Source organism: Aeromicrobium sp. Leaf291, assembly GCF_001423365.1.
Taxonomy (GTDB): Bacteria; Actinomycetota; Actinomycetes; order Propionibacteriales; family Nocardioidaceae; genus Aeromicrobium.
Window position 1 is genome coordinate 672,555 of the sequence record NZ_LMNM01000001.1, and the last position, 56,985, is coordinate 729,539.

The 56,985-nt window shown below is 72.2% G+C and carries 54 protein-coding genes and 1 pseudogene (2 of these 55 running past the window's edge); 36 read left to right on the forward strand and 19 right to left on the reverse strand.

What is annotated here, in order from left to right:
- On the forward strand, positions 1–630 hold the 3' portion of the coding sequence (locus ASF35_RS03405) for an SDR family oxidoreductase (RefSeq protein WP_055962777.1). It extends 195 nt beyond the left edge of the window; 630 of the gene's 825 nt are visible here — the last part of the coding sequence; its start codon lies beyond the left edge, outside the window; it ends in the stop codon at positions 628–630.
- Positions 631–796: 166 nt separating this feature from the next.
- A complete protein-coding gene (locus tag ASF35_RS03410; RefSeq protein WP_055962780.1) occupies positions 797–1,180 on the forward strand; it encodes a hypothetical protein in 384 nt (127 codons plus the stop codon).
- Between the two features lie 73 nt (positions 1,181–1,253).
- On the opposite strand, the gene ASF35_RS03415 is transcribed toward ASF35_RS03410, so the two are convergent.
- Positions 1,254–3,383 (reverse strand): PhoX family phosphatase, encoded by a 2,130-nt coding sequence (locus ASF35_RS03415; RefSeq protein ID WP_082495346.1) that lies wholly within the window; start codon positions 3,381–3,383, stop codon positions 1,254–1,256.
- Positions 3,384–3,535: 152 nt separating this feature from the next.
- On the opposite strand from ASF35_RS03415, the gene map reads away from it, so the two are divergent.
- Both map and ASF35_RS03425 read left to right on the forward strand, forming a co-directional pair.
- On the forward strand, positions 3,536–4,306 hold the full coding sequence (gene map / locus ASF35_RS03420; RefSeq protein WP_055962783.1) for a type I methionyl aminopeptidase: 771 nt from the start codon (positions 3,536–3,538) through the stop codon (positions 4,304–4,306).
- A gap of 147 nt (positions 4,307–4,453) precedes the next feature.
- Positions 4,454–6,373 (forward strand): zinc-dependent metalloprotease family protein, encoded by a 1,920-nt coding sequence (locus ASF35_RS03425; protein WP_162239298.1) that lies wholly within the window; start codon positions 4,454–4,456, stop codon positions 6,371–6,373.
- Positions 6,374–6,431: 58 nt separating this feature from the next.
- On the opposite strand, the gene ASF35_RS03430 is transcribed toward ASF35_RS03425, so the two are convergent.
- Entirely contained in the window at positions 6,432–7,859 is a 1,428-nt protein-coding gene (locus ASF35_RS03430; protein WP_156367941.1) for an amidase, read from the reverse strand.
- Between the two features lie 46 nt (positions 7,860–7,905).
- Between ASF35_RS03430 and ASF35_RS03435 the strand changes: the two genes are divergently transcribed.
- Positions 7,906–8,796, forward strand: a complete 891-nt coding sequence (locus ASF35_RS03435) for a rhodanese-related sulfurtransferase (RefSeq protein WP_055962789.1) — start codon at positions 7,906–7,908, stop codon at positions 8,794–8,796.
- Between the two features lie 3 nt (positions 8,797–8,799).
- On the opposite strand, the gene ASF35_RS03440 is transcribed toward ASF35_RS03435, so the two are convergent.
- On the reverse strand, positions 8,800–9,423 hold the full coding sequence (locus ASF35_RS03440) for a hypothetical protein (RefSeq protein WP_055962793.1): 624 nt from the start codon (positions 9,421–9,423) through the stop codon (positions 8,800–8,802).
- A 55-nt stretch (positions 9,424–9,478) separates the two neighbouring features.
- Entirely contained in the window at positions 9,479–10,021 is a 543-nt protein-coding gene (locus ASF35_RS03445) for a hypothetical protein (protein WP_055962796.1), read from the reverse strand.
- A gap of 99 nt (positions 10,022–10,120) precedes the next feature.
- On the opposite strand from ASF35_RS03445, the gene ASF35_RS03450 reads away from it, so the two are divergent.
- The 8 genes from ASF35_RS03450 to ASF35_RS03485 all read left to right on the forward strand — a co-directional run bounded on the left by ASF35_RS03450 (position 10,121) and on the right by ASF35_RS03485 (position 17,236).
- On the forward strand, positions 10,121–10,492 hold the full coding sequence (locus ASF35_RS03450; protein ID WP_055962800.1) for a helix-turn-helix transcriptional regulator: 372 nt from the start codon (positions 10,121–10,123) through the stop codon (positions 10,490–10,492).
- On the forward strand, positions 10,489–10,974 hold the full coding sequence (locus tag ASF35_RS03455) for an SRPBCC family protein (RefSeq protein ID WP_055962803.1): 486 nt from the start codon (positions 10,489–10,491) through the stop codon (positions 10,972–10,974). Before ASF35_RS03450 ends, ASF35_RS03455 begins: the two co-directional genes overlap by 4 nt.
- Positions 10,971–11,657: a maleylpyruvate isomerase N-terminal domain-containing protein gene (locus ASF35_RS03460; RefSeq protein WP_055962807.1), complete on the forward strand. Its 687-nt coding sequence runs from the start codon at positions 10,971–10,973 to the stop codon at positions 11,655–11,657. Before ASF35_RS03455 ends, ASF35_RS03460 begins: the two co-directional genes overlap by 4 nt.
- A 66-nt stretch (positions 11,658–11,723) precedes the next feature.
- Positions 11,724–12,116: a DUF6157 family protein gene (locus ASF35_RS03465; protein ID WP_055962811.1), complete on the forward strand. Its 393-nt coding sequence runs from the start codon at positions 11,724–11,726 to the stop codon at positions 12,114–12,116.
- A 52-nt stretch (positions 12,117–12,168) separates the two neighbouring features.
- Positions 12,169–13,185: an aldo/keto reductase gene (locus ASF35_RS03470; protein WP_055962815.1), complete on the forward strand. Its 1,017-nt coding sequence runs from the start codon at positions 12,169–12,171 to the stop codon at positions 13,183–13,185.
- Between the two features lie 7 nt (positions 13,186–13,192).
- Positions 13,193–14,605: an AAA family ATPase gene (locus ASF35_RS03475; RefSeq protein ID WP_055962818.1), complete on the forward strand. Its 1,413-nt coding sequence runs from the start codon at positions 13,193–13,195 to the stop codon at positions 14,603–14,605.
- 4 nt (positions 14,606–14,609) lie between these two features.
- On the forward strand, positions 14,610–16,676 hold the full coding sequence (locus tag ASF35_RS03480; RefSeq protein ID WP_082495347.1) for a VWA domain-containing protein: 2,067 nt from the start codon (positions 14,610–14,612) through the stop codon (positions 16,674–16,676).
- 29 nt (positions 16,677–16,705) lie between these two features.
- Positions 16,706–17,236 carry a 2'-5' RNA ligase family protein gene (locus tag ASF35_RS03485; protein WP_055962821.1) on the forward strand — a complete coding sequence of 177 codons (531 nt, stop codon included), beginning with the start codon at positions 16,706–16,708 and terminating at the stop codon, positions 17,234–17,236.
- 99 nt (positions 17,237–17,335) lie between these two features.
- Here the strand turns inward: ASF35_RS03485 and ASF35_RS03490 are convergent, their stop codons facing one another.
- Positions 17,336–18,091 (reverse strand): SDR family NAD(P)-dependent oxidoreductase, encoded by a 756-nt coding sequence (locus tag ASF35_RS03490; protein ID WP_055962825.1) that lies wholly within the window; start codon positions 18,089–18,091, stop codon positions 17,336–17,338.
- Positions 18,092–18,217: 126 nt separating this feature from the next.
- On the opposite strand from ASF35_RS03490, the gene ASF35_RS03495 reads away from it, so the two are divergent.
- Positions 18,218–18,805 carry a TetR/AcrR family transcriptional regulator gene (locus ASF35_RS03495; protein ID WP_156364888.1) on the forward strand — a complete coding sequence of 196 codons (588 nt, stop codon included), beginning with the start codon at positions 18,218–18,220 and terminating at the stop codon, positions 18,803–18,805.
- A 150-nt stretch (positions 18,806–18,955) separates the two neighbouring features.
- Here ASF35_RS03495 and ASF35_RS03500 read toward each other — a convergent pair.
- The 5 genes from ASF35_RS03500 to ASF35_RS03520 form a co-directional block, all read right to left on the reverse strand.
- Positions 18,956–19,984: HNH endonuclease signature motif containing protein (locus ASF35_RS03500; protein WP_235499101.1), on the reverse strand; the 1,029-nt coding region annotated here is incomplete at its 5' end.
- Positions 19,985–20,504: 520 nt separating this feature from the next.
- The gene (locus tag ASF35_RS03505) at positions 20,505–22,937 is read right to left on the reverse strand and encodes an ABC transporter permease (RefSeq protein ID WP_156367943.1); all 2,433 of its coding nucleotides are present in this window, start codon (positions 22,935–22,937) and stop codon (positions 20,505–20,507) included.
- The gene (locus ASF35_RS03510) at positions 22,934–23,725 is read right to left on the reverse strand and encodes an ABC transporter ATP-binding protein (RefSeq protein ID WP_055962834.1); all 792 of its coding nucleotides are present in this window, start codon (positions 23,723–23,725) and stop codon (positions 22,934–22,936) included. The genes ASF35_RS03505 and ASF35_RS03510 overlap by 4 nt, the downstream gene beginning before the upstream one ends.
- A 327-nt stretch (positions 23,726–24,052) precedes the next feature.
- A complete protein-coding gene (locus ASF35_RS03515; RefSeq protein WP_055966134.1) occupies positions 24,053–24,682 on the reverse strand; it encodes a response regulator transcription factor in 630 nt (209 codons plus the stop codon).
- Between the two features lie 47 nt (positions 24,683–24,729).
- Positions 24,730–25,935, reverse strand: coding sequence for a sensor histidine kinase (locus ASF35_RS03520; RefSeq protein WP_055962837.1), 1,206 nt, complete (start codon positions 25,933–25,935; stop codon positions 24,730–24,732).
- Between the two features lie 100 nt (positions 25,936–26,035).
- On the opposite strand from ASF35_RS03520, the gene ASF35_RS03525 reads away from it, so the two are divergent.
- From ASF35_RS03525 to ASF35_RS03545, 5 genes are all read left to right on the forward strand, one after another.
- Entirely contained in the window at positions 26,036–26,593 is a 558-nt protein-coding gene (locus tag ASF35_RS03525) for a cysteine hydrolase family protein (RefSeq protein ID WP_055962840.1), read from the forward strand.
- A gap of 183 nt (positions 26,594–26,776) precedes the next feature.
- Complete coding sequence (gene dnaK, locus ASF35_RS03530) at positions 26,777–28,627, forward strand: molecular chaperone DnaK (protein ID WP_055962845.1); 1,851 nt, start codon at positions 26,777–26,779, stop codon at positions 28,625–28,627.
- Positions 28,624–29,238, forward strand: coding sequence for a nucleotide exchange factor GrpE (gene grpE / locus ASF35_RS03535; RefSeq protein WP_055962848.1), 615 nt, complete (start codon positions 28,624–28,626; stop codon positions 29,236–29,238). Before dnaK ends, grpE begins: the two co-directional genes overlap by 4 nt.
- 72 nt (positions 29,239–29,310) lie before the next feature.
- The gene (dnaJ, locus tag ASF35_RS03540) at positions 29,311–30,471 is read left to right on the forward strand and encodes a molecular chaperone DnaJ (RefSeq protein ID WP_055962852.1); all 1,161 of its coding nucleotides are present in this window, start codon (positions 29,311–29,313) and stop codon (positions 30,469–30,471) included.
- Complete coding sequence (locus tag ASF35_RS03545; protein WP_055962855.1) at positions 30,468–30,863, forward strand: heat shock protein transcriptional repressor HspR; 396 nt, start codon at positions 30,468–30,470, stop codon at positions 30,861–30,863. Before dnaJ ends, ASF35_RS03545 begins: the two co-directional genes overlap by 4 nt.
- 9 nt (positions 30,864–30,872) lie before the next feature.
- Here ASF35_RS03545 and ASF35_RS03550 read toward each other — a convergent pair whose 3' ends face one another.
- The 4 genes from ASF35_RS03550 to ASF35_RS03565 all read right to left on the reverse strand — a co-directional run bounded on the left by ASF35_RS03550 (position 30,873) and on the right by ASF35_RS03565 (position 36,302).
- Entirely contained in the window at positions 30,873–31,907 is a 1,035-nt protein-coding gene (locus ASF35_RS03550; protein ID WP_156367944.1) for a helix-turn-helix domain-containing protein, read from the reverse strand.
- Between the two features lie 200 nt (positions 31,908–32,107).
- The gene (locus tag ASF35_RS03555) at positions 32,108–33,535 is read right to left on the reverse strand and encodes an HAD family hydrolase (RefSeq protein WP_055962861.1); all 1,428 of its coding nucleotides are present in this window, start codon (positions 33,533–33,535) and stop codon (positions 32,108–32,110) included.
- The gene (locus ASF35_RS03560) at positions 33,532–34,719 is read right to left on the reverse strand and encodes a helix-turn-helix domain-containing protein (protein ID WP_055962864.1); all 1,188 of its coding nucleotides are present in this window, start codon (positions 34,717–34,719) and stop codon (positions 33,532–33,534) included. The genes ASF35_RS03555 and ASF35_RS03560 overlap by 4 nt, the downstream gene beginning before the upstream one ends.
- 380 nt (positions 34,720–35,099) lie before the next feature.
- Complete coding sequence (locus ASF35_RS03565; RefSeq protein ID WP_162239299.1) at positions 35,100–36,302, reverse strand: hypothetical protein; 1,203 nt, start codon at positions 36,300–36,302, stop codon at positions 35,100–35,102.
- A gap of 201 nt (positions 36,303–36,503) precedes the next feature.
- On the opposite strand from ASF35_RS03565, the gene ASF35_RS03570 reads away from it, so the two are divergent.
- The 3 genes from ASF35_RS03570 to ASF35_RS03580 all read left to right on the forward strand — a co-directional run bounded on the left by ASF35_RS03570 (position 36,504) and on the right by ASF35_RS03580 (position 38,619).
- Entirely contained in the window at positions 36,504–37,139 is a 636-nt protein-coding gene (locus tag ASF35_RS03570) for a hypothetical protein (RefSeq protein ID WP_055962884.1), read from the forward strand.
- 127 nt (positions 37,140–37,266) lie between these two features.
- A complete protein-coding gene (locus ASF35_RS03575) occupies positions 37,267–37,902 on the forward strand; it encodes a hypothetical protein (protein ID WP_055962894.1) in 636 nt (211 codons plus the stop codon).
- A 75-nt stretch (positions 37,903–37,977) separates the two neighbouring features.
- Positions 37,978–38,619 (forward strand): hypothetical protein, encoded by a 642-nt coding sequence (locus ASF35_RS03580; protein ID WP_056579670.1) that lies wholly within the window; start codon positions 37,978–37,980, stop codon positions 38,617–38,619.
- Between the two features lie 154 nt (positions 38,620–38,773).
- On the opposite strand, the gene ASF35_RS03585 is transcribed toward ASF35_RS03580, so the two are convergent.
- The 3 genes from ASF35_RS03585 to ASF35_RS17940 form a co-directional block, all read right to left on the reverse strand.
- Positions 38,774–40,021 (reverse strand): helix-turn-helix domain-containing protein, encoded by a 1,248-nt coding sequence (locus ASF35_RS03585; RefSeq protein ID WP_082495348.1) that lies wholly within the window; start codon positions 40,019–40,021, stop codon positions 38,774–38,776.
- Between the two features lie 168 nt (positions 40,022–40,189).
- Positions 40,190–40,402: a helix-turn-helix domain-containing protein gene (locus ASF35_RS03590; protein ID WP_055962904.1), complete on the reverse strand. Its 213-nt coding sequence runs from the start codon at positions 40,400–40,402 to the stop codon at positions 40,190–40,192.
- A 69-nt stretch (positions 40,403–40,471) separates the two neighbouring features.
- Positions 40,472–40,801 (reverse strand): hypothetical protein, encoded by a 330-nt coding sequence (locus tag ASF35_RS17940; protein ID WP_055962905.1) that lies wholly within the window; start codon positions 40,799–40,801, stop codon positions 40,472–40,474.
- A 304-nt stretch (positions 40,802–41,105) separates the two neighbouring features.
- Here ASF35_RS17940 and ASF35_RS17615 point away from each other — a divergent pair.
- The 13 genes and pseudogenes from ASF35_RS17615 to ASF35_RS03655 form a co-directional block, all read left to right on the forward strand.
- A pseudogene (locus ASF35_RS17615) lies at positions 41,106–41,702 on the forward strand (ABC transporter ATP-binding protein); the annotation flags it as partial.
- Positions 41,703–42,116: 414 nt separating this feature from the next.
- Entirely contained in the window at positions 42,117–42,866 is a 750-nt protein-coding gene (locus tag ASF35_RS17620; protein WP_082480430.1) for an ABC transporter permease, read from the forward strand.
- Position 42,867: 1 nt separating this feature from the next.
- Positions 42,868–43,776, forward strand: coding sequence for an ABC transporter permease (locus ASF35_RS03605; RefSeq protein WP_082480360.1), 909 nt, complete (start codon positions 42,868–42,870; stop codon positions 43,774–43,776).
- Positions 43,773–45,074, forward strand: a complete 1,302-nt coding sequence (locus tag ASF35_RS03610; protein WP_156367945.1) for an MCE family protein — start codon at positions 43,773–43,775, stop codon at positions 45,072–45,074. Before ASF35_RS03605 ends, ASF35_RS03610 begins: the two co-directional genes overlap by 4 nt.
- The gene (locus ASF35_RS03615) at positions 45,071–46,084 is read left to right on the forward strand and encodes an MCE family protein (protein ID WP_055962914.1); all 1,014 of its coding nucleotides are present in this window, start codon (positions 45,071–45,073) and stop codon (positions 46,082–46,084) included. Before ASF35_RS03610 ends, ASF35_RS03615 begins: the two co-directional genes overlap by 4 nt.
- Positions 46,081–47,118 carry an MCE family protein gene (locus ASF35_RS03620; RefSeq protein WP_055962918.1) on the forward strand — a complete coding sequence of 346 codons (1,038 nt, stop codon included), beginning with the start codon at positions 46,081–46,083 and terminating at the stop codon, positions 47,116–47,118. The genes ASF35_RS03615 and ASF35_RS03620 overlap by 4 nt, the downstream gene beginning before the upstream one ends.
- Positions 47,115–48,116 (forward strand): MCE family protein, encoded by a 1,002-nt coding sequence (locus ASF35_RS03625; protein ID WP_055962922.1) that lies wholly within the window; start codon positions 47,115–47,117, stop codon positions 48,114–48,116. The genes ASF35_RS03620 and ASF35_RS03625 overlap by 4 nt, the downstream gene beginning before the upstream one ends.
- A gap of 11 nt (positions 48,117–48,127) precedes the next feature.
- Entirely contained in the window at positions 48,128–49,426 is a 1,299-nt protein-coding gene (locus tag ASF35_RS03630) for an MCE family protein (protein ID WP_082495350.1), read from the forward strand.
- Complete coding sequence (locus tag ASF35_RS03635; protein ID WP_055962926.1) at positions 49,426–50,616, forward strand: MlaD family protein; 1,191 nt, start codon at positions 49,426–49,428, stop codon at positions 50,614–50,616. Before ASF35_RS03630 ends, ASF35_RS03635 begins: the two co-directional genes overlap by 1 nt.
- Positions 50,613–51,227, forward strand: a complete 615-nt coding sequence (locus tag ASF35_RS03640) for a hypothetical protein (protein WP_055962929.1) — start codon at positions 50,613–50,615, stop codon at positions 51,225–51,227. Before ASF35_RS03635 ends, ASF35_RS03640 begins: the two co-directional genes overlap by 4 nt.
- Positions 51,224–51,730, forward strand: coding sequence for a hypothetical protein (locus ASF35_RS17945; RefSeq protein WP_055962931.1), 507 nt, complete (start codon positions 51,224–51,226; stop codon positions 51,728–51,730). The genes ASF35_RS03640 and ASF35_RS17945 overlap by 4 nt, the downstream gene beginning before the upstream one ends.
- Before the next feature lie 72 nt (positions 51,731–51,802).
- Positions 51,803–52,834 carry an SPFH domain-containing protein gene (locus tag ASF35_RS03650; RefSeq protein WP_055962935.1) on the forward strand — a complete coding sequence of 344 codons (1,032 nt, stop codon included), beginning with the start codon at positions 51,803–51,805 and terminating at the stop codon, positions 52,832–52,834.
- Positions 52,831–53,721, forward strand: coding sequence for an NAD(+)/NADH kinase (locus ASF35_RS03655; RefSeq protein ID WP_055962938.1), 891 nt, complete (start codon positions 52,831–52,833; stop codon positions 53,719–53,721). The genes ASF35_RS03650 and ASF35_RS03655 overlap by 4 nt, the downstream gene beginning before the upstream one ends.
- 50 nt (positions 53,722–53,771) lie before the next feature.
- Here the strand turns inward: ASF35_RS03655 and ASF35_RS03660 are convergent, their stop codons facing one another.
- Together ASF35_RS03660 and ASF35_RS03665 are read right to left on the reverse strand one after the other, a co-directional pair.
- On the reverse strand, positions 53,772–54,434 hold the full coding sequence (locus ASF35_RS03660) for a GNAT family N-acetyltransferase (protein WP_156367946.1): 663 nt from the start codon (positions 54,432–54,434) through the stop codon (positions 53,772–53,774).
- The gene (locus tag ASF35_RS03665; protein WP_055962944.1) at positions 54,424–56,490 is read right to left on the reverse strand and encodes an Ig-like domain-containing protein; all 2,067 of its coding nucleotides are present in this window, start codon (positions 56,488–56,490) and stop codon (positions 54,424–54,426) included. The genes ASF35_RS03660 and ASF35_RS03665 overlap by 11 nt, the downstream gene beginning before the upstream one ends.
- 242 nt (positions 56,491–56,732) lie before the next feature.
- On the opposite strand from ASF35_RS03665, the gene ASF35_RS03670 reads away from it, so the two are divergent.
- Positions 56,733–56,985, forward strand: the start of a protein-coding gene (locus ASF35_RS03670) for a TetR/AcrR family transcriptional regulator (RefSeq protein ID WP_055962947.1). 416 nt of this gene lie beyond the right edge of the window; only the first 253 of its 669 coding nucleotides appear in the window; its start codon is at positions 56,733–56,735; its stop codon lies beyond the right edge, outside the window.

Sequence of the window (56,985 nt, forward strand, 5' to 3'; positions counted from 1 at the left end):
ACGAGCGAGATCGGCGTCGACGCGGTGCTGCAGAGCGCCCCGGCGCCGGTCGACCTCTACGTCGCCAACGCGGGCGTGTTCCGCGGCTTCGGCCTCGAGGCCTCCCCGGAGGACTGGGCCGCGTCGTGGGACGTCAACGTCATGGGCCACGTCGCCGCCGCCCGGGCACTGGTGCCCGGGTGGGTCGAGGGCGCGACCGCCGAGAGCGGACCGGCGGGGTGCTTCGTGAGCGTCGCGTCGGCCGCGGGCCTGCTCACCCAGCTGGGCTCGCCGACCTACTCGGTGACCAAGCACGCGGCCGTCGGCTTCGCCGAGTGGCTCGCCGCCACCTACGGCGACCGCGGGGTGCAGGTCACCTGCGCGTGCCCCATGGGTGTGCGCACGGCCATGCTCGAGTCGGGCGAGACGAGCGACGACCCCGACGCGACCCTCGGGATGCGCGCGGTCACGTCGGCCGGCAACGCGCTCGAGCCGGCCGAGGTCGCGGCGACGATCCTCGACGCCGTCGAGGCAGGTCGCTTCCAGGCCCTGCCCCACCCCGACGTCGCCACCATGTGGGCCCAGAAGGCCGCCGACCCCGACCGGTGGATCTCCGGCATGCAGCGCTACCGCCGCCACCTCGAAGCCTGACCCGTCCCAGCGATTCCCATCAGGTGATGGGAATCGCGAGCACACCATGGTTCTCTGCCACTCACCTCGGCGTGCCCGCCGGGGTGAGCAGGTGAGAACCATGGTGGGTGCGTGGCCGGTACCCGCCACCCGTCGAGCCCGAGAGTCGCTCGGTAGGGTCGCGGCCATGAAGATCGGACCCGGCCTCGTGGTGCCCGCCCTCGCCGAGCTCGTGCTGCTCGCCCTCTACGTGACCGACGTGCTGGGCGACGCCGCATGGCCCGACGGCTTCGTCGTGCCCGGTCGCGTGGTCGTGGTCGTCGCCGCCGTCGTCATCGCCGGGATCTGCTACCAGGCGTGGGCGAGCGTGACCTCGCAGCAGCGGACCCCCCTCGTGCACGCCTCGGCCGGCGCGTCGCTGATCGGCGGCGCGGCCCTCGCCTCCGCGGTCACCGCTGCCGAGGCCGGTCGGATCTTCGGCGCCCCCGCGCTGGCCACGCTCGGGACGGCCGCGCTCGTGGCCGCCGTGGTGTGCCACCAGCTGTCGTCGGCACGCCGCTCCCTGTCCTGACCCACGCACGCACGACGACGGGCCCCGACCGCCATGGTCGGGGCCCGTCGTGGTGCGCGTGTCGTGCCGTGCGTCAGACGCCGATCTCGCGGCCGTCCTTGCGCCACACCACGGCCACCGAGGGACGCGGGACCGACGAGCCGCCGTCGGGCCAGTGCGACGCCGGAGCGTCCGCCGACGCGCCGTCCTTCTCGCCCGGGTGCTGCACGCAGACGAGCACGCGGTGCCTCTGCACCACCGGCCCGCAGGTCTCGGCGCCGAGCGGGACGGTGAGGAACTGGCGGGTCAGGCCACGGTCGCGACCCTCCACCGCCACGCCGAACAGCCCGTCGTTCGAGCCGAGCGCGTTGCCGTCCGTGGAGACCCAGAGGTTGCCGTGGCGGTCGAACGTCACGTTGTCCGGGCAGGAGATCGGCGAGACCTGGCTCTTGTCGTAGCCGCCGAAGTACGTGGCCGGGTCGTTCGGGTCGCCGCAGACCAGCAGCAGGGTCCACGCGAACCGGGTGGCACCGCTGTCGTTGCGGTGCTCCGTCAGCTCGAGCACGTGACCGTTCTTGTTGGCGTTGCGCGGGTTGGCCTCGTCGGCACCGGCCTTGCCCGCGGCACCCCGGTTCGAGTTGTTGGTCAGGGCCACGTAGACCTTGCCGCTCACGGGGCTCGGCTCCACGTCCTCGGGGCGGTCCATCTTGGTGGCGCCCGCGACGTCGGCGGCCTGCCGGGTGAACAGCAGCACCTCCTCGGCCGTGAAGCCCTTCACGAACGACTTCGTGCCGCTCACGAGCGGGATCCAGGCGCCGGAGCCGTCGAACTCGCCGTCCTTCGGGAGCGTGCCCGTGCCGTCGATCTGCGACGTGGGGGAGTCGCCGGTCAGCTTCGCGACGTAGAGGGTGCCGTGGTCGAGCAGCGTGTCGTTGTGCCGCTTGGCCGACGCGGACCGCCCCTTCTTCATGCGGTCGCGCGAGACGAACTTGTACAGGTAGTCGAAGCGCTCGTCGTCGCCCATGTAGACGGCGACCCGTCCGTCCTTCGTGATGCGGGGCTGGGCGGCCTCGTGCTTGAACCGGCCCAGGGCGGTGCGCTTGCGCGGGACGGCGCGGGGGTCGTACGGGTCGACCTCGACGATCCAGCCGAAGCGGTTGACCTCGTTGGGCTCCTTCGCGAGGTCGAAGCGGTCGTCGAACTTCTCCCACTGGCGCTCGCTCGCGGTGCCGGCGACGCCGTAGCGGGCGAGCCGCGCCGCGGTCGTCGGGTCGGTCACCGTGGCGGCGTTGGCGAAGTACTGGTTGAAGTTCTCCTCGGCCGTCAGCCACGTGCCCCAAGGCGTGGTGCCGCCGGCGCAGTTGTTGAGGGTGCCGAGCACGGTGCGACCACGCGGGTCGGCCTTCGTGCGGACGAGCGGGTGGCCGGCCACGGGACCGGTGAGCCGGAACTCGGTCTGGGTGTGGAAGCGGCGGTTGAGCTGGTGCCCGACGACCGGCTCCAGCGACCCGTTGCGGGTCTCCCGGACCGCCACCACGGACAGCCCGTGGGCGGCCCACGACGTCTCGACCTGCTCGCGCGTCGGGTTGGCCGGGTCGTAGCCGGGGTACATGAGCTCCTCGCTCGTGTACTCGTGGTTGGCGACCAGCAGCTGCGTGCCGCGCGACAGCGGCAGGAGCGCGAGGAAGTCGTTGTTGAAGCCGAACTGGCGACGCTGGGCCGCAGCGCTCTGCCGGTCGACCGACCAGCGCGGGGAGTCCTTGAACAGCGGGTCGCCCCAGCGGATCACGACGTCCTGGCGGTAGCCGGAGGGGATGGTGATCGCGTCGGCGGTGTTGGGGGCGACGGGGTCGAAGCGCAGGCCGTACGGACCCTTGCCCTTGGGGGCGGGGCCGGGCTTGCCCTTGGGGCCCTTGGTGGCGGGGGCCGTGGGCACGGCGGCGGCCGGCCCTGCGAACGCCGCCGTGGCGGCCGTGGCGGCGCCGATCACGGCACCGGCGCGCAGCACGCCGCGGCGGCTGGCCGCACGAGCCATCACGTCGGCGAACGTCTCGTTGTCCGACGTGTTGGGCGCGTCGTGGGCGCAGGCGTCGCCGCAGCGGTAGCGGCAGGTGAGGGCGGCGCGTCCGGACGCGCAGGGCGCCTCGGGCGGGCAGGTTCCGGCGGCACCCTCGGTGGGGAGGGTCACGACGGGGAGCAAGGGGCGTTCGGGCGTGATCGTCACGGAAGTCCTCCAGAGCGGGGGAGCGTCGGGCCGCCCCCCTTCGACGCCATGACGGTAGGAGCGCCGCCGGACGTCGACGTGGACCCTGGGTGAACAGGAGGTGACGGTACTCAGGGCCCGGGCCCGTGGCCGGGCGGACTACGCTCGATCCCATGGCGATCGAGCTCCGCACCCCCGACCAGGTCGACGAGATGCGTGCGGCCGGGCGCTTCGTCGGCGAGGTCCTCACGGCCCTCGTGGACGCCGCCGACGTGGGGGTCGACCTGCTCGACCTCGACGCGCTCGCGCACCGCATGATCCGCGAGCGTGGAGCCGAGTCCTGCTACATCGACTACGCGCCCTCGTTCGGCCGCGGGCCCTTCGGCAAGGTCGTGTGCACGTCGGTCAACGACGCGGTCCTGCACGGGCTGCCGCACCGCTACCGGCTGCGCGACGGCGACCTGGTCACGTTCGACTTCGCGGTCTCGGTCGACGGCTGGGTCGGTGACTCCGCCGTGAGCGTCGTGGTCGGCGCCCCGCGCGAGGAGGACCTGGCGCTCATCGCCGCCACCGAGGAGGCCCTCGAGGCGGGCATCGGGGCCGCGCGCGCCGGCAACCGGCTGGGTGACATCAGCGCCGCCATCGGCGACGTCGCGCGTTCCCACGGACTCAAGGTCAACACCCAGTTCGGCGGCCACAGCGTCGGCCGCACCATGCACGGCGACCTCCACCTGCCCAACGACGGCCGGGCGGGGCGCGGCGTGAGGCTCGACCCGGGGCTGGTCATCGCGATCGAGCCGTGGTTCCTGCAGACCACCGACGAGATCGTCATGGACCCCGACGGCTGGACCATCCGCAGCGCCGACGGCTCCCGCGGAGCCCACAGCGAGCACACCATCGCGGTCACCGAGGGCGACCCGATCATCCTCACCGCACGCGACTGACGAGGCGCGTCCGGGCTCGCACCGGGGACTGGTGCGTTCGCCCCAGTGCGCCACAAGGCCCTCCGAGCATGTGACTTTGGTCCTACGCTGACGGCGGGAGTGTAGGTCGAGGGAGCTTGGGAGGGCCCCGCGATGCGTCGTGTCGCCATGTCTGTGGGAGCGCTGTTGGTCGCCGCCGTGCTGGTGGCCGTACCGAGGAGCGTGTCGGCGCAGGAGCCGACGATCAGCTCGAGCGGTGACGAGGTCAAGTACACCGACCCCGCGCTGGAGGGGGAGCCCACCGCGACGGTCGAGGGTGTGCTGCGCGAGGTCGTGGTCGAGCGGGCGGAGTCCGACGGCCACGGGGAGGGTGGCCACGCGGGCGCCGAGGTCGGCGAGCCGGTGCTGGTGACCGACGACGGGTCGGTCGTCCCGGTCGACCTCGCGGCCCTCGCGGGCGGTGAGGAGGCGCTGGATGAGCTGGACCTCGCCGGCGCCCCGGTCGTCGCCGAGCTGGTCGAGAGCGCCTCGCTGGAGTCCGCGCTCGACGGCACCGTCACGCAGGCGGTCGACGTGGCCACCGCGGTGTTCGACCGGAGCGAGACCACCGCGACGACCGGCGCCCACCGCGCCTACGTCGCGATCGTGGCCAACAGCGGCAGCGTCGACGCCACGAGCACGATCGAGTCGAGGATCGCCGCGGGACTCACCTGGTGGTCGCAGGAGACCGGGGCGACCTTCTCCCGGGCGGGCACGGTGCGGTACTCCTCCGGCCGCGCCGACCGGTGCGGGTTCGGCGACGTCAGCGGCCTGTGGAGCGAGGCCATGCAGCGGTTCCCGACGGTCGACTTCTCCGCGGCGGGCAACCACCTGGTGGTGGTCGTCGACGACCAGTGCGACGGCACCGGTGTGGGCACGATCGGCGGATCGGTGGCCGACGGCGGACTGGTGACCCTCACGGAGTCCTCGCGCGTCTTCACGCCGACCCTCGTGCACGAGGTCGGTCACAACCTGGGCCTGCGCCACGCCAACCTCGAGTCCGTGGAGTACTGGGACCTCTACAGCCCCATGGGGCTCGCCGTGTCCGGCTCGGGCACGACCGCGCTCGACACCGAGTACCGCGCCCAGCTCGGACTGGCGCGCTCCGGCGAGGTCGAGGTCGTTCCGTCCGGCACGGCGGTCACCCGCACCCTCGCCGCGCGCGGGTCGACCTCCGGCCTGCGAGGTCTGGAGGTCCGCTCCGGCGGCACGAGCCACTGGGTGGAGTGGCGGCCGGCGACGGGCCGCGACGCGTCGAGCTACTACGCCCGCGAGGCGACCGGCTCGGTGTGGGTCAGCGGCACGAGGAAGTACCCCACCGGGGTCACGGTGAGCACCCGGGCCACCGACGGGACCGGCGTGACGTCCTTGCGACCGCGTCTGGACGGGTCGGTGCGCCAGGGCGCGTGGAAGGCCGGACAGTCGTACGTGTCGGGCTCGGTGACGGTCCGCGTCGACGCGATCTCCTCGAGCGCCGCCACCGTCACGGTGGCGAACGGCGTCGCGGCTCCTCCTGCGACCGTCGTGGCCGCGACGCCGCTCGTCTCGGGTGTCGCCAAGGTCGGGTCCCGGCTCACGGGACGGACGGGGACCTGGACGCCGGGCGTCACGTTCGCCTACCAGTGGCGGCTCGATGGTGCGACGGTGACCGGAGCGACGGCGTCGACGTTCGTCCCGGCCGCGTCGCACCGCGGCAAGCGCGTGTCGGTCCGGGTGACCGGGTCGCTCCTCGGGCTGCTCCCGATCTCGCGGACGTCGGCCTCGACGGCTGCGGTGGTCCCGGGGACGCTCACCCACTCGACGCCGAGGATCTCCGGCACCGTGAAGGTGGGCCGCCGACTGTCCGCCCTCCGCGGAACCTGGACGAGCGGAACCACGTTCTCCTACCGCTGGTACGCCAACGGCAAGGCGATCTACCGGGCGACGAGGTCGACCTACGTCCCGACGAGGGGCGTGAAGGGCAAGCGGCTCACCGTCAAGGTGACCGGACGGAAGTCCGGCTACACGACGGTCACGAGGACGTCGGCGCGGACGACCACCGTGAAGTGACGGGGCCGGCGCACCCCGGTGGACGGGCAGGCGAGGACGTCGTCGTCCGGTCTCTCGCTCAGTCGTGGACGGGAGGACGTGGCGGACGACGCCGGTTCCACGGGTCGGCCTCCTCGACCTGTGCACACAGGGAGAAGAGCGGTCCGTCCTCGCCGGGGCGTCCCGCGAGCATGACGCCGACGGGCAGACCGTCGACCTCGACGAGCGGCAGGCTCGCCGCGGGGACCCCGGCCATGTTGTAGACCGCGGTGTAGGGCGTGAAGGCCAGCTCGCGGCGGTGGTCCTCCGCGGGGTCGCCGGACTCGGTGAACCACGCGACCGGCTGGGGCGGCATGGCCAAGGTGGGCGTGAGCCAGGCGTCGAACCCGGACATCGACGTGACGACGTCGCGCGTGGTGGCCTCCAGGAACTGCATCGCGCGGGCCAGGTCGGCGGCGCTGTGCGTGCGACCGCGCTCCAGCCAGTAGCGGGTGGTGCCGCGCAGCAGGTCGAGGCCCTCCTCCGGGATCGGGGCCGCCGCCATGCCGCTCGACCACACCACGTTGAACTGCGGCTCCAGCTCGGGCGGGAACGGGTTCTCGACGTCGACCACCTCGTGGCCGAGCCCTCGCAGCACCTCGGTGGCGTGCTCCCAGGCCGCCAACGACCCCGCCGAGGCCTCGAGCCCGGGCAGGTAGGGGTCGACCCAGCGAGCGATGCGCAGCCGACCCGGCCGTCGACCGGCCCAGGCGGCGAACGGCTCGACGGGGTCGGGGAGCGGCCGCAGGTCGCCGGGCATCGGGTGGGCCATGGCGTCGAGCAGGGCCGCCGCGTCGCGCACCGTGCGGGTGATCGGGCCGTCGCCGGCGAGTCCGCTCCAGTCCGAGCCGACGGGTCCGGCGCTCACGCGTCCGCGGCTCGGCTTGAACCCGAACACCCCGCAGCAGCTCGACGGGATGCGGATGGATCCACCGCCGTCGCTGCCCTGGGCCAGCGGGACGAGCCCGGCGGCGACCGCCGCTGCCGCCCCACCGGAGGATCCGCCGGCCGTCCGGTCGAGGTCCCACGGCGTGCGCGCCGGCCCGACCACGTCGTTGTCGGTGTAGGAGGAGAGCCCCAGCTCGGGGGTGTTCGTCTTGCCCAGGCTGACGAACCCGGCCCGCTCCACGAGCGTGACCACGTGGGCGTCGACGTCGGGGACGTGGTCGGCCATGAGCCGCGAGCCGAGCGTGGTGCGCACGCCGGCCGTCGACGTCAGGTCCTTGAACGCCGTCGGCACGCCGAGGAACGGCGGCAGGGCCTCGGGCGACGCCGCACGTCGGGTGGCGTCGGCGTCGCGTGCCGCCTGGAGGGAGCGCTCGTGTGTCACGGTCACGAAGGCACCGAGCGCGGGCCCGCGGTCGTCGATGCGGCGCAGGTGGTGCTCCACCAGCTCGAGCGACGTGGTCTCGCCGCGTGCGAGGGCGTCGGCCATGGCGTGGGCGTCGAGCTCGTGCAGCGCGGTCACCCGTCCAGCGTGCCACGCGTCGATCGGCTCGGGGACAATCGACGGCGTGGCCGTGCCGAAGGTGATCCTGTTCTACGTCTTCACGCCGCTGCCCGACCCCGAGGCGATCCAGGTGTGGCAGCGCCAGCTCGCGGGCTCGCTCGGTCTGCGCGGCCGGGTGATCGTGTCGCCGCACGGCATCAACGCGACCCTCGGCGGCGACCTCGACGTGCTCAAGAGGTACGTGCGGGGCCTGCGCGACTACGCGCCGTTCCGGCGTGCCGACGTCAAGTGGTCGGCCGGACGTGCGCTCGACGACGGCGTGACCACGGCGCTCTTCCCGCGGCTGTCGGTCAAGGTGCGCGACGAGGTCGTCACCTTCGGAACCCCCGACGAGGTCCAGGTCGACGCGCAGGGTGTGGTCGGCGGCGGCACGCACCTGACCCCCGCCCAGCTGCACGACCTCGTGGCCGAGCGCGACGACGTCGTGCTGTTCGACGGACGCAACAGGATCGAGTCGGAGGTGGGCCGGTTCGCCGGTGCCGTCCGGCCCGACGTCGAGACCACCCGCGAGTTCGTGGAGCTGCTCGACTCCGGCGCCTTCGACGACCTCAAGGACCGCCCGGTCGTCACGTACTGCACGGGCGGCATCCGGTGCGAGGTCCTCACCCCGCTCATGCGCAGCCGCGGGTTCGGCGAGGTGTACCAGCTCGACGGCGGCATCCACCGCTACGGCGAGACCTTCGGCGACGGGGGTCTGTGGGAGGGCTCGATGTACGTGTTCGACGCACGCACCACGGTCGAGTTCAGCCCCGACGCGACCGTGGTCGGACGCTGCGACACGTGCGGCACCGCCAGCCGCGACGTCGTCGACTGCTTCGACCTGGCCTGCGTGCGGCAGATGGTGCGTTGCCCGTCGTGCGCGGCGGCCTCGTCACGGTGCGCCGCGCACGCCTGAGGGTCAGGCCCAGGACCAGGACGCCAGGATGGAGTGGTCGACGTCGTCGCGCTCGGACTCGGACTGGTCCGCGTTGTGCGAGAACGTGATCACGTAGCCCGTCCCGTCGACGGTGAGCGTGTACTGGTCGACCCGGTACTCGTTGCCGTTGAGGTTGAACAGGCCCGTCGTGTGCACGGCCTCCTGGCCGTCGACGACGAACGGCTCGCGCACGGAGATCTCCGTGACGTCGGCCTGCTCCAGCGCGTTGGTGATGGCGTCCGCCAGGTCGTCGCCCTCGAGGCTCGTGATGGTGGGGTCGGTGACCACGTTGACGTTGTCGGCGAAGCCGTCCTTGTCGGTGGAGTCGAGCGCGAGGGTGATCGCCGTGCCCTGCAGGTCGGTGTTCTTCTCCCAGCCCTCCGGCACCGTGTAGCTGAAGCCGTCGGCCTCGATCGTGTCGCCCGAGGCGGGCTCGACGTCGGACGCGGCGGCCGAGGAGCTGCTCGACGCCGAGCTCGAGGCGTCGGGGTCGTCGGAGCCGCCGTCACCACCGCCGCAGGCGGCGAGCACCAGAGCGGCCACCGAGGCGACGAGGGCGGACCGGACGGGACGGTGTCGGACGAGGTGGGGCTGGAGGCGGCGCATGCCCGGAAACCTAGCCGCGCCCGCAGGGCGTCGCACGTCCAGCCCCGGGCGGGCCTCAGCCGAGCTCGCCACCGTCCCAGTCGGGGTTGGCCAGGCGTCGTTGCATCGCGATGTTGAGGTCGCTCACCACGAGCGCCACCTGGCGGGCGACGAAGTCGTTCACCCGGCGCTGCAGCGCCTCGGTGGGCTCGGGGTGGATCTCGTCGATGCGTACCTCGAGCCGGTGCCCCTCGGCCGGGCCCTCCATGGACTCGACGCCCTCGCGGACGACGAGGAGGTCCACGACGTCGGCACCGCCGAGCGCGGGCCACACGGTCACCCGCAGGCCGAGGCGCGCAGCCGTGGAGGTGCGTGACTGCACGACCACGCGCACGGTGACCGCGCCCGCTGCCGGTCGGCGGTAGCCGTCGGGCGGGCTCAGCTGCAGCGCGCCGTCGGTGTCGACGCCGATCTCGAACTCGTGCAGGAGCGGGCGACCGATCTGGCGCTCGGCAGTGGCGACCAGCAGGCCGCGGAGGCGGCGGGCGCAGTCGTCGAGCTCTGCGTAGGAGAGACCACCGCGACCGGCGAGGAGGGGATCGACGTCGTCGGGGCTCATGCAGGCAGTATCGCGCACCCGAGATCAACCGGATGGTTGACAAGGCGAGGGAAGCTTGCCTAGGTTGTGATCAACCACATGGTTGAGAAAGGATCTCCGATGGCCGACCAGCTCTCGCAGGTGTTCGCGGCGCTCGCCGACCCGACCCGACGCGACATCGTCGCCCGGCTCGCCGTCGCCGACGCCACCGTGGGTGAGCTCGCCGAGCCCTACGACGTCAGCCTCCAGGCGGTCTCCAAGCACCTCAAGGTGCTCGAGGGCGCCGGGCTCGTCACCAAGGGCCGCGCGGCCCAGACCCGACCGGTCCGACTGGAGGCGGGGGTGTTCGACCTCATGGAGAAGTGGATCGAGCGCTACCGGCGCCAGGCCGAGCAGCGCTACCAGCGGCTCGACGCCGTGCTCGCCGACCTGAACGGGACCACCGAGGACGGGGCCACCGACGCCACCACCACCGAAGGAGCAGCATCATGACCAGCACGCACCAGCAGCAGGCCGAGGCCGCCATCGAGGCCGACCCCACGGTCCCGGCCATCCACATCACCCGCGACTTCGCCGCGACCGCGGCCCAGCTCGTCAGGGCGCACACCGACCCGGAGCTGTTCGTCCGGTGGATCGGGCCGAACGGTTACGTGACCACGATCGATCACTGGGACGGGCGCACCGGCGGCAGCTACCGCTACGAGCACGCCGGCCAGGGCTTTCACGGCTGCTTCCACCACGTGTCCGACGACCGGCTCGTCCAGACGTTCACCTGGGAGGGCATGCCCGAGGGCGTCTCCCTCGACACCATGACGTTCGAGGACCTGGGCGACGGCCGCACGCGCATGCACGCCACCAGCCTCGTCGGCTCCTTCGAGGCCCGCGACGGCATGCTCAGCAGCGGCATGGACGTCGGCGTGAACGACGGCTACGCCAAGCTCGACGCACTGCTCGCCGACGGGGCCCTGGGGTGAGCGGTTCCCGGGTGGGTGGACCCGCCGACGACCACCGCCGGGTCGCAGCCGACTTCACGACCGTCGTCGAGGGCGTGACCGACTGGGACGCACCCGCACCGGTGGAGGGGTGGGCGGCGCGCGACGTCGTCGACCACCTCGTCACCTGGTTCCCGGCCTTCCTCGCCGGCGGGGGAGTCGCGCTCGACGTCGACCTGCCGAGCGACGACCCCGGTGATGCTTCCAGCCGCCCACGGCCCGGCACCCCCGCCGGAGCCGTCCGCCGCCCACGGCCCGGCACCCCCGCCGGTGCTGTCCGCCGCCCACGGCCCGGCACCCCCGCCAGGGCCTGGCGCGCCCACGCCGATGCCGTGCAGCACCTGCTGGACGGTCCCGACGCCGACCGCCCGTTCACCCACCCGCACGCAGGCACCCATCCGCTCGACCAGGCGGTCGCGCAGTTCTACACCGCCGACGTCTTCATGCACACCTGGGACCTCGCGCGGGCGAGCGGGCAGGACGTCGACCTCGACGCGGACCGCTGCGCCGCCATGCTCGCCGGCATGCAGCCGATCGAGGAGATGCTGCGCGCGTCCGGTCAGTACGGTCCGGCCGTGCCGGTGCCCGACGACGCGTCGGTGCAGGACCGGTTCGTCGCCTTCATCGGACGCGACCCCGCCTGGGCGCCCCCGGCGCGAGCCTGACCGCGACGCTGGATTTCCGTCGGCGCGCCGGTGCACGATGACAGCAGGACGATCCAGGAGCGCCCCATGGCCCAGCACACCACCAACAACACCGACACCTTCACCGCCGTCGCGCCCGACTGCCCGGCATCCGTCGCCGAGGTGCCGCCGGTGCGCAAGGAGCCGAGCGTCGCGCGTCTGCAGTACGACATGCTCGTCGACGCGCCCTACCGCTACACGTCCGACGACGTCGTCCACCGCTCGCAGGGCGAGCGGCGCGGCATCGACCGCGACACGTTCTTCTCCAAGGGCCAGCCGTGCCTGCGCGCGTCCCCGTTGGTCAAGCGGTACGGCTGGGGCGTCCACCACGACGCCGAGGGTCGCGTCGCGCTCGTGCCCGTGGAGTCCGCGGAGTACGCCGCGTTCGCGGCCGACCCCGACCTGACGCAGACCTCCGGCATGAGGTCGTCCCGCGCCTGAGCGCGCGATCGTCCCGAGGTGCAACCTTGTGCGGGCGGAGTTGACTGGGGTCATGACCACGACGCACACCACGCTCGGCACCACCTCGCCCCTGGACGTCTCCCCGCTCGGACTCGGCTGCATGGGGATGAGTGAGTTCTACGGCACGCGCGACGAGGCCGAGGCCACGCGCACGATCCACCGCGCGCTCGACCTCGGGGTCACCTTCCTCGACACGGCCGACATGTACGGCCCGTTCGTCAACGAGGAGCTGGTCGGTGCGGCCATCGCCTCCAGCGCCCAGGGACGCGACGCCGTCCAGCTCGCCACCAAGTTCGGCAACGAGCGGCTGCCCGACGGCACCCGGCTCGGCGTCAACGGCAAGCCCGACTACGTGCGCTCCGCCTGCGACGCCTCGCTCCAGCGGCTCGGCGTCGACACGATCGACCTCTACTACCAGCACCGCGTCGACAAGACCGTGCCGATCGAGGAGACCGTCGGCGCCATGGCCGAGCTCGTGCAGGCCGGCAAGGTGCGCCACCTCGGTCTGTCCGAGGCGTCAGCCGAGACCATCCGTCGGGCCCACGCCGTGCACCCCATCACCGCGCTGCAGACCGAGTACTCCCTGTTCACGCGTCACCTCGAGGACGAGATCTGGGGCGTGCTGAGCGAGCTCGGCATCGGCCTGGTGCCGTACTCGCCGCTCGGGCGTGGCCTGCTCACCGGCGCCATCACCGCCGAGTCCGACCTCGAGGAGGCCGACTCGCGCACCACGTCGTACTTCCCGCGGTTCCAGGGCGAGGCCCTCGAGGCCAACCTGAGGCTCGTCGCGAGGATCCGCGAGATCGCCGAGGGGCTGGGCTGCACGCCGGGCCAGCTGGCGCTCGCCTGGGTGCTGAGCCGCTCGGGTCGCGACGGCGTGGGCGTGGCGCCCATCCCCGGCACCAAGCGCGTGGCCTACCTCGAGGAGAACGCGGGCGCGCTCGAGGTCGAGCTGACCCCCGACGTCGTGGCCGACCTGGAGTCCGCGGTCCCGCGCGACGCCGTCCAGGGCGACCGCTACGGCGACCTGTCCAGCATCGATGCGTGAGGACCCCATGACTGCCACCACCCCTGCCCCCGACATCACCACCGTGGGGGCGCTTCGCGCCTCCGGCCACGTGCACCGGCCGCTGCGCGTGGAGATCCGCGACAACCTGCTCGCGGCCCTCGCCGAGGGTCGTGACCCGTGGCCGGGTCTGCACGGCTTCGAGGACACCGTCGTCCCCCAGCTCGAGCGCGCCCTCATCGCCGGCCACGACGTCGTGCTCCTCGGCGAGCGCGGCCAGGGCAAGACCCGCATCCTGCGCACCCTCGTCGGTCTGCTCGACGAGTGGACGCCGGTCATCGAGGGGTCCGAGCTGGGCGAGCACCCTTACGAGCCGATCACCGTCGCCAGCATCCGACGTGCCGAGGAGCTGGGCGACGACCTGCCCGTCCGGTGGCGCCACCGCGACGACCGCTACGCCGAGAAGCTGGCCACGCCCGACACGAGCGTGGCCGACCTCATCGGCGACGTCGACCCGATGAAGGTGGCCGAGGGGCGCAGCCTCGGTGACCCCGAGACGATCCACTTCGGGCTCATCCCGCGCAGCCACGGCGGCATCGTGGCCATCAACGAGCTGCCCGACCTCTCCGAGCGCATCCAGGTGGCCATGCTCAACGTGATGGAGGAGCGGGACATCCAGATCCGCGGCTACGTGCTGCGGCTACCGCTCGACGTCCTGGTGGTGGCCAGCGCCAACCCCGAGGACTACACCAACCGCGGCCGCATCATCACGCCGCTGAAGGACCGGTTCGGTGCCGAGATCCGCACCCACTACCCCACGCAGCTGGTCGACGAGATCGCCGTGATCAAGCAGGAGGCCGACCTCGTCGCCACCGTCCCCGACCAGCTGGTCGAGGTGCTGGCCCGCTTCACGCGGGCCCTGCGCGAGTCGTCGGCGGTCGACCAGCGCAGCGGTGTGAGCGCCCGGTTCGCCATCGCCGGGGCCGAGACCATCGCGGCCGCGGCGCTGCACCGCGCCACCCGGCAGGGCGAGCCGGACGCCGTGGCCCGTCCGGTGGACCTCGAGACCGCCGTCGACGTGCTCGGCGGCAAGATCGAGTTCGAGTCCGGCGAGGAGGGTCGAGAGGACCTCGTCCTCGACCACCTCCTGCGCACCGCCACCGCGGAGACCGTCCGCGGGCTGTTCACGGGCATCGACTTCGGGCTGCTGGTCGAGGCGCTCGAGGGCGGCTCCCTGGTGGCCACCGGCGAGCAGGTGAGCGCCCGCGACTTCCTCGCCGGCCTGCCGGTGCTGGGCGAGTCCGACCTCTACGACCAGGTCTGCGACCGGGTCGGCGCAGGGCTCGAGGGCGGGGGCAACGACGGTGAGCGCGCCGGCGCGATCGAGCTGGCCCTCGAGGGACTCTTCCTGGCCCGCCGCATCAGCAAGGACACCGCCGGCGGCGAGACGGTCTACGGGTGACGGCGTGAGTCGCCAGAACCGTCGACTGTCCCGTGCCTCCCGGTACGGGGCGTACGTCGACGGCCCCGACCCGCTGGCCCCGCCGGTCGACCTCAGCGAGGCGCTCGAGGCCATCGGCGAGGACGTCATGGCCGGGTACTCGCCCGACCACGCCCTGCAGGAGTTCCTGCGCCGTGGAGGCGCCGACCAGCGCGGCCTCGACGACCTGGCCCGCCGGGTGGCCGAGAAGCGGCGCGAGCTCATGCAGAAGCACAACCTCGACGGCACCCTGGCCGAGGTCAAGGAGCTCCTCGACCGCGCGGTCCTCGAGGAGCGCAAGCAGCTCGCGCGCGACGTCGACCTCGACGACGGCGACCGGGCGCTCGCCGAGCTGACGCTCGACAACCTCCCGCCCTCACCTGCCGCTGCGGTCAGCGAGCTGAACGGCTACGACTGGCAGTCCACGCAGGCTCGCGAGGACTACGAACGCATCAAGGACCTGCTCGGGCGTGAGCTGCTGGACCAGCGCTTCGCGGGCATGAAGAACGCGCTCGAGAACGCCACCGACGCCGACCGCGAGGCCGTCAACGAGATGCTCGACGACCTCAACGGGCTGCTCGAGAAGCGTCAGCAGGGTGTGGACACCCAGCAGGACTTCGACGACTTCATGGCGAAGCACGGCGAGCACTTCCCGGAGAACCCGTCGAACCTCGACGAGCTGCTCGACACGATGGCCCAGCGGTCCGCCGCGGCCCAGCGCATGCTCAACTCCATGACGCCCGAGCAGCGCCAGGAGCTCATGCAGATGTCGGCGCAGGCGTTCGGCTCGCCCCAGCTGATGGAGGCGCTCGACCGGCTCGACGGCAACCTCCAGTCCCTGCGTCCGGGCGAGGACTGGGGTGGCTCCACCCCCATGGACGGGGAGCAGGGGGTGGGCCTCGGCGACGGCACGGGCGTCTTCCAGGACCTCGCTGACCTCGACGCCCTGGCCGAGCAGCTGGCCCAGTCCTACCGGGGCTCGAACCTCGACGACGTCGACCTCGACGCGCTCTCGCGCCAGCTCGGCGACGAGGCGTCGGTCGACCTACGCACCCTGAAGGAGCTGGAGAAGGCGCTGCGCGACTCCGGCGTGGTGCAGCGCGGCACCGACGGTGCCCTGCGGCTGACCCCCAAGGCCATGCGGCAGCTGGGCAAGGCGCTGCTGCGCGACGTCGCGGAGTCGATGTCGGGTCGCCAGGGCCAGCGCGACACCCGCCATGCCGGTGCGGCCGGCGAGCGGTCGGGCGCCACCCGCGAGTGGGCCTTCGGCGACACGGAGCCGTGGGACGTCACCCGCACGGTCACGAACGCGGTGGTGCGCACGGTCGGCGAGGGTGGGACCGCGGCGTCCATAGCCCGCGACGGCGTGCGGCTGCAGATCGGCGACGTCGAGGTGCAGGAGACCGAGGACCGCACGCAGGCCTGCGTGGCCCTGCTCGTGGACACGTCGTTCTCGATGGCCATGGACGGCCGCTGGGTGCCCATGAAGCGCACGGCGCTGGCGCTGCACACCCTCATCAGCACCCGGTTCCGCGGCGACGCGCTCGAGCTGATCGCGTTCGGCCGGCATGCCGAGTCGATGCAGATCGAGGAGCTGACCGCGCTCGACGCGCAGTACGCCAAGGGCACGAACCTGCACCACGCCCTGCTGCTCGCCAACCGGCACTTCCGCAAGCACCCGAACGCCCAGCCGGTGCTGCTGATCGTCACCGACGGCGAGCCGACGTCGCACCTGGAGTCGTCGGGCGAGGTGTTCTTCAGCTATCCGCCCCACCCGGTCACGATCGCGCTGAGCGTCCGCGAGCTGGAGGCGTCGATGCGCCTGGGCGCGAAGACCACCTTCTTCAGGCTGGGGGAGGACCCGGGCCTGGCGCGCTTCATCGACCAGATGGCGCGCAAGGTCGACGGCACCGTCGTGGCTCCGGAGCTCGACGACCTCGGCGTCGCGGTCGTCGAGTCCTACCTCGGCTCCCGCCGCGGTGGCACTGGCGGTGGCGCTGGGTTCGACGGCGGCTTCGGCGGCTGGCCCGGCCGCGGCTTCTGGGCCGGCTGAACTACGGTCGGCCCGGAGAGGACGGGACCGTGCCACAGACCATCGAGCTGACGCTCGACGAGGACCTCGACGCCGCCGTGCGCGAGGAGTGGGGCCTGCTGTCGGCGGCGGGGCTGCCGAGCCAGGCGCTGCACCTGGGGCTCACCAACGCCCCGCACGTCACGCTGGGTGTCGCGTCGGCGCTGGGCGTGGCGACGATCGAGCGCCTGGCCGACGTCGAGCTGCCCGACGAGGTCCGGCTCGGGGGACTGCTGGTGTTCAGGGGACGACGGTCCGCCGTGGTCTCGCGCGCGGTGATCCCGAGCGCGGCTCTGCTGGCCACCCACGCTGCCGTCGACGCGGCGATGGTCGACGCGCCCGATCGGCCCGACCTCACGCTGCCCGGGCGCTGGACGCCGCACGTCACGCTCGCCCGTCGTCTCGGCGACGAGCAGCTCGCGCACGCGCTCGACCTCCTGGCCGGGATCCCGTCCGAGCTCGCGGGCGCTCCTGCCGCCCTGCGCCACTGGGACTCCGACGCGAAGGCGGTCCACGTCCTACGAGCACGCGGCGACGCGTGAGGGCGGGGCCGGCACGAAGCCTCTCCAGGGGATGACGACACGTCGCGCCGGCGATCGTGTGCCCGGTCGACCGTGCGACGCCGGCCCGGGCAGCGCTGCCTACTGGGCCGCGTACCCGCCGTCGACCAGGTGGTAGCTGCCCGTCACGAACGTGGCCGCGTCCGAGGCGAGGAAGGCCACGAGCGACGCGACCTCCTCGGGGGTGCCGAGGCGGCCTGTCGCGTGCTTGGCGGCGAGGGCGGCCTGCGCGTCGTCGTCGAGGTTGGCCTCGAGCAGCGGGGTGCTGATGAAGCCGGGGCCGACGACCGTCACGCGGACTCCGTCGGCGCTGTGCTCGAGTGCTGCGTTCTTCGTCAGGCCGACGAGTGCGTGCTTCGTGGTGACGTAGGCCGAGGAGCCGGCGATGCCGACGGAGCCGAGCACCGATCCCATGTTGACGATCGCGCCGCCGCCGGCGTCCGTGATGGCGGGGACCTGTGCACGCATGCCGTAGAAGACGCCGTTGAGGTTGACGCTGACGACCTTCTCCCAGCTGTCGACGGGGTAGCTGCCGACGGGCTCGGCGGCACCGCCGATGCCGGCGTTGTTGACGGCGATCCGCAGCGGTGCCATCTCCTGGGCTGCCGCGACGGCGGCCTGGGCGACCGCGGGGTCGGCGGCGTCGCCGACGAAGGCGCGCGCGATGCCGCCGGTGGTCTCGATCTCGTTCACGACCTGGTCGGCCGAGTCCTGTCGCAGGTCGTGGACGAGCACCGAGGCTCCGTTCGCGGCGAGCAGCAGGGCCACGGACCGGCCGATGCCGGAGCCGGCGCCAGTCACGATCGCGGAACGGTCCGCGACGTCGTAGGTGGCCATGATGTCCTCACTTTCTGTCCGACACCTGTCGGACAAATCTCATCCTACAACTGTCGGATAGACTTGCCCAGCGGTGTGACGAACGAGACCGGGACGGTCCCGGCGACGTCGGTGAGGAGGGGTCCCGTGGACGCGAGAGCCCGACGTAGCCGTGACCGGTTGTTCGCTGCCGTCCTTGCCCTCGCGGCCGAGACGCCCGTCGAGCAGCTGAGCGTCACCGAGGTGGCCCGCCGTGCCGACGTGCATCGCTCGACGTTCTACGAGCACGCGTCCACGCCGGACGGACTGCTGCGTGCCGCGCTCCTGGCCGAGCTCGACGGCCTGCGCGCCGATCTCCTCCACGACCCCGGCCGAGGCACCGATGCGGCCGTGGTGGAGACGACACGACGGGTCCTGGAGCACGTCCTGAGGCACCTGCCCGTGTACCGACGTGGCCTGGCCGACGACGCGGGAGCCGGAGGTCTGCACGCCATGCTCGGCGAGCACTTCCTCGGATCCTCGCGGCAGCTGCTCGAGGAGGGCCGCCTCTCGCTGCCCACCGACGTCCCCGGTGCCGACCCGGACGTCGTCGCCGACGCGGCCCTGCGCCTCATCGCGCTCGGGACGGTCGGCGTCATCCGGTCGTGGATCGACCTGCCCGACCCGGACGCGGCGGCGTTCACGGCGATCTACGATCGGCTCGTGCCGGACTGGTGGTCGCAGCTCGACCGATGACCGGGCCGTCCGATCCTGCCGGCTGCCGATGGCCGAGTGCCTCCACGAGCGCCGGCGAGGGGAGGGGAATCGAGACCACTCCGGGCGGTTCAGTGGTGGCTGGGCAGCACGCCTGCCCCGACCGATGGGTCGGGGTGTCGTGGTGGCTCTTCAGGGTCGCCAGCGGGTGTTGCGTTGCCAGGTCTCGGAGCCGGGGAGCTTCCACTCGACGTGGCCGTCGTCGGGGTTGATCCGTCCGATCCAGCTTTGTTCGTGGGCTCGGTGGTGGTGGAACGAGCAGAGGAGTGCGCCGTCTCTGATGTCGGTGGTCTTGGAGATGGCGTAGGGGTTGAGGTGGTGGGCCTCGGTCCATCTGGCGTCGCGGTCGCAGCCGGGTGTGGTGCAGCCGCCGTCTCGCTTCTCCATCGCCCGGCGTGAGCTGCGGTTGAAGTACCGGTTCGCGGACCCGAGGTCGAGAGGCAGTGGAGATCCGTTGAGGACCATCGGCACGAGTTGGGCGGAACAGGCGAGCCGGCGGGCTTCGCCGGCGCTGATGCGGGTGCCGTCCGACAGCCCGGCGGCCTTGACGCCGCCCATCAGGGTGTCGAGATCGAGGTTGACGGTCACCACGGCGGACACGCCGCCGTTGGACGGGAGCTGGTCGGCGGGAAGGTGCTCGACGAGGGTGGCGAAGGCGTGGCCGAGGCGCTGGGGGTAGGTCTGCCCGAATCCCACCTCGTCCATCTGCCCGGTGGCGGCGTTGACGGTCCCGACCTTCTGGTGCGGTGCGGCCAGGGCGTCGAGCGCGGTCTTGAGCATCGCGCCCTGTGCTTCGGGGAGGGTGAAGCGTCCGGTGACGGTGCCGTCGTTGTTGTCCCACATCGAGAAGCTGGTCTTGGCTCGCGCGGCTTCTTCCTTCTTGCGGAGGAGCTCGTCCTCGTCGGCGTCGACCTCGTCGACGGTCTTGCGGTAGGTCTCGGTGATCCGGGCGGCCCTGCGGCGCAGGTCCTTGAGGGTGAGCTTCTGCGCGTCCTTGAGCAGGGTCTTCTCACACATCAGGCGTTGCTCGCTGGTGACGTCCTCGGGCAGCTTCGCGAGGGCGCGGGAGAGGATGTCGGCCTGCTTCATCGTGATCTCGCCTGCCGCGAGGGCGGCTTCGGTGAGGGTGGTCTGCTCCTCGATCCGTTCGGCGGTGTTCACNCGGGAGAGGATGTCGGCCTGCTTCATCGTGATCTCGCCTGCCGCGAGGGCGGCTTCGGTGAGGGTGGTCTGCTCCTCGATCCGTTCGGCGGTGTTCACCAACGCGTCGGCGCCACTGCGGTCACCACCGAAGTCGATCGAGATCGTTGCCCCGGTAGAGGTGCCCGTCCCCGGTCGCGGTCCGTCACCGTTCGCAGCGGCCCTGCGAGCCTTCTCCAGCACACGTGCGGCGGCCATCTTGTGGGCCGACAACCGAGCTTCGGCGCGACCGATCTCAGCCAGGAGTCGTCGGACCTCGGCGGGGTCCAGGCCGTCCCACGCCGCGGTGGGGACCGTGTCGAGCAGGGCGTGGAGTCCGTGCACGCACGACGGCACCGGGTGGGTGTCGAGTGCGGCGACGCTCATGGTTCCTCCTGCTGATCTACACCTATTCTACAGGGCACACCGGACAAGAAACAAGCACACGTTCGAATACGTGACGGAGGTCCCGGACCTCCGGGACCTCCGTCACGCCGATGCCTCAGTCGAGCGTCAGGCCCTCGGCCGGAGCCACCCGCGACGCCCGTCGGGCGGGCAGGACGCAGGCCACGAGACCCGCCAGAGCGGCCACGACCACCACGGCCAGCAGCTGGTCCCACGGCGTGACGAGGGAGACGTCGGCGACAGCCGTCCGCACGACCGCGAGCGTCCCGAGCCAGCCGTAGGTCACGCCGACCGCCGTGCCCAGGACCGCGGCGACGAGCGCCAGCAACAAGCCCTCGGCGGCGAGCATGCGGCGCAGCTGGCGCCGGGTCAGGCCAAGGGCCCGCAGCAACGCGTGCTCACGACCGCGCTCCAGGACCGACAGGCCGACGGTGTTGGCGATGCCCACCAGTGCGATGCCGACCGACACCGCCAGCAGACCGAGGACCGACCACACCAGCACGTCGAGCTGCTTCTCGACCCATCCCCGCTGGGCGAGGGTGGACGTGAGCTCCAGGTCGGCGTCGCGGGCGACGGCGCCCAGGCTGCCGCTCAGCTCGTCGACGTCCACGCCGTCGTCGGCTCGCACCCAGACGGCCTGCGGCTCGATGCTGCCGCCGAGGGCCTCCAGCACGCCGGGCCCTGCCACGACGGACCGCCCCCACTCGCTGCCCACGAGCACCCGCTCGACGTCCACGGTGCGGCCGGCGCGCTCGAGCGTCATCGTCTCGGGGAACCCGGTCTCGGTGTCGGCCGAGACGTCCGGCGGGATGAACACCTCCAGGCGGCCGGGTTCGACCAACCCACGACCTCGCGCCACCGACGAGGCGGCGGCGTCGGGCGCGAGCACGGGAACCTCGCCAACGCCCTCGAGCGTCGCGCGGACGCCGGGCACGGCCTCGGCGTCCTGGACGCCGCGAGTCGCTCGCACCGACTCGAGCGTGCCGGCCGAGACGGGTCCGTCACCGGTGAGCGCGACGTCGACCGGGTACTGCACCTTCAGCTCGTCGTCCATGGCTCCGCGGGCGCTGGCCATGCCGGTGAGCACCGCCGTGGTCAGGGTGACGCCGACGAGCAACGACGCCGTGGTGGCGGCGCTGCGGCGCGGGTTGCGCACCGCGTTGGCCGTGGCGAGGCGGGCGGCGAGACCGGTGCGGCCCAGGAGACGTCCGGCCACTCCCAGCATCGCCGGCACGAGCACGGGTCCGAGCAGCAGCACGCCGACGAACGACAGCATGCCGCCGGCCAGGAGGGGTGGCATGGACGTCTGCTGCACGGCGAGGGCGAGAGCCGCCGAGCCGGCGAGCACGGCCGCGACACCCAGGGCGACGCGGCCCTTGCCCGCACGGGTGCGCACGTCCGCGTCCATCGGCCGGAGCGCGGCGAGCGGGCTGACCCGCACCACGCGTCGGGTCGGCAGCCAGGCCGCCGTGACCGTCACGACGATGCCGCCGACGAAGGCCGCGACCATCCAGGTGGGGGACAACGACACGGTCCCCAGCAGACGACCTCCGGTCACCCCGCGCACCGCGGCGACGATGCCGTAGCCCGCCCCGGCGCCGGCGAGCACGCCGACCGTCGACGCGACCAGCGCCACGGCGAGGGACTCGACGCGGACCGAGCGGACGACCTGGCGCCGGGTCGCGCCGACGCAGCGCAGCAGGGCGAGGTCGCGGGTGCGCTGCGCGAAGAGAATGGTGAAGGTATTCGCGATGACCAGGACCGCCACGAAGCCGGCGATGGCGGCGAACAGCAGCAGCACGTAGCTGATGACGTCGACTCCCTGGTTGACGGCGATCACGCGCGCGTCCACGTACGCGGCGCGGTCGCGCACCTCCGCGTCCACCGCTCGGGAGAGCGCGGACGTGGCGGCTGCGGTGTCACCGCCGCGCACGTCGTAGACGACGGCGTCGGGGTAGGCCGACGGGAGCTTCGACAGGGTGCCCCACGGGACGTAGACGTCGGCCGCGAGGTACGACGACGGCTTCGCGATGCCGACGACCGTCACGGTGCTCGCCTCCTCGCCCTTGCCCACGACCAGCTCGTCGCCCACGCCGAGTCGCGCCGCCGTGGCGGTGCGCTCGTCCACGAGCGCCTGGTCGTCGCTGGTCGGGGCCCGACCGCTGACGATGCGCTGGCGCAGCAGTCGTTCGTCGGTGCTCACCGTGCCGATGGACGTGTCCGAGCCGAGGCCGATGCCGTCGTGGGTGACGGGCTCGAACGACGACCCGATGACCGCCGCGGCGTCCCCCTGGCGCGCCGCGGTCTCCAGGACGGGGGCGACGTCGTCGGTGCCGATCCCGTAGTCGTCGCCGACGACCAGGTCGGCGCCGCGGTAGGCCTCGTCGATCCCGGCGGAGAGGCCGGACTTGGCCGCCGAGGCGATCGCGTTGGTGGCCACCACGAACCCCACGGCGATGGTCACGGCGAGCAGCGCGGCGACGTAGCGGCGCGTGTGGGTGCGCAGCGACGCGAGCATCACGGTCCTCATCGGGCGCCTCCCTCGGCCCGCGTCAGGTCGGCGTCGGGGCGGGCGGCCAGCACCGAGGCGAGCTCGGCCCGCGACGGGTCCACGAGGTGCGAGCGGATCCGACCGTCGGCCAGCACCACGACGTCGTCGGCGTAGGCGGCGGCGTCGAGCTCGTGGGTGACCATCACGACGGTGCGGCCCAGCTCGCGCACCGAACGCCGCAGGTAGGCGAGCACCTCGGCCGAGGCGGTGCTGTCGAGGTTGCCGGTGGGCTCGTCGGCGAACACGATCGACGCCTGGCTCACCAGCGCGCGGGCGATCGCGACGCGCTGCTGCTGTCCGCCGGACAGCTCGCTCGGGCGGTGGTCGAGCCGGTCGCCGAGCCCGAGGACCCCGACCACGGTGTCGATGTCGTCCTGCACGTTCGCGTCGATGCGTCGGCCGGCCAGCTCGAACGGCAGCACGATGTTCTGCCGGGCGGTCAGCATCGGCAGCAGGTTGAACGCCTGGAACACGAAGCCGAGGTGGTCGCGGCGGAACCGGGTGAGTCGGTCGTCGTCGAGGCTGGTCAGCTCGACGCCGTCGACCGAGACGGTCCCGTGCGTCGGCCGGTCGAGCCCGGCGAGGCAGTGCATGAGCGTCGACTTGCCCGAGCCCGAGGGCCCCATGATCGCCGTGAAGCGTCCGGGCGCGAGGTCGAGGGAGACGCCGTCGAGGGCGTGCACGGCCGCCGGGCCGGTGCCGTAGGTCTTGGTCAGGTCGCGCGCCGACGCGGCGGTCGCGACGGCTGCCTGTGCTGTGATCGTCATGCCGACGACGCTATGGATCCGGCACCCCCCGAGTCGTCGGAGCGAGGGATGGTCCTGGCGTCAGCCCGTGGGTGGACTCCCGCCCCGTCCGAGCCGTCAGAGGTAGGTGACGCACCGCATCGCGGGGTCGGCGGTAGGTCTCGCACCTCATCGGGTCCGTATGGGGTGCGAGGCCTACCTCCCTACCCGAGGAGGACGCAGGATTCTGCCTTCGCGTGAGGGAAGGCGAAGGATGCTGCGTTCACGACGGGATCCGGACGCGAACGCAGCATCGTTCGGGTCGCCGCACTCGAACGCAGAATCTTGCGCCCCCCGGGCGGCCCCCGCCTACCCCAGCCCCGCCTCGAGGGCGAGCAGGACGAGCTGGACGCGGTCGCGGGAGTCGGTCTTGGCGAGCAGTCGGCCGACGTGGGTCTTCACGGTGGCCTCGGAGACGACGAGGGTCGCGGCGATCTCGGGGTTGGTCAGGCCGCGGGCGATGAGGCCCAGCACCTCGCGCTCGCGGTCGGTCACCTCCGCGAGCCGCCGGGTGGTCGCCTCGCTCACCACGCTGCGCGAGCCCGACGGCTGCACGAAGTGGTCGAGCAGACGTCGGGTGGTCGACGGCGCCACGACCGCGTCACCGGCCTGCACGGCTCGGATCGCGGCCAGCAGGTCCGGTGGCGCGGCATCCTTGAGCAGGAACGCCGACGCGCCTGCCTGCAGGGCCGCGAACGCGTACTCGTCGAGGTCGAAGGTGGTCAGCACGATCACCCGGGGCGCGGTCTCGCGGTCGTCCTGCAGGATCCGACGTGTCGCCTCCACGCCGTCCATCACCGGCATGCGCACGTCCATGAGCACGACGTCGGCGCGGGTCGCGCCGAGGAGGTCGAGCGCCGCCTGGCCGTCGCCCGCCTCGCCCACGACCTCGAGGTCGGGCTGGCTGTCGACCAGCATCCGGAACCCGGCACGCACCATCTGCTGGTCGTCGACGAGCAGTACGCGGGTGGGTGCGGTCGCGTCGCTCACCGGGGGATCCTCGCACGCACCTGCCAGCCGCCACCGGGCGCCGGACCGACGTCGAGGGAGCCACCGTGCACCGCCACGCGCTCACGCATGCCGACCAGGCCCAGGCCACCCGACGTCGGCGATCCGGCTGCGCCGTGGCCGTCGTCGGCGACCGTCACGACGAGGTCGGCCCCGTCCTCGCGGACCCGGACCTCCGCGGTCGCGTCGGGTCCGGCGTGCTTGCGCACGTTGGTGAGCGACTCCTGCACCACGCGGAAGACCGTCAGCGCCACGCCGTCGGGGACGGTGGGAGTCGGGTCCGGCAGCGTGGCCCGCACCCGGCCGGCCTCGACGTCGGCGGCCAGGAGGGCCGGCAGCTCGCCCAGTCCGGGTTGAGGGACCAGCTCGGGGTCCGACGTGCCGCGCAGCAGGCCGAGGAGGCGCCGCATCTCGGTGAGAGCCTCGCGGCCGGTCGAGGCGATGGTCCCGAGCGTGCGCACCGCGACGGCCGGGTCCTGCTCCGCCGCGTAGCGCGCACCGTCGGCCTGCACGATCATGCCGGTGATGCCGTGCGCGACGACGTCGTGCATCTCTCGTGCCACCCGGGTGCGTTCCTCGGCGGCTGCGGCGCGCGTGCGTTCCTCCGCCTCGGCCGCCATCCGCTCGCCGCGCTCCATCAGCGCCGCCTCGTACGCGCGTCGCAGGCGAGCCTGGGTGCCGAGCGCCCACGCGGCGACCACGATCGCCCCGATGCTCAGGGCGTACGGCGCGAAGAGCTGCAGGCTCAGGGGCTCCTGCTCGACCGTGGGCGGCAGGCCGTCGTAGCGCCCGGCCATGACCCAGACGTAGGTGGCGACCCCCGTCGCGACGGCGCTGAGCCCCAGCCCGACCCAGGCGTCGCGGGGGCGCCCGAAGCGAGCGAGCGAGTACATCGCCACGGGGTAGGCGAGCTGGCCGATCGCAGGGTAGTCGTGCACCAGGGCCTGCACGCCACTGAACACCCAGACCAGCGCGAAGGCCATGGCCGGGCGGTGTCGACGCCAGACGAGCGGCAGCACCTGCAGCCCGCTGAGCGCGGTGACGTACAGCGGCTGGTCGATCCCGAGCGTCGCGGCCACGAGCAGGAGGAGCCCGGCCACGAGGGCTGCGTCGAACCACTGGGTGGCGCGCGGACCCAGCCGCCACGGTCGACGACCGCCCGGACGGTCCGCTGGCGTGCTCACCCGCCCGACCCTAGGTGCTCCTGCAGCGCCACGCCTCCACCCACGGTCTGATCTGCATCCGGCGTCCCGAAACGTCGTCCCGCGGGTCTAGCGTCGGGACATGAGCCAGTTCCCCGACAGGTCACGCACCGCCCTCCTCGTCGTCGACGTGCAGAACGACGTCGTCGAGAACGCCCACGAGCGTGATGCCGTGGTCGGCCGGATCGCCGAGCTCGTGCAGCGAGCCAGGTCCGCCGACGTGCCGGTCGTGTGGGTGCAGGACTCCCTCGCCGACGACGACGGTCCTGCGACGGGCACCGAGGGGTGGAAGATCGTCCCCGAGCTCGAGCCACGTGCCGGCGAGCCGGTGGTGCACAAGGACTACGGCGACGCCTTCGAGGCCACCGAGCTCGAGACGGTCCTGGCCGAACGCGGCGCGGGGCGAGTCGTCGTCACCGGCGCCCAGACCGATGCGTGCATCCGCGCCACGTTGCACGGGGCGTTCGTGCGCGGCTACGACGTCACGCTCGTCTGCGACGCCCACACCACCGAGGACCTCACCGCGTACGGAGCGCCCTCTCCCGCCGAGGTCGTGGCGCACACGAACCTCTACTGGCAGTTCCAAGGGGGCCCCGACCGCGTCGCCGACGTCGTGGCGGCGGTCGACGTCGAGCTCTGACCTTCGTCCTCCTCTCGAGCCCCGGACAGGCTCGGGGCCCGGATATCGGCGGTCGGGGGACGGAATACTGCGGGCTCCACCAAGGTTGATACGATCAGACTCAAGTCAGTTGCCAGCACTTCGGCAACGGCTCCCCGAGCTCACGAACCCCGCAGCAGCACCCGATCAGCAGGAGGAACCCCCATGGCACGAGCCGTCGGAATCGACCTCGGAACGACGAACTCCGTCGTCGCCGTCCTGGAGGGCGGAGAGCCCACCGTCATCGCGAACGCCGAGGGCGCTCGCACCACCCCGTCCGTCGTCGCGTTCGCGAAGGACGGCGAGGTCCTGGCCGGCGAGGTCGCCAAGCGCCAGGGCGTCACGAACGTCGACCGCACGATCCGCTCGGTCAAGCGCCACGTCGGCACCGACTGGAAGACCGAGGTCGACGGCAAGTCGTTCAACCCCCAGCAGATCAGCGCCTTCATCCTGCAGAAGCTGAAGCGCGACGCCGAGGCCTACCTGGGCGAGACGGTCACCGACGCGGTCATCACCGTGCCCGCGTACTTCAACGACCACCAGCGCCAGGCCACCAAGGAGGCCGGTGAGATCGCCGGCCTCAACGTCAGCCGCATCATCAACGAGCCCACCGCGGCCGCGCTCGCGTACGGCCTCGACAAGGGCGACGAGCAGACCATCCTCGTCTTCGACCTCGGCGGCGGCACCTTCGACGTCTCCCTGCTGGAGATCGGCGACGGCGTCATCGAGGTCAAGGCCACGAGCGGCGACAACAACCTCGGTGGTGACGACTGGGACAACGCGGTGGTCGACTGGATCGTCAGCACCTTCAAGTCCAAGACGGGCATCGACCTGACCAAGGACAAGATGGCCATGCCGCGCATCCGCGAGGCCGCCGAGCGCGCGAAGATCGAGCTGTCGAGCTCGTCCTCGACGTCGATCAACCTGCCCTACATCACCGTGCAGGACGGCAGCCCCGTCTTCCTCGACGAGACGCTGTCCCGCAGCGAGTTCGAGAAGATCACGGCCGACCTGCTCGAGCGCACCAAGGCGCCGTTCAACAACGTCGTCAAGGACGCGGGCATCTCGGTGAACCAGATCGACCACGTCGTCCTCGTGGGTGGCTCCACCCGCATGCCCGCCGTGAGCGAGCTGGTCAAGACGCTCACCGGCGGCAAGGAGCCCAACAAGGGCGTCAACCCCGACGAGGTCGTCGCCGTGGGCGCCGCGCTCCAGGCCGGCGTGCTCAAGGGCGAGGTCAAGGACGTGCTCCTGCTCGACGTCACCCCGCTGAGCCTCGGCATCGAGACCAAGGGCGGCGTCATGACCAAGCTCATCGAGCGCAACACGACGATCCCGACCAAGCGCAGCGAGGTCTTCACGACGGCCGACGACAACCAGCCGTCCGTGGCGATCCAGGTGTACCAGGGCGAGCGCGAGATGGCGGCGGGCAACCAGCTGCTGGCCACGTTCGAGCTCACCGGCCTGCCCCCGGCGCCGCGTGGAGTCCCGCAGATCGAGGTCACGTTCGACATCGACGCCAACGGCATCGTGAACGTGTCGGCCAAGGACCGCGGCACCGGCAAGGAGCAGTCCATGACCATCACGGGCGGCAGCGCGCTGTCCAAGGACGACATCGACAAGATGGTCAAGGACGCCGAGCAGTACGCCGAGGAGGACCGCAAGCGTCGCGAGTCCGTCGAGACGCGCAACCAGGCCGAGGCGCTCGTGCACACCACCGAGAAGTTCCTCGCCGAGAACGGCGACAAGGTGGGCGACGACGTCAAGGGCGAGGTCCAGGCCGACGTCGACGCGCTCAAGGCGGCGCTCGAGGGTGACGACAACGACGCCGTCCAGGCCGCCGTCACCAAGCTCGGCGAGTCCAGCTCCAAGATGGGCGAGGCGATGTACGCCGCGGCCGCCGCGGAGCAGCAGGCCGCCGGCACCGACGCACCCACGGGTGACGCCGACGCCGGCACCGACTCCGACGACGACGTCGTCGACGCCGAGATCGTCGACGACGAGGAGAAGAAGTGACGGCTGGGCCCGACGGCCCCACCGAGGGCGCTGACCCGGAGGTCTCGCAGGAGACCTCCGGGGAGGCCCCCGTCGACGAGGCTGTCGACGAGGCCGTCGAGGTCCCCGCGGACGAGGAGGAGGTCGTCGAGGCCGAGGCCGTCGAGACGCCCAGGACCGTCGAGGACGAGCTGGCCGAGCGCACCGCCGACCTGCAGCGTCTGCAGGCCGAGTACGTCAACTACCGCAGGCGGGTCGAGCGCGATCGCGCGCAGTCGCGCCAGCAGGGCGAGGCCGCGGTGCTCCGCTCGCTGCTCACGGTGCTCGACGACATCGGTCGGGCCGAGCAGCACGGTGAGCTGACGGGCGGCTTCAAGGCCGTCGCCGACGCGCTCCACCAGGCGCTCAAGGCGCACAAGCTGGAGGGCTTCGGTGCCGAGGGCGACGTGTTCGACCCCCGTCTGCACGAGGCGCTCTTCGCAGCCGGCGAGTCGCCCGACGTGCAGGTCACGTCGGTCGGTCCCGTGGTCCGCACGGGCTACCGGATGGGCGACGAGGTCCTGCGCCACGCGCAGGTCGGAGTCATCGAGCCCGCCTCGGGCGAGGCGCCGGCGGGCGACGAGGACGAGTGAAGGCGGTCGGGCAGGAGCCGTGTGCTGCTGCCCGACCGGACGACCGATCGATCAGAGAGGAAGGGGTGAGCCGTGAGCAACCCGAGTGACTGGGCGAGCAAGGACTTCTACAAGGCGCTGGGCGTGTCGAAGGACGCGTCGACCGCCGACGTGAAGAAGGCCTACCGCAAGCTCGCGCGCGAGAACCACCCCGACTCCAACCCCGGCAACAAGGCCGCCGAGGAGCGCTTCAAGGAGGTCTCCGAGGCCTACGCCGTGCTGTCCAACGCCGAGAAGCGCAAGCAGTACGACGAGCAGCGCACCCTGTTCGGCCAGTTCAAGGGTGGCTTCGGTGGCGGTGGCTTCGGCCAGCCCGGAGGCACCTACGGCGGCGGCGGGACCACCGCCGACTTCGACCTGAGCGACCTGCTGGGCGGCATCTTCGGCGGTGGCGGGTCGCGCGGCGGCCGACGTCGTCAGCCGCAGGGCCGCCGGGGCGACGACCTCGAGACCGAGGCCACCATCACCTTCGCCCAGGCGGTCGAGGGCGCCACGCTCCCGCTGCGCATGACCAGCGACGAGGCGTGCCCCACGTGCCACGGCACGGGCGCCAAGCCCGGCACCGTGCCCAAGGTGTGCACCAAGTGCCAGGGCAGCGGCATGCAGACCGGCGCGTCGGGCGGCGTGTTCGCCATGACCGAGCCGTGCTCGCAGTGCCGCGGCCGTGGTCTCGTCGTGGAGCACGAGTGCTCCACCTGTCGCGGCAGTGGCCGTGCGCCGTCGAGCCGCACCCTGCAGGTGCGCGTCCCGGCCGGCGTGAAGGACGGCCAGAAGATCCGGCTCAAGGGCAAGGGCGGCCGTGGCGAGGGCGGTGCTCCCGACGGCGACCTGTTCCTCGTCGTGCACGTGGAGCCGCACACCATGTTCGGCCGCAAGGGCGACAACCTGACGATCACGGTCCCGATCACGTTCGACGAGGCCGTGCTCGGGGCCCAGATCAGCGTGCCGACGCTCGAGGGTCCGCCGGTGCGCCTGAAGGTTCCCGAGGGCACGCCCACCGGTCGCACGTTCCGCGCCAAGGGCAAGGGCGCGACCACCAAGGCCGGCACCCGCGGCGACCTCCTGGTCACCGTCGAGGTGCAGGTCCCCACCGACCTCGACGACGCCCAGCGCGCGGCGGTCGAGGCCCTGCGTGAGGCGCGCGGCGCCGCCACCCCGCGTGACGGCCTGTTCGAGGAGGTGCCCAGCTCATGACGGGAAGCCCGTTCGTCCCACCCGGACCCGAGGCGAAGGTCTTCGTCATCAGCGTCGCGGCAGAGCTCTCGGGCCTGCATCCGCAGACCTTGCGCACCTACGACCGGCTCGGCATCGTCGAGGCCGGCCGCACCGGGGGCGGCGGCCGCCGCTACTCGCTGCGCGACATCGAGCTGCTGCGCACCGTCGCCCAGCTGAGCGCCGAGGGCCTCGGCCTCGAGGGCGTCAAGCGGGTGATCGCCCTGGAGAACCAGGTGATGGCGCTCCAGCAGAAGGTGGCCGAGCTCCAGACCGAGCTCGCCGCGGCGCACCACGCGCTCGGCACCGTGCAGAACCTGCCGGTGCTGGCGCAGCAGGCTCAGATCTCGATCTGGCGCCGCCCCGCTCGCTGAGCGGTCGGGTCAGCGGGTCTCGAGCTCCCACCGCGGGACGGCCGCGCGGAGCGCGATCAGCAGCTCGAGACGGACGTCGGGGTCGGTGAGCGGGTCGCCGAGCAGACGCTTGGCGGTGCCCAGCCGCGTGTGCACCGTCTGGGCCGGCACGCCCATGAGGCGGGCGACCTCGTTGGCCGGGCGGCCGTGCTCCAGCCAGGTGAGCAGGGTGCTCGCGAGGGAGCTCCGACGCGACGCGGGCAGGTCCGCCAACGCGGCCAGCCGCCGGTCGACGAGCAGGTCGACGAGCACCGGCGACGACGCCACGACGAGCCGGGCGAGCACGTCGACCGACGCAGTGACTGGCCTCCCGGGCTCGGCGACGGCGGCCGTGGCGCGGGCCAGCCGGACCGCCTCGGGCAGCGAGACGAGGTCGACCGACGGTCCCCGGGCGATGTCGGCGCCGGCGAGCGTGCGGACGCGGTCGTCGGACCACGCCGCCGGCGCGGCTGCCTCCTCGGGTCGAGGGGCGGCGAGGACGTCGTCGTGTCCGCGCAGCTCGGCGTCGAGGACCGCGCCCGAGGCCGTCGCGACGACGGGAGTCAGGCGGGCGTTCGGGTCGATCCCGCAGGCGATGGCCAGGCCGCGCAGGCCCGGTCCGTCGGACCCGCCGAAGAGCGCCGAGGTGAGGGCTCGCCGACGGTGGGCCGGGCTGAGGGCGTGAAGGCGCAGCACCGCCTGCATGCCCCGGCGGACGTGGCCGACGATGCGCAGCAGCAGCTCCTGCACGGCACGCGACAACGTCTCGACGTCGGGAAGGTCCTGCTCGCGGACCACGGCCGGGATGACGTGTCGCCGCAGGCCACGTCCGACGGCCTGGACGATGGCGGTCAGCTCGTCGTCGGTCATCCCGGCCTGGGCCTGGGTCTCGCCGAAGTGGAGGCAGCGGGCGGCGACGCTGCGCCCGGCGGTCACCGGGTCGCCGCCGTGCGTGACGAAGGCGTCGGCGCAGGCGAGAGCGAGGTCCACCCACGCGTCGGTCGCGCGCGGGACGGAGCTGCGCACCAGCTTCTCCAGCCGGCCGCGCAACCCCGCCCCGTCAGGGAGGCCACTCGACGGGTGGTGCGGGAGGGAGGGTCGCACCGATCCCGTCGACGCCATGGCTGCACCGTCACAGCGGTAGATGCACCGCGTCAACGCACGACGGCACCGGTGCCGCCAACGCGGCCGATTCTTGTCACGCGCATGACAAGACCCGTCGAGGTTCAGCCGCCTGCCACGACCACGGTGGCGGCGACGCCGACGCCGGCGGCGATGCCGGCCAGACCGGGACCGAGCAGCCCTGCGGCCGCGACCGCGCCGGCCAGCCCGCTCCAGGCCAGGGCGATGGACTGACCCCGACGAGCCGACCCGACCGCGCCGCGGGCGGCCCGCACGGCCCGCGCCACCCGGCGGACGTCGAGGTCGGCCAGACCCAGGTCGGACGTGAGGGTCGAGCCGGTGCTCACGTGCAGCACCCGTCGACCGTCGTCCGTCCACGCGGCGACCGTGGCGCGCTGGCCGTCGGCGTCCAGATCGCCGGCCGCGTCGTCGATGCCCACCTGCGCGGCCACCTCGCGCGTCCGCGCGTCGGTGTCGCAGGAACGGAGGACGACCTCGAGGCCGAGGTCGCGCAGGGCCTGGACGCCCTCGGTGGCGTCGACCCGGACGTCGTCCCCCACGGTCAGCGTGCCGAGGACGCGTGCGTCGACCTCGACGCCCACGGTGGTCCAGACGCCCCCCTGGGCCGGCAGGCCGAGCCAGGGCAGATCACCGACGCGCACCGGATGTCGGTCGACCCGCCCCGACACGCCCACGTCGCCGTGGCGCTGCAGCTCGGTGACCCGACCGCGACCGGAGAGTCGCGAGACGGCGCGTGCCACACGCCCCTCCTGCTCGTGCTCGAGGGCGCCGGCGAACCAGCGCAGGTTGCGCTCGTGGTCGGGCTCCACGGGATCGATCGAGGTCACCCGCAGGGCACCGGTGGTCACGGTGCCGTCCTTGTCGAGGAGGGCGACGTCGGCGGCCGCCACCTGGGGAAGCGCCGCCGGGTGGGGGAAGGTGACGTCGTGCGGGGCCATGTGGCGGCGCGCGACCCGCAAGGCCGCTGGCCCGGCAGCGAGCAGACCGGCCGGTCCGGCGGCGACGAGCACGAGGGCGGCGACCTGGAGACCACGACCGGGCGTCTCGACCACCGCCCAGACCGCGGCGGCCACCGTGGCGGCGGCGACGACGGACAGGACGAACCAGGCGGGTGCATCCACGATGCTCTCGTCGCCTCGCCACAGCGACACGAGGCTGAGCAGCGCGGCGGAGGCGACGACGGCGATCGCCGTGGTGGGCCGCTCCTCGGCCAGCGCCTCGTACAGGGTGACGACGAGCGCGACGACCAGGCCGAGGCTGCCAAGCGTGGCAGCCCCGGGTCGCCGGCTCGCCAGCTCGGCCAGGGACCGCTGGTGCACGGGCGCGGACAGGACGAAGGCGAGGGCGGCCACCCCGACGAGCGTCCACGGCCAGCCCTGGAAGCGCAGGTCAGGGACCATCGAGACGCCGACCGTGCCTGCGGTCAGCACCAGGCCGACGGCGAACGTGAGCACCAGGCAACGACGTGACGCCTGCGCGGAGAACGAGGCGGCTGCCGCGTGCGCGGTCACGACGCGTCCTCCGCCCGGAACCGCTCGAAGTCGCTCTGGTCGCCGGCCTTCCACAGCGGCACGCTGGCCTTGAGGAGCATGGTGAGCTGCACGAGGAACTCGGTGTCGTGCATGGCCTCGCCGAACAGCTCGTTGATGCGCTTCCAGCGGTAGCGGACGGTCTGGGGGTGGACGCCGAGGCGGGCGGCGATCGCGGGCGCGCTGTCGCGGGTCTCGAGCCAGACGAGCAGGGTCTCGGAGAGGATCTCGCGGGAGTTGGGGGTCTCCGCGAAGAGGGGACGGAGCAGCTCCTGGCCCAGCTGCTGGCGCAGGGTCGGCTCGGCGTGCAGCCAGATCTGGGTGCGATGCTCCCGGCAGTCGACCACCTGCGCGTCGGGGACGACGCCGCGGCGCACGAGGTCGAGCGCACGCCGAGCCCACCGGAACGCCGACGGGACCTCCGAGGGATCGACCTCCCAGCCCACGGCCACGCGCGTGACGCCGGCGTCCACCAGGGCGCTGGTCATGCAGGCGCGGTCGGCGGAGTCGACCATCGCCACGACGGTCTCGTCGTGACGCACCAGGAGGGCGCGCTGCGCCAGGACCGTCAGGTCGGGACGCTCGCCACCGAGCTCGGCGACGGCGAGCACGATGGAGGCCGGGATCGGCCAGACCTCGTCGGTCCCGGGCTGGACGGTCCCGGTGAGCAGCTGCTCGGCCAGCGCCGCTCGGGCGCGGTTCGGGTCGGCGGCCCGCTGTCGACGTGCCTCCTCGTGCCCGGCCTCGACCTGCCGCTGCAGGTGGCCGACGAACGCCAGCAGCCCGTCGGAGACGAGGGCCGACGTCGTCCCGTCCTCGGCCAGCTCCTGGAAGCGTGCCCAGCCGATGCGCACGGCGACGGCCAGCCCGACCTGGAACTCGTCGAGCGTCCGCTCCGCCCGGGCCTCCCGCCGCCCGAGGGAGCGGAAGACGTCGTCCGCGCCCCGGTCGCGGTGGGGGGCGCCGTCGAGCTCGTCGAGGAAGCGGTGCAGTGCCGTTGAGACCGCCTCGGCGGCCACGGCGCGGCTGGTCGGGCGCGCGAACTGCGGCACGCGCTCGCACACGGCGTCGATGATCTCGGTGGTGAGGGTCGGGACGACGCGACGCACGCGGCGCGCGTGGGCGGCGACGAGGTCGGACGTGGAACGGTCCGCGAACAGCGTCATCGCGCGGACCCGTGCGGTCCAGGTTCCATCGCCGGCTCCCCGATCCGATGACTCGTGTGGCTGCACCGAGTTCTACCCCGCTGCCGGGTCGGCGTCAACGACGGGACCGCCGGGCACCCCGGATCCGGCGTGGTGCGTGGTGGTGCTCAGGGCCCTGTCCTCCCGTCGTGCCTGCACGGTCCCCGCCGGACCGAGCCCCCGAGGTGACTGTGCCGCAGACGAGCGGGGCCGACGAGGGTGTCGGTGGCGTGCGGCCCTGAACTTGTCACGTTCGTGACAATCACGGGTGACGAAGGCCCACTGTCGAATGTGTTCTCGGTGCTGATCGTGCCCGGGCATTTGCTGCGGCGAGGCACGGCCGCCGACTCTGGGCGTGTCGTTCACTCCACTTGCCGTGGCGCCTCGTCGGGGAAGTCGAGGGGGCGTGGGACTGTGCGGACACGTGGATTCGTGACGGACTCGTCAGGTGTCTCGTAGTAGTTCTGGGCACACCCGATCTCCTCGGGCGTCGTGGCGCCAGGCTGTGGTGGCAGCGCCATCGAGAAGTCGTCGGTGTACTTCACGCAGTTGAAGGATCCGACCTGGAGCGTCACCGGGTTGCCCGGCCCCGAGAGCGCCGCGGTGAGTACCGGCGAGACGTCGTCGCCGCTGCGCGTCGAGCAGCCCTCGAGCGAAGCGATGTCGATGGAACCCTCGAGTGTGCCTCCGTACAGCCCGTAGAACGCTTCGGCAGGGTCGAAGGTGTCGAACGACTTGCCGTAGAAGCTGGGGCCGACGTAGCCGGGTTCCTCGAGGACGTCGAGAGGCTTGGACGTGACCGACAGGCGGGAACGTGTTCCCGTCCCGCAGGAGTCGTCGAGGCCGACGTCGTTCCCGTCGACCTTCAGGGACCGAATCTGGACGTCGACGTCGGCGGCCAGCGCGGCGGGCTCGACCTTGGTGCGGCGGCCCCCGTCCTCGGCCGTGACGTTCTCGACCGACCGCAAGTAGAACGGAACCGGGTAGCCGTCCGCATCCAGTCGCTGCTGCAGCTGGAGGGTCACCTCGACCGGGATGGAGCCGAAGGCGACGGTCCGAACAGGGATGAGAGGCGAGCGACCGTAGTTCCGGTCCGAGCCCTTGGGAGAGACCAGAAAGGTCCGGATGTCGATCGTGTACTCCCTGTCCTCGCCATCCACCCTGTTCCCGATGAGGATGTTGTTGCCCATGGTCATGAGAGGGATGCGTGCCCACTGCTTCGCTTTCGGCGAACCAGTTCTCCCGAGACTGACGCCGTTGATCCAGCCGTATCGGTTGGCGAAGTCGGGCGTCGAGCAGGGGTCGTAGTCGCTCGGCGGCAGTTCGTCGGGGCACTCGATGAACGGAAGTCCTGGGTAGATCCCTGTCCTCTCGTCGGCGGAGGCGACACCGACGATCGAGGCGACGAGAGCGAGAGCGACCGTGAGCAGGGCGGTCAGCTCGCGGCGTCGGCGCAGAGGGGTCTTCATGCGAGCACCGTCACAAGCCGAGCCCCGAAAAGCAACGTCGATCGCGCGGGAGAGCGATGGTGAGGTCAAATTTGTCACTTGCGTGACAACGGCCACGGGCCGTGCCCTGCCGCGACTGGGTGGTGGCACGTGCCTCCCCCGTCGTCACTCGGGTCGGGAAATTGTCACGTGGGTGACAATCGCGGCCAGCATCTCGGCTCGGGCGGGCTTCCCCGCTTGTCTGGAGGGTGACTTCCGTGGGCCTACTTGGACGGTGACCGCGGTCACACATCCATCGGCAGATCGGAAGGAACCATCATGAAGATCAAGCACGCAGCACTCGGCGGAGCAGTCGTCGCCCTCGCGGGTGTCGTCGCCGCCGGCCCGGCCCTCGCCACCGGCAGCTCCTACACGGTCGGTGTCGGCGGCAGCTCCGCGGCCGGCACGCACACCATCACGGCAGCGTCGTCCGGGAGCCTCAGCTTCGCGGTCCCGACGCTGTCCATGGGCTGCACGAGCGCGAACGTGCCGACCTCGCCGGTCTCGACCGTCGCGAGCGGCACCGGCATCGTCGACATCGCCGCGATCAACAAGATCAACTTCGTCGGCTGCACGGGCCCGGGTGGCTCGCTCGCGGTCACGACGGTGGGCTCGTGGAAGCTGCACGGGACGGGCGCGGCCACGTCCGGCACCTCCGACGTCGTCGCCGGCCACGTGGACAACATCACGGCCAACGTCGCCAACGCCGTCTGCCGCTTCACGGTGACCGGCAAGGCCAACGGCACGTTCAGCGAGTCGACGCAGCGTCTGCAGGTCAGCGAGACGGGCTTCACCGGCAACCTCCGCGTGTCGAACGTGGTCGGCTGCCTCGGGCAGGTCCAGAACGGCCAGGCGGCCAACTTCACGGGCACGTTCGACGTGACGTCGCCCGACGGCGCGATCAACGTCAGCTGACGCGTCCCGGCCTGCTGCACCACACGGCGGGCCATCACGGGTGGGGCCGAGCCCACGCTCGGCCCCACCCGTCCCTGACCTCACCCGAACGACCACCCCTCGCACCACCAGCCCTCAAGGAGCACCCATGTCCATCACCCTCGCGCCCCGCTGGCGCAAGCGCGCCGCCGTGGCCGCTGCCGGCGCCGCCGTCGCGCTCGTCCCCGTCGCGGCCCACGCGGCCACCATCGTCACCATCACCTACGACGCCCAGGGCACCTCCCACATCGCCAAGACGAACTCCGACGTCGCCCTCGGCCCCACCACCCTGCGCACGGACCTCGACATCGACACCGGTGACTTCACCGGGTCGCTTCCGCTGCCGGGCACGTCGACGGAGTTCAAGATCGCCGGCTTCCTCCCGGTGAAGGCCAAGGTCGACTTCATCGAGGCGGCCCCGCTCACCGGTCACATCAACCTGACCCAGACGCAGGCCCAGGTGAGCTCCACGGCGACCTACTACGTGAAGCTGTCGGACATCAAGGTCGCGGGGTTCCCGACCTTCGCGGGCAGCAAGTGCAAGACGAAGGCGCCCGTGTCCATCCCGGTCGGCACGCGTCCGGACGAGGGCTTCGACCTCATCAACGGCGGTGAGCTCGTCGGCACCTACACGATCGGCAAGTTCGAGAACTGCGGCATCAACACGCCGCTGATCAACAGCCTCGTGCCCGGTTCCGGCAACACCGTCGACATCACCGTGACGAACGGCGTCGTCGCGGAGTGACGCCCTGACCTCGTCGGCCCCGCGTCCCCCTGGGCGCGGGGCCGACGTGCATCGTCAACGCATCGAAGGAGAACCATGAGGAACACCACTGTGCGCCGGCTCCTCGCCGGCACCGCCGCAGCCCTGTGCCTGGCCGTCGGCGTCGGCCCGGCCGGAGCGACCGGGAACAGCGTGACGGTCGCCGTCGGCGGCACCAGTGCCCAGGCCCTCCACCCGGTCACCGCGACGATGACGCAGTCCGTCCGGTGGGAATCGCCGTTCTTCACCTGGAGCTGCAGCAGCGCGAAGATCCCGTCGAGCCCGGTCTCCGACGTGCAGGGTGGTGCCGGCGTCACCGACGTCCTCACTGTTCGAGCCATGTCGTTCCAGGGTTGCGGGTGGCCCGGTGGCAGTCTGCCCACGGCGTCCGCTGCGCCGGCGACACTGCACGTGACCGGGCCCGCTTCGTCCAGCACCACCGACCAGGTGCGGGGCCATCTCGACGATCTCACCATCGTCTCGTCGAATGCGATCTGCGACTTCACGGTCACCGGTTCCGCAACAGCTGTGCTCGACGAGGCGACACAGCGGCTCGCCATCGAGGAGACCGGGTTCACCGGGAACCTGACGGTCTCCAAGGTCCGAGGATGTCTCGGTCAAGTGCAGAACGGGCAGGCGATGAACCTGAGGATGAGCCTCCAGCTCACCTCACCCGACGGTGCGATCAACATCAGCTGACGAGGACGCGGGGCGGCCTGGGGACGAAGCCCTTCCCAGGCCGCTACCGATCGGTATCATGAAGGTGGCGCGAGCCCGGGAACGCCATCCGATCTGCCGAGACGACAGCCTCCGGGGCTCGCGCCACCTCGCGCGCTGGAGATGCACTCGGCAGCTACACCGCGCGCCGCCACGCCACGATGCTCGACTCCAGGGCCGACAGCAGGGCGAGGGTCTGGGTCGGCTCGTCCAGGCGCGAGCCGAAGAGCGCGTGCAGCCGGCGCAGGCGGTGCCGGACCGTCTGGTCGTGCACACCGAGCCGCGCCGCGAGGGCGGGAGCACTGTCGCGGGTCTGCAGCCACAGCAGCATCGTCTCGGCCAGGGCCACCCGGCGCTTGGGCGACTGGGCCAGCAGGGGCGCCAGCACCTTCTCGTCCGCGAGCCGACGCAGCGCCGGGTCGGCGTGCTCGCACAACCGGGACTGGTGCAGCTCGCAGTCGAGCACGTGGTCCTCCGGGGCCTCGATCACGCCGTCCTGCAGCAGCGACAGCCCGCGGCTGGTCCACCGCACCGCGCGGTGCACCTCGCTCGGGTCGACCGGCCACGACAGGGCGACGTCGGTGCCCGTGCGTCCCGCGAGGTGACGGGCCAGACGGGTGGTCGTCTCGGGGTCGGCCACCACGATCAGGCGGTCCTGGTGGACGCCGGACAGCGCCTCCTGGCAGGCCGAGACCATCGACGTCGAGGCCTGGTCGTGCGTGGTCACGGCGACGACGATGCGCTCAGGCAGCACCCACGAACATCGGCCGGCGACCTCGCGCAGCCCCGCCGGTCCCGTGCCGTCCAGCAGTGCCACCAGCATGGCGGCACGGCCCTGCTCCCGGACTTGGGTCGCGCGGGCCCTCGTCTCCACGAAGCCGGTGAACGCGTGCTCGAACAGCGCCGTCTGGTAGGCGATGAGGCCGTCGCCGAGCGCCCCCACGACCTCGGCCGACTGGCCGAGCGCGGTCGCGGCGAGGCGCACGTCCGTCCACGACTCCTGCGTGGCGATGTGGTGCGCGGCCCGCATGGCGTCGAGGTTGAGGCCGGCCGCGGCCTGGTAGCTGCCGAGCCAGCGGTAGAAGGTGTAGATCTCGGTGCCGTAGGTGGGCGCTCCGGCGACGGTGTCGACGAAGACGGCCACCGCGCGGGTGATCGCCTCGTCGATGCCCTTGTGGATCACGGGATCGGCGTCGGCCGAGAACCCCGCGACCTCCTCCCGGATGCGGCTGACGATGCGTCGGGTCAGCTCCACCGAGCGCGGTCGGTAGCCGGCCACGACCGCGGCGTCGATCTGCGGAAGGCCCAGGACCTCCCGCAGCAGTTGGCGCTCCCGGCCGGACTCCGTCGGACGGGCGTCGCGCTCGTGTGCCACTGCAGTCATGTGTCTCCCCCTTGCTCGTGCCGCGAGCCCGAGGCCGCGCGGACGTTCCCTCGAGCACAGTCAAGGAGCAGGCGTCGCGTGGAGTCCAGGCTCGACGGACCGCCGCCATGGAATCGATCGGGAACTTGTGACGCGGGTAACAACTTCCTGCGCGGGTCGGGGAGCCGGTCAGGGGCGCAGCAGGTCCAACGGGTCGACGTCGAGGCGCGCGGCCAGGTGCTCGAGGCTGACGAGCGTCAGGTTCCGCTCGCCGCGCTCGACCGATCCGAGGTAGGTGCGGTGGTAGCCGAGCTGCTCGGCGAACTTCTCCTGGCTCAGGCCGAGGGACTCACGGTGCCGGCGCAGGCGCTGGCCGAGGATCTGCTGCAGTGGCTGGCTCACGCGTGCAGCGTTGCGCAGTGCGACTCATCGGTCGACAGACCGATGAGTAGCATCCGGCGGTCCCTCCGGTCACCGGTCGAGCTGGGCCTGGAGCGCCGTCGCGACCCGTCGCGCACTGTCCGGGGCGAGCACCAGGTGCTGACGCTGCTGGTCGGGCTCGCCGACGAAGACCCACTCCTCGGGCTCCCCGCAGCGACGGGTGCGCACGACCAGCAGGTCGGTGGTCTTCGGACGCGGTCGGGCACTGCCCTGCTCCCGCACGCCGATCACGACGGGCAGGTAGTGGGGCGTGCCCTCGTGGTGACGATCCTCCGGTGCGTCGTCCTCCCGGTGCGTCGAGGTGCACCAGGACGGGCACGGCTCGTGCAGCCAGCGGGGTCGGGCGTGGTCACCGTCCATGCAGGGTCCCTTCGTCGTTGCGCCCGGAAAGGGGTGTCCAGCCCACGCTAGGGCGCGCTCCGGACATGGGTCGTGCGCTCGTGTCCGGCTCCAGGGTGCGACTCATCGGTAGCGGTGCGACGTCTCGCGGGCCGCCGCGGCGCGGGCCCGCCGAAAGTTGTCACGCGGCTGACAAGAAATGACCGGCAGGCACGCTCTGTGGACCTGGGCCTGGCGGCGTGGCCTGCGACACACCTACGGTCGGCCACGGTCGTGACGCACCCAGGATGCGTCGGGCCTGCAGGACGACGGAGGGGCGAAGAGCATGGGCGGAAGCGTCGAGGTGCGGGGACTGACGAAGTCCTTCGGGCGCCAGAACATCTGGCACGACGTCACCCTCACGTTGCCGCCGGGGGAGATCACCGCGCTGCTCGGCCCCTCGGGAACCGGCAAGTCCGTCTTCCTCAAGTCCCTCATGGGCATCGTGGACCCCGAGCGCGGCGAGGTGCTGATCGACGGCGTCGACATGGTGTCGGTCAAGGAGGCCCACCGCCTCGAGCTGCGCAAGAAGTTCGGCGTGCTGTTCCAGGACGGTGCGCTCTTCGGCTCGATGAACGTGTACGACAACGTCGCCTTCCCGCTGCGCGAGCACACCCGCATGAGCGAGGAGGAGATCCGCCAGGTCGTCCTCGACCGGCTCGACATGGTGGGCCTGCTCGGTACCGAGCACAAGGTGCCCGGCGAGATCTCCGGCGGCATGAAGAAGCGTGCCGGCCTGGCCCGCGCGCTCGTGACCGACCCCGAGATCATCCTCATCGACGAGCCCGACTCCGGCCTCGACCCGGTGCGCACCTCCAACCTCGCCCAGCTGCTCGTCGACGTGAACACCGCCACCGACGCCACGATGCTCGTGGTCACCCACAACATCGAGCTGGCGCGCACGCTGCCCGACAACCTCGGCATGCTCTACCGCCGCGAGCTCGTCATGTTCGGTCCGCGCGAGGAGTTCCTGCTCACCGACCACCCGGTCGTCAGCCAGTTCATGAGCGGCGACCCAGAGGGTCCGATCGGCATGAGCGAGGAGAACGACCACCGCACGATCGACCTCTTCGACGAGCCCGTGGACTACGGCGCGGGTGGCCCCCTGCGCCACGGCGGAGCCCGCGCGATCGAGGTGCTGCCCCGCCAGCTCGAGCCCCGCTCGGGGGGTGCTCGACCCAGCTCCGTGCGCCACCGTGAGCGGGTCAGCGCGGGCAACGCACCGCTCTACGTGGCCGACGACGACGACACCCACCGAGTCCCGCCGAACCCGACGTCGGGTGCCGTCGCGCGGTCGCTGACCGCCACCGGCGACGTCTTCGCCCTCGCCCTCGACACCACCCGCGCCACGTTCCGCCGGCCCTTCGCCGCGCGCGAGGCGCTCGAGCAGTTCTGGTTCGTCGTGAGCGTCTCGTGGATCCCCGCGATCCTCGTCGCCATCCCGTTCGGGGCGGTCATCGCCCTCCAGCTCGGCACGCTCACGGTGCAGGTCGGTGCCCAGTCGTTCACGGGTGCGGCGAGCGTGCTCGCGGTCGTCCAGCAGGCGGCTCCGATCGTCACGAGCCTCGTGATCGCCGGGGCGGGTGGTGCAGCCATCTGCGCCGACCTCGGCTCGCGCCGCATCCGCGACGAGATCGACGCGATGCGGGTGATCGGCGTGAACCCCGTGCAACGCCTCGTGGTGCCGCGCGTGCTCGCTTGCATCGGCGCCGCGATCCTGCTCAACGGCCTGGTGTCGGTCGTCGGCGTCGTCGGCGGCTACGTCTTCAACGTCATGGTGCAGGGCGGCACGCCCGGCGCCTACCTGTCCAGCTTCACCGCGCTGGCGCAGATCTCCGACCTGTGGGTCGGCGAGCTCAAGGCCGTGGTGTTCGGCTTCATCGCCGGCATCGTGGCCTGCCACCGGGGGCTCAACACCGCTCCCGGTCCGAAGGGCGTGGGCGACTCGGTGAACCAGTCGGTGGTCATCACGTTCCTGCTGCTGTTCTTCGTCAACTTCGTGATCACCACGCTGTACCTGCAGCTCGTCCCGGGCAAGGGAGCCTGACATGACGGTCGCACCGCCCCAGGGGCCCGGAGCCGGAGGGCGCACGCCCCGGCCCGAGCCGACGCCCGAGGAGCTCGGCATCGACGACCGACCCGCCCGCTGGTGGGACCGGCCGATCGACGCCGTCGCCGCGGCCGGCGCCGAGCTGCGCTTCTACGGCCGCGTGCTGGCCTGGATCCCGGCCACCGTCCGGCGCTACCCGCGCGACATCCTCCGGCTGCTGTCGGAGGTCAGCTTCGGCTCGGGGGCGCTCGCGGTCATCGGCGGCACCATCGGCGTGATGCTCGGCATGACGCTCTTCGTCGGCAGCGTGGTCGGCATGCAGGGCTACGCGGCCCTCGACCAGATCGGCACGTCGGCCCTGAACGGCTTCATCTCCGCCTACTTCAACACCCGCGAGATCGCGCCGCTCGTGGCCGCGCTCGCGCTGTCGGCCACGGTCGGCTCGGGCTTCACGGCGCAGCTGGGTGCCATGAAGATCAACGAGGAGGTCGACGCCCTCACGGTCATGGCGGTGCCGAGCGTGCCCTACCTCGTCACCACCCGCGTGGTCGCCGGCTTCGTCGCGATCATCCCGCTGTACGTGATCGGCCTGCTCACGTCGTACTTCGGCGCCCGGATGGTCACCGTCCACCTGTACGGGCAGTCGGCCGGCACGTACGACCACTACTTCTCGCTGTTCCTGCCGCCGATCGACATCCTGCTGTCGTTCGCCAAGGTGCTGGTCTTCGCCGTCCTCATCATCCTCATCCACTGCCGGCTCGGGTTCATGGCGCAGGGCGGGCCCGCCGGCGTCGGCATCGCGGTCGGCACGGCGGTGCGCCGCAGCATCGTCACCGTCGCGGTGCTCGACCTCGTGCTGTCGATGGCCCTGTGGGGCACCACCACGACCGTGCGGATCGCCGGATGAGCGCGCGCCGAGGCGCTCCGCGCTGGGTCGACGTGCTGCTCGGCCTGGGCTACGGGCTCGTCGTCGTGGCGCTCGTCGGGGGCGCGGTGCTCGCCTACAACAGGGCGTTCGTGCCGCGCTCCGACGTCGAGCTGCGCACCGACGCGGTCGGCAACGCCCTGCAGAAGGGATCGGACGTGAAGCTGCACGGCGTCCCGGTGGGCGAGGTCTCGAAGATCACCACGGCCGACGACGGCGCCGTCCTCACGCTCGCGCTCCAGCCCGAGGTCCTGGAGCGGCTGGCGCCCGACACCACCGGCCGGCTGCTGCCCAAGACGTTGTTCGGCGAGCGCTACGTCGAGCTGCAGACCACGGCCCCGGCCGGCGGCCACCTGCAGGCGGGTGCGGTCATCGAGCAGGACGCGTCGGCGGAGGCGATCGAGCTGCAGAAGGTGCTCGACGAGCTGCTCCCGCTGCTGCAGTCCATCCAGCCCGAGAAGCTGCAGTCCACCCTCAACGAGCTCGCGACGATGCTGCGCGGCCGCGGCGGCGAGCTGGGCGACACGCTCCAGGCGTGGGGCGAGTACGTGCAGCGGCTCCAGCCCAGCGTGCCGCTGCTGGCCGAGGACCTCGACCGGCTCGGCACCGTGGCCGAGACCTATGCCGACGCCGCTCCCGACCTGCTCACGGCACTCGACGACCTGACGACCACCTCGGGCACCCTGGTGGCCAAGGGCCAGGCGCTCACCGAGGTGTACGAGCGGGTCATCGCGTCGGCCGACGAGAGCCGGGGCTGGGTGGCCGGCAACACGAGCACCATCGAGATCCTGGCCGAGGACAGTCGCAAGGCGCTCGAGGCCGCGGCGCCCTACGCGCGCACGTTCCCGTGCCTGCTGCGGTCGGCCCGGCAGTTCATCCCGCGGATGGACCGGGTGCTCGGCAAGGGCACGGACCAGCCCGGTCTGAAGGTGGTGCTGAACGTCAGCCCGCCGCGCAGCGGCTACCGGCCCGGGCGCGACACCCCGTCGTTCAGCGGCGGTGGCAAGCCGTCGTGCCCCTACGTCCCCACGGGAGCCACCGCGCGGGCGTCGTCCGCGACCACGAGGTCCGAGCCCGAGGCGATCCAGCCGCCCGCCTACGACCCGCGCGGGTCCGCGGTGGCGTCGGCGGGCCTGGGCGAGGCGAACTCGCCGGCCGAGAACCAGCTGATCGCCGAGCTGGTCGCGCCGAGCCAGGGCATGAGCCCCCAGGACTACCCGCGCTGGGCGAGCCTGCTCGTCGGTCCGACGCTGCGCGGCACGAAGGTGGAGCTGCGATGAAGACGCTCGTCCTCAAGAGCCTGGTGTTCACGGTCGTCACCGTGCTCGCGACCGTGGCGCTGGCCGGGACCATCCGCAACTCGACGCCCGGCTCGTCGAGCAGCTACACGGCGCTGTTCTCCGACGCCACGAGCCTGAACCGCGGCGACGACATCCGCATGGCCGGGGTGAAGGTCGGCACGGTGACCGAGGTGGCCGTGCACGACAACCGCGTGGCCGGGGTCGAGTTCACCGTGCAGGACGCCGTGCGGCTGCCCCGTGGGACCACCGCCCAGCTGCGCTTCCGCAACCTCGTCGGCCAGCGGTACATCTCGCTCGAGCCGCCGGAGGTCGCGGACACCGACACGCTGCCGACCGGTCACACGTTCGGCCTGGAGGAGACGCGGCCGGCCCTCGACCTGACCATGCTGTTCAACGGCTTCCAGCCGCTCATGCAGTTCCTCGACCCGAAGGACGTCAACGCCCTCAGCGGGCAGATCATCGCCGTGTTCCAGGGCGAGGGCGCCACCGTCGAGGGGCTGCTCTCCAGCACGGCCAGCCTCACGTCGACCCTGGCCGAGAAGGACCAGGTCATCGGCGAGCTGATCGACAACCTCACGTCGGTGCTCACCACGGTGAACGGGCGGTCCGACGAGCTCGACCGGACCATCATCACGCTGCAGCAGCTCGTCTCGGGTCTCGCCGAGGACCGCGAGACCATCGGCGACACCCTCGACGGCATGGGCCGGCTCACGAGCAGCGTCGCCGACCTCCTGGAGGAGGGGCGCCGACCGCTCAAGGACTCCATCGCCTCGCTCGGCTCGCTGTCCGGAGAGCTGGCGGACGCCGAGGACGTGCTGAACCGCTTCTTCGACACCCTGCCGGGCAAGCTCGACCGCATCGGACGCACGGCGTCCTACGGGTCCTGGATCAACTTCTACGAGTGCGAGATCACGGGTGTCATCCCGCGTCCCGAGGGCTACTTCGGCGACCTCGGTGCCCAGCCCGTCGCGAAGAGGTGCACCGCATGACCCGGACACGCAAGGCTCCCCGCTTCCCGACGGCGTTCGCGGAGCGCAACCGCGTCGTGATCGCCGTCGTCGGGCTGCTGACCATGGCGATCGTCTTCCTGCTCGCCTTCAACGCCCAGGCCCTGCCGATCATCGGCGGCGGGAGCACCTACCAGGCGCAGTTCGCCGAGGCCGGTGGGCTCAAGCCGGGCAACGAGGTCCGCGTGGCCGGGGTCAAGGTCGGCGAGGTGACGGGGCTGGAGCTCGACGGCGACACGGTGGTCGTGACCTTCCGGGCCAAGGACGTTCGGGTCGGACCGCAGTCGCGGGCGGCCATCAAGGTCAAGACCACGCTGGGTCAGAAGTTCCTGGCCGTCGACCCGCTCGGGGCCGGCGAGATCGACGGGCCCATCCCGTTGCAGCGCACGAGCACGCCGTACGACGTCAACGCGGCGTTCTCCGACCTCTCCGACACGATCGGCGAGATCGACACCGCCCAGCTCGAGACCAGCCTCGACGTCCTGTCCGACACCTTCGAGGACACGCCGAAGGCGGTGCGCGAGTCCGTCGCCGGGCTGACCGACCTCTCGCGCGTCGTGGCCAAGCGCGACGACGAGCTCGCCGCGCTGCTGGCCTCCACGCGTGAGGTCAGCGGCACCCTCAAGGACCGCAACGCCGAGTTCGCGAAGCTCCTGCAGGACGGCAGCAGCCTGCTCGAGGAGCTCGCGTCCCGTCGCGAGACGGTGCAGGCGCTGCTCGACGGCACCGAGCGGCTGGGCACCCAGCTCACCGGCCTGGTGCGCGACAACGAGGAGCAGCTGCGGCCGGCCCTCGCCAAGCTCGACGACGTGGCCGAGATCCTCCAGGCCAACCAGAGCAAGCTCGAGGCCTCCCTGCGGCGCCTCGGTCCGTACTACCGCACGCTCGCGTCGGCGACCGGCAACGGTCCGTGGGTCGACGCCTACATCTGCGGACTGTTCGATGCCAGCGGCGCACCCGAGCTGCGCAACGACGTGGCCCGTGACTGCGCACCGAAGAAGGGAGGGGGCCAGTGAGACGCCGGAGCCTCGTCATCGCCCTCGTGGCCGCTCTCGCCGTCGTGGCGGTCGTCGGCTGGCGCGCGACCGCTGCGCGCGACCGCACGACCGTGCAGGCCGTGTTCGAGTCCAGCGTGGGTCTCTACGCCGGCTCCGACGTGCAGATGCTCGGCGTGCCGGTCGGCACGGTCACCGACGTCGCGCCCGGCCCCGCCGGCGTGACCGTGACCATGCGCCTCGACCCGGGCCAGGCCGCGGCCGCCGACACGGCCGCGGTCATCGTCGCGCCGACGCTGGTGTCCGACCGCTTCGTGCAGCTGACGAAGCCGCACACGAGCGGCCCGACGCTGGAGGACGGCGCCGTGCTGCCGATGGAGCGCACCGCGGTGCCGGTCGAGATCGACGACCTCTACGCGAGCCTCACCGACGTGAGCGAGAAGCTCGGTCCCGACGGCGCCAACCGCGACGGCGCGCTGTCGCGCTTCCTCGACGTGGCCGACCGCAACCTGCGGGGCCAGGGCGTCAAGATCAACCAGCTGATCGGCGACTTCGGCGACGCCTCGGGAACCCTCGCGGACTCCAGCGACGACCTGTTCGCCACGATCTCGAACGTCAGGGAGTTCAACGACATGCTCGTGGAGAACGACGACGCCGTGGCCGACGTGAACCGGCAGTTCGCCGAGGTCAACGACTACCTGGCCGACAGCAGCGGGGACCTGGCAGGAGCGATCGACAACCTCGGTGAGGCGCTCGCCCTGGTCGACGACTTCATCCGCGACAACCGCGGCGCGCTGAGGACCAGCGTCGAGAACCTGCAGGGTCCGACCCGGGTGCTCGTCAACCAGCGCGAGGCGTTGGAGGAGACCGTCCGGCTGGTCCCGCTCGTCCTGCAGAACTTCCTGCGGGCGTACGACCCGGACCTCAAGGCGCTCACCGGTCGCGGCAACCTCAACGAGGCCTCGATCTGGAAGGACGGCGGCGACGCGCCCGCCCTGCTCCCGGAGGTGAACCGATGAGGGGCGGGCCGATGAGGCGCCTGCTGGTGGCCGCAGTGGTGGCCGGTCTCGCCGCGCTGTCCGGCTGCGGCGTGCTCGGCGGCGGGGTCTACGACACGCCCCTGCCCGGCGGCGCCGACGTCGGCTCCAAGCCGATCCGCATCACGGCCGACTTCGACGACGTGCTCGACCTCGTGCCCCAGTCCAGCGTCAAGGTCGACGACGTGGCGGTCGGCCGCGTCGACCGCATCCGGCTCAACCCGGACGGACGGAGCGCGCGGGTGACCCTGCTCGTCAACCGGGACGCGCAGCTGCCGGCCGGCACGGTCGCCCGTCTGCAGCAGACGTCGCTGCTGGGCGAGAAGTACGTCGCCCTGGTCCGGCCGCAGACGCCGCAGGCCGGTCGGCCGATCGCCGACGGAACCCGGCTCGGTCTGGCCGACACGTCCCAGGCGGCGGAGGTCGAGCAGGTGCTCGGGTCGCTGTCGATGGTGCTCAACGGTGGCGGCATCGGCCAGTTCCAGGAGATCTCCCGCGAGCTGCAGGAGGTGTCGACGGGTCGCCCGGAGGAGATCAGGGGGTTCCTCCGGGAGATGGACACGTTCGTCACCACGCTCGACGACCGCAAGGAGTCGATCACCGCGGCCATCGACGGGCTCGCCCGGTTGTCGGAGAACCTGGAGGCCGACCAGGACAAGATCGTCTCGGCCCTCGAGGGACTGTCACCCGGCATGCAGGTGCTCGTCGACCAGCGCGAGGACCTCGTGGCCATGCTGTCGGCCCTCGACCGGCTCTCGACGGTGACGGTCAAGACGCTGGACGCCTCCCAGGACGACATCGTCGCCGACCTGAAGGCGCTCGACCCGATCCTCGAGAACCTGGCGCGTGCCGGGCGCGACCTCCCGGAGTCGCTCGAGATCCTGCTGACGTACCCCTTCCCGGACTCGGTCATGGGGGCCATCGAGGGCGACTACGTGAACGCCTTCATCGAGACGAACTTCCGGACCCTGCCCGCGGGCTGCGAGGCGGCGGGGTGCGCCTGGGCGCAGGTCCAGGACCCGAACTACCCGGACGACCCGATGAGCGGCGCGCGTCGCAAGGGACTCGATCCGAAGGCGTTGCTGGAGGAGCGGCTCGAGGCGGCCGAGGACGAGCAGGACGTGCCGCCGAGCCTGCTGCCGCCCACGTCCTCCCCGGCCCCGGGGTCACCCGCACCGACGATCCCCGTGCCGAGCGCCACGGTGCCCACCCCCGACGGCTCGCCGAGCCCGTCGCCCTCCCCGTCGCCCTCGGTCGATCCGACCACGACTCCTCGAGAGGGTGAGCAGTGATGCTGACCGGACGCATCAGAGCCCAGATCGTGGCCTTCGTGGTCCTCGGGCTGGTCGCCACCTCCTACCTCGGCGCCACGTACGTGGGCATCAACCCGTTCTCCACCGGCTTCACCGTGACGGCGGCCCTGCCCTCCGCCGGAGGCGCCTTCGAGAACGGCCAGGTCACCTACCGAGGAGTGCCCGTCGGCCGCGTCGACAGCCTCGAGGCCACCGACGAGGGCGTGCGCATCACGATGTCCATCGACGGCGACGCCCCGCGCATCCCGGCCGACGCCGCGCCCAAGGTCGTCAACCGCTCCGCCATCGGCGAGCAGTACGTGGACCTGCAGGGCGGGACCACCGGGGGAGCCGCCCTGGCGGACGGCGACCGGCTGTCGGCGGGCGAGGAGTCCCAGCCTCCGGGCATCGACCGGGTGCTGCGGTCCGGGGAGAAGTTCGTGTCCTCCGTGCCCGAAAAGGCGCTCACGTCGGTGATCGACGAGGGCTACGAGGCCTCCCAGGGCGTCGCGCTCGACTTCGGCTCGCTGCTGGAGAGCTCGCAGGAGTTCCAGGCGGCGGCCGACCGGAACTTCGTCGCCACGCGGGGCCTGATCGAGAACTCCGACCGGGTGCTCCGCACGCAGGAGGCGTCGTCGCAGAGCATCCGCTCGTTCAGCGCGGACCTCGCCACCATCGCCTCCACGCTCGAGTCCTCCGACGGGGACCTGCGTCGGCTCATCGACAACACGCCCGCCGCGGCTCGCGAGATCGACGTGCTGTTCCAGGAGGTCGGCCGACCGCTCGGAGTCGTGCTCGCCAACCTGGTGACCCCCGCGCAGGTGTTCGGCATCAACGCCGGGGGCGTCCAGGACGCGCTGGTGACCGCGCCCAAGGCGTTCAGCATCGGATGGACGGTCACCGGCGCGCGGGGGATCAACCTCGCGCTCTCGCAGTCGTACTTCTCGCCGCTGCCGTGCACCACCGGCTACGGGGGCACCACGCCGCGGCCCGGGTCGCAGACGTCGGGTGGCTCCTCGTTCAACCTGCAGGCCGGGTGCCGCTCGTCGGCGAAGGCTTCCAACGTCCGCGGACCGAAGGGCACGCCCCGACGCCAGGCGTCGGTGGCGACCGCACCCGACGGCCCGGCCGTCACGGCCGACGTCCGCATGGCCGACTCGCTGTCCGACCTGATGGGTGGTGCACGATGAGCACGAAGGACGCGCTCGCCGAGCGCGAGGACGTGGGGGAGCAGTCGATGACGGACGACGCCGTGCCACCGGACGAGGCCGGCCCGCCGGCACCGGGGGCGCAGAAGCGGGAGCCGTGGGTCCTCGGCTGGGTGCTGGTGGCGCTGGGCCTGGTCGTCGCGCTGAGCGGGTCGGTGGCGTGGTGGACCGCCGCGCACAGCGAGGACCTGCAGCTGGCGCGCACGCGGGACGCGGTGCTGATCGCGACCACGAGCGACGTCGCCACCCTCAACAGCCTCGACTACCGCGACGTCCAGGCCGGCCTCGACGGCTGGAAGGCCGTCACCACCGGCACGCTCCACGACCAGTTCGCCGGGCTGGACGCCAAGGACCGCGAGCTGCTCGCCGACCAGCGCAAGATCTCGAAGGGTCGCGTGGTGGAGGCAGCGGTGCTCGACGTCGACGGTGCCACCGCCGAGGTCATCGCGTCGGTCGAGACCACCGTCCGCGACGGCGCGGACGTCGACGCCGAGCCGGTCGTCAAGCGCAACCGCTTCACCGCCACGCTCCAGCGCTCCGGCGGCACGTGGAAGGTCAGCGACCTCCAGCAGCTCGCGGTGGACGTCTCATGAGGGGCGCACAGCGGATCGTCGTGGTCGCCGTGGCCGTCCTCGCGCTCGTGGCGGGCGGTGTCGGGTGGTGGCAGTACGTCGACCTGACGTCGGGCCCGGCGGGGGACAACGCCGCCCTCGTCGACGAGAAGGGCACGACGGAGGTCCAGTCGCAGGTCGCGGTCGCGCTCGAGCGGGTGCTCACCTACGACCACGCCGACCCGACGCCGACGGAGGAGTCGGCGAGGACCATGCTCGCGGGCAAGGCGCGCAGCGAGTACGCGACGCTCTTCGCCGCCCTGCAGAAGCAGGCGCCGGGGCAGAAGCTGGTGCTCACCGCCAAGGTCAGCGCCGCCGGGGTCACCGAGCTCGAGGGGGACCGGGCGAGCCTGCTCGTCTACGTCGACCAGTCGAGCCGTCGGGCCGGCGAGGACCAGGCGAACGTGTCGGCCGCCCAGCTCGCCGTCACGGCGAAGAGGTCGGACTCCGGGTCCTGGCAGGTCACCAGCCTGCGCCCCCTCTGAACCGGGAGCATCGCCCAGGACCGGGTGCGGCAGACTGAGCGGTCCGAGTCGAGCCGACAGCGAGGGGCACCCATGGCCGACATCACCCGACGTCCGTTCCTGAACCACCTGAGGTCGGACCCGACGTCGTTCGTGCTCAAGCTGAGCGGGGGACGACCGACGAAGTCCGGAGCCGGCATCTCCTTCTGGTTCCGTCCGAGCACCGCCGCGCTCGCCGAGGTGCCGCTCGACGACCGCGAGCAGGCGCTGCAGTTCACCGCCCGGACCAGTGACTTCCAGGTGGTTTCGGTGCAGGCGACGGTGACCTATCGCGTGGTCGACCCGGCCGTGGCCGCGACCCGCATCGACTTCGGCATCGATCCGCGCACCGGCGCATGGAACGCGCGACCCCTCGAGCGCCTGGGCGGTCTGCTCACCGAGCTGGCGCAGCAGCCGGCGCTCGACCACCTCGCGAGCACCTCGCTGACCGACGCGCTCTCGCACGGCATCTCCCCGGTGCGTCAGCGCGTGGCCGACGAGCTGGCCGGCGACCAGCGCCTCGTCGAGCGCGGCCTGGCGGTCACCGACGTCCGCGTCGTCGCCATCCGTGCGGAGGCCGACCTGGAGCGCGCCCTCCAGACGCCCACCCGCGAGGCGGTGCAGCAGCAGGCCGACCGAGCCACCTTCGAGCGGCGCGCCATGGCGGTGGAGAAGGAGCGCGCGATCGCCGAGAACGAGCTGACCAACCAGATCGAGCTGGCCCGCCGCGAGGAGGAGCTCGTGGCCCAGCGCGGGCAGAACGAGCGCAGGCGCGCCACCGAGCAGGCCGAGTCCGACCGCATCACGGCGGCCGCCCAGGCCGAGCGCCAGGGCGTCCTCGCCCGTGCCGAGGCCGACCAGGAGCGCACGGTGGGCGAGGCGCGGGCCGAGGCGGAGTCCGCCGCGTTCGCGTCGTACGCGCAGATCGACCAGGGTCGGATCCTCGCGATCGCCGCGCGTGAGCTCGCGGGCAACCTGCCGCCGCTCACCCACCTGACCGTCACGCCCGAGCTGCTCGCGCCGCTGCTGGACCGGCTCGGTGACCGCGACGACCGGGTGGCGGCCGAGGAGCCCGGTCCGGCGTGACGCTGCGGCCCAGGGCCGTCGTCGTCCACCGGCGGTCCGAGCTCGACGAGCTCGTGGCACGTCACGCCACACGTGAGCAGGCGACCTTCTTCCTGGCCTCCCGCGACCGCGACATCGTCGAGGTGGAGCACCGTCACGAGGCCCTCGCCCGGGCGCGCTCGGCCGTCTCGGCCGCCATCCCGCTGCACTGGCGGCGTGCGGAGGTGGAGCGCAGCGAGCTCGACCGCTTCGTGTTCGGTCCCGAGGACGTCGTGGTCGCCGTCGGCCAGGACGGGCTCGTGGCGAACGCGGCCAAGTACCTCGACGGGCAGCCGGTCGTGGGCGTCAACCCCGAACCCGCCTGGAACCCTGGTGTCCTCGTCCCGCACCGGCCCGAGGACGTCGTGACCGTGCTGGCGGCCCTGGCGCGCGCGGACCGGCAGGTCCAGGAGCGCACGATGGTGCAGGCCCGGACCGACGACGGACAGATGATCTCGGCCCTCAACGAGGTGTTCGTCGGGCACGCCGGCCACCAGTCGGCGCGCTACGTGCTGCAGTGCGGCGACCAGGTGGAGCGGCAGTCGTCGTCGGGCATCCTCGTCGGCACCGGGACGGGGGCCACCGGCTGGCTGCGCTCGGCGTGGGAGGAGCGCCGCAGCCCGCTCGACCTGCCGGCGGCGACCGACGCCAGGCTGTGCTGGTTCGTCCGGGAGGCGTGGCCGTCGCCGGCCACGGGGGTCACGGTGACCGAGGGTGTCCTCGAGGCGGAGGGATCGCTCGTCGTCACGGTCGAGTCGGACGCGCTGGTGTGCTTCGGCGACGGCATCGAGGCCGATGCGGTGACGCTGTCGTTCGGCCAGCGGCTCACGGTCGGCCGGTCGTCGCGACGGCTGCGTCTCGTCGTCTGAGCGCGGCCGACTACAGGACCCTCGCGCAGGAGGATGTGCGACCGCTGTCGTCAGCGTTCGTCGAACGGGGTCATCGGCGGCATCAGGTGGGTGAGATCGTCCGTCCGGTCGGTCCAGCGCGAGGCGGCCCGCATCCGGTCGCCGTCCGCCGTCCGCTGGCCGTCGCTCCACATGCGCGGCCACTCGCGTGCGAGCACCACGCTCGAGGCGGCGGCGACGAGAGCCGTCCCGATGCTGCGACGTCGCCACCGAGGCGTCACGTAGATCTGGTCGACGAAGCCCGACGACGGGTACCAGCGGTAGGCGCCGAGCTGGTCCTCGCTCGTCACGTCGACCTGGCGGAGAGCCTGTCGGTCGAGGAGGCTGCCGGGTGCGACGCCGTGGCCGGTGAAGGCGAGCAGGACCGTGGCGGGCGGCTCGCTGCTCGGCTCACGGAGCTCGGCGAACCACAGCGGAGGTGCCTTGGGTGCGGCCTCCACGGTGACCTCGATGGTCGCGACCGTCCCGGCGGGACCGTGCTGGGCCCTCGCGACGAGCGGCTCACCCTCGATCTCGGCGAGCGCCTCGTCCTCCGGCAGCGCGAGGCGCGTCCCGTCGCCGTGCCGCCCCGACTGCAGCACGGCGGACCACAGCGGCGCAGAGCCCGGACCGAGTGCACGGACGTACCAGTACGGCCAGTCCGGTTCTCCCGGCGGCGGACCCTCAGCGGCCACGCGAGGGGGCAGGTCGGCGGCGGGCCCGGGTCAGTGCGGCGGCACCGGCAGCGACCAGCAGGGCACCCAGGGGCGCGAGGGCCGCATCAGGACCACCGGTGGCCGGGAGCGTCCTGACCTGTGCGGCGGTGCTGCCTCGCGTGCCGCTCGAGGCGGAGGCCGGCGCGACGTCGGAGTCGCCATCGCCGGTGTCACCGGAGTCACCGTCGTCGGTGCCGGGATCGCCGGGATCGACCGGGTCCACGGGGTCTGCCGCCTCGACCGTGATCGTCAACGTCCCCGTCGTCGATCCGTTGGAGTTCGTCACCGTGTACTGCACGGGGACGGTGCCGCTGAAGCCGGTGGGCGGGGTGTAGCGCAGGCGCAGCGTGCCGGCGGAGGGGACGGCCAGGGTGCCGACCCCCTCGGTCGGCTCGGGCACGGGCGTCTCGGCCGCGCCCACGACCTCGACCGTGCCGCGGCCCTCGGGCAGCGGGGTGACCTCGAGACCGGTGTCCGGGTCCTCGCTGTCGTCGTTGGCCAGGACGTCCACCTCGATGGCGGGGCCGCCCTGCTCGGCGGTGGCCGTGTCGGGGCGCGTGACCGGAAGGATGGAGCCGGTCGCCGTGAGGGTGACCTCTTCGGTGTCGCACCCGGGCGTCAGGTTCAGGTCGCACGGCTCGATGACGACCGTGCGCGGGTCGGGCAGCAGCGCCTGGCCGTCGGGGACGGCCGACTGCGTGATCTCGACGCGGGCGCCGGGAGGGGCGGTGTAGAGGCGCAGGAACGACCCGATCCCGGTGATGTCGCCAGGGCACGAGCTGAGGCCGGTGGGGCCCTCGGCCGCCGCGGCGAGCCCGAGCGGCGGGAAGAACGGCCCGTCGGGCGGGAAGATCGGCCCGGTCGACCCGGTCGAGGTCGTGCACGTCTCGACCTCGGGTGAGCCACCGCCGGCGGGGTAGGTGGTGATGGTGATCGTGCTGCCCGCGGTGGTGGTGCCCTCGGGGACGAAGGCGCCGCTCGCCACCTGGGTGCCGATGCGGTACTTGCGGCTCCCGAAGCTCGGGGTCACGGCGTCCTCGGCGACGGTGATGTTGACCGTGCCGGTCGAGCTGCCGTTGCTGTTCGTCAGGGTGTAGGTGAGGGTGTCGGTTCCCGCGTAGTCCTCGGCCGCCGTGTAGACCAGCCGCTGGAGGCCGTCGTCGGTGACCCGCACGGTGCCGTGCAGGGGCGCAGAGGCGATGGACACGGTCGTGTCGGGGTCGTCGATGGAGTCGAAGGCGAGCACGTCGAACGTGACGGGCTCTCCCGGACGGGCGGAGAAGGACCGGTTCGGCGCGGACGGTGCGGGTCCCTCGCGCACGAGGTCCACGGCCACGGGATCGGCGGAGCACTCCGACGCGAGGCACGGATCGACGTAGACGTTCCGGTACTGGGTCCCGTCGTAGTACTCGATCACGGCCCGTTCGCCGGGGCCGAGCTCGACGGTGGGTGATGCGTCCGACTCGTTCAGGCAGGCGACCTCGGTGCCGGCCTCGACGGTCTCGACAGGAGCGCTGCAGTTGGCGGAGCGCAGGTACTCGTCGCCCTGGTAGATGGCGACGTACACGTACTGGCTGCCCACGTCGTCGGGGTAGAAGTCGCCCGCCTTCAGGGCCATCGTGATGGCGATCTGCTGGGAGCCGAGCTCGTCGGCGGCCTCGATGTCGGCCTCGCCCTCCGCCTCACCCTCCGCAGCGGCGCTCGGCGCGGGATCGGCCTCGGTCCCGTCCGTGTCCTGCTCGCTCGGGGCGGGCTCGGCCGGGGCGTCCGGGGTCTCGTCGGGGGTCTCGTCAGCCGGGGGCGGGGTCGACTCGGTGTCGCCGGCGGGCTCGGTGCTCTCCGGCGCGGTCGAGTCGGAGGTCGGCGCCGCGTCGGCCGGCTCGGACGTCGACGTCGGCTCCGAGGTCTCCGGGGCCAGGTCGCCCTCGGCGGCCAGAGCCGCAGGCGCGGAGGTGGCGACCGTGGCGAACGCGGCGACCGCGGTCACCCCGATGCGGCCGAACAGGTGCAGGGCAGGACGCGGCGAGCTGGACAAGGGGGCCCCTGGATGTCGAGAGGTGCCCGACGATCGGCGGGCGTGAGGAGCCTATGCGCAAGTTTGGCCCCAGTCCGGCGAACGAGAAGAATTCACCGGACCGGCCGGCGCGCGACTCGCCCCTGGACTCGAGTCGCACGCCACGCACGTCGGGGCGAACTCTTGGTACGCTTGCGTACCCAGGATGGTACGCGTGTGTACCGATGTCAAGCGGAGTTCCAGGAAGAGCGGGTGGGGGAACGGTGCAGGACCAGGACGCGAGCCTCGCGAGGACGGCCGACATCGCGCAACGGATCCTCGCCGGTCTCGAGGACGTGCTCGCCCGGCGTCCCTTCGGCGAGATCGCCGTGGCCGACATCGTTGCCTCGGCGGGCATGTCCAAGCGAGCCTTCTACGAGGTCTACCCGCACAAGGCGGCGTGCCTCATGGACCACGCCGACCGCTTCCACACGAGCTGGGTGGAGGAGCTCGAGGCGCGGGTGCTCGACGCCCCGG

Bases quoted from the DNA above. Each gene is read 5' to 3' on its own strand.
- ASF35_RS03425 (WP_162239298.1), top strand. From the start codon at position 4,454: ATGTCTGTGGGAGCGCTGTTGGTCGCCGCCGTGCTGGTGGCCGTACCG.
- ASF35_RS03515 (WP_055966134.1), bottom strand. From the start codon at position 24,682: ATGGTGCGTGCCGGGTTCCGGATGCTGGTCGACAGCCAGCCCGACCTC.
- ASF35_RS03620 (WP_055962918.1), top strand. From the start codon at position 46,081: ATGACCCGGACACGCAAGGCTCCCCGCTTCCCGACGGCGTTCGCGGAG.
- ASF35_RS03575 (WP_055962894.1), top strand. From the start codon at position 37,267: ATGTCCATCACCCTCGCGCCCCGCTGGCGCAAGCGCGCCGCCGTGGCC.
- ASF35_RS03445 (WP_055962796.1), bottom strand. From the start codon at position 10,021: ATGAGCCCCGACGACGTCGATCCCCTCCTCGCCGGTCGCGGTGGTCTC.
- ASF35_RS03455 (WP_055962803.1), top strand. From the start codon at position 10,489: ATGACCAGCACGCACCAGCAGCAGGCCGAGGCCGCCATCGAGGCCGAC.
- ASF35_RS03490 (WP_055962825.1), bottom strand. From the start codon at position 18,091: ATGGCCACCTACGACGTCGCGGACCGTTCCGCGATCGTGACTGGCGCC.
- ASF35_RS03450 (WP_055962800.1), top strand. From the start codon at position 10,121: ATGGCCGACCAGCTCTCGCAGGTGTTCGCGGCGCTCGCCGACCCGACC.
- ASF35_RS03510 (WP_055962834.1), bottom strand. From the start codon at position 23,725: ATGACGATCACAGCACAGGCAGCCGTCGCGACCGCCGCGTCGGCGCGC.
- ASF35_RS03440 (WP_055962793.1), bottom strand. From the start codon at position 9,423: ATGCGCCGCCTCCAGCCCCACCTCGTCCGACACCGTCCCGTCCGGTCC.
- ASF35_RS17940 (WP_055962905.1), bottom strand. From the start codon at position 40,801: ATGGACGGTGACCACGCCCGACCCCGCTGGCTGCACGAGCCGTGCCCG.
- ASF35_RS03610 (WP_156367945.1), top strand. From the start codon at position 43,773: ATGAGCGCGCGCCGAGGCGCTCCGCGCTGGGTCGACGTGCTGCTCGGC.
- map (WP_055962783.1), top strand. From the start codon at position 3,536: ATGGCGATCGAGCTCCGCACCCCCGACCAGGTCGACGAGATGCGTGCG.
- ASF35_RS03475 (WP_055962818.1), top strand. From the start codon at position 13,193: ATGACTGCCACCACCCCTGCCCCCGACATCACCACCGTGGGGGCGCTT.
- ASF35_RS03545 (WP_055962855.1), top strand. From the start codon at position 30,468: ATGACGGGAAGCCCGTTCGTCCCACCCGGACCCGAGGCGAAGGTCTTC.
- ASF35_RS17945 (WP_055962931.1), top strand. From the start codon at position 51,224: ATGAGGGGCGCACAGCGGATCGTCGTGGTCGCCGTGGCCGTCCTCGCG.
- ASF35_RS03605 (WP_082480360.1), top strand. From the start codon at position 42,868: ATGACGGTCGCACCGCCCCAGGGGCCCGGAGCCGGAGGGCGCACGCCC.
- ASF35_RS03635 (WP_055962926.1), top strand. From the start codon at position 49,426: ATGCTGACCGGACGCATCAGAGCCCAGATCGTGGCCTTCGTGGTCCTC.
- ASF35_RS03525 (WP_055962840.1), top strand. From the start codon at position 26,036: ATGAGCCAGTTCCCCGACAGGTCACGCACCGCCCTCCTCGTCGTCGAC.
- ASF35_RS03650 (WP_055962935.1), top strand. From the start codon at position 51,803: ATGGCCGACATCACCCGACGTCCGTTCCTGAACCACCTGAGGTCGGAC.
- ASF35_RS03470 (WP_055962815.1), top strand. From the start codon at position 12,169: ATGACCACGACGCACACCACGCTCGGCACCACCTCGCCCCTGGACGTC.
- ASF35_RS03465 (WP_055962811.1), top strand. From the start codon at position 11,724: ATGGCCCAGCACACCACCAACAACACCGACACCTTCACCGCCGTCGCG.
- ASF35_RS03560 (WP_055962864.1), bottom strand. From the start codon at position 34,719: ATGACGCTGTTCGCGGACCGTTCCACGTCCGACCTCGTCGCCGCCCAC.
- ASF35_RS03640 (WP_055962929.1), top strand. From the start codon at position 50,613: ATGAGCACGAAGGACGCGCTCGCCGAGCGCGAGGACGTGGGGGAGCAG.
- ASF35_RS03630 (WP_082495350.1), top strand. From the start codon at position 48,128: ATGAGGCGCCTGCTGGTGGCCGCAGTGGTGGCCGGTCTCGCCGCGCTG.
- ASF35_RS03505 (WP_156367943.1), bottom strand. From the start codon at position 22,937: ATGAGGACCGTGATGCTCGCGTCGCTGCGCACCCACACGCGCCGCTAC.
- dnaK (WP_055962845.1), top strand. From the start codon at position 26,777: ATGGCACGAGCCGTCGGAATCGACCTCGGAACGACGAACTCCGTCGTC.
- ASF35_RS03615 (WP_055962914.1), top strand. From the start codon at position 45,071: ATGAAGACGCTCGTCCTCAAGAGCCTGGTGTTCACGGTCGTCACCGTG.
- ASF35_RS03580 (WP_056579670.1), top strand. From the start codon at position 37,978: ATGAGGAACACCACTGTGCGCCGGCTCCTCGCCGGCACCGCCGCAGCC.
- ASF35_RS03585 (WP_082495348.1), bottom strand. From the start codon at position 40,021: ATGACTGCAGTGGCACACGAGCGCGACGCCCGTCCGACGGAGTCCGGC.
- ASF35_RS03410 (WP_055962780.1), top strand. From the start codon at position 797: ATGAAGATCGGACCCGGCCTCGTGGTGCCCGCCCTCGCCGAGCTCGTG.
- ASF35_RS03570 (WP_055962884.1), top strand. From the start codon at position 36,504: ATGAAGATCAAGCACGCAGCACTCGGCGGAGCAGTCGTCGCCCTCGCG.